This window comes from Oceanobacillus sp. CF4.6 (assembly GCF_051262635.1).
GTDB lineage: Bacteria > Bacillota > Bacilli > Bacillales > Amphibacillaceae > Oceanobacillus.
Genome location: NZ_JBIMEX010000011.1, coordinates 57,672 through 115,342, shown reverse-complemented (window position 1 = coordinate 115,342; position 57,671 = coordinate 57,672). Strand labels below are relative to the sequence as shown.

The following is a 57,671-nucleotide window of genomic DNA, read 5'->3' as shown; positions in this document are numbered from 1 at the left end:
TAAAGTGAATGTTTTAGTAAATACTGCAGGAGTTGCTGGTCCATTTGTAGCGAAAGCGCATGAGCACGATCCAGACGAATGGGATAAACTTCTGGCAATTAACTTGAAAGGTGCCTTCCTCGGTAGCAAATATGCTATCCCTGAAATGATTAAAGATGGTGGAGGTTCCATTGTAACCATTTCTTCTATCGCTGCTACACTTGGTGGTCAAGGTGGTACTGGGTACGGGGCAGCTAAGGCTGGTTTAATTGGTTTAACTAAAAATATCGCTGTGGATTATGGAAAAGATAATGTCAGAGCGAACGTTATCTTACCAGGTCAAATCAGCACACCGATGTCTGCAACACTTGAAACGGAAGAAGCGAAGGAAGTAAAACAATTCTACTTAAATAAAACTCCATTAGGTCACTTCGGAGATCCTATTGATATTGCTAATGCTGCATTATTCCTTGCATCAGAGGAATCTAAATTTATTACTGGTATAGAACTTTGTGTTGATGGCGGCGTAATGGCCAATTAAAAAAAAGAGAGACAGTTGTCTCTCTTTTTTTCCGAACAAATTTAGTTTTGGTTTATAGTATTTTTAGGCTTAACGATTGTCTCGTCAATATTTCAAAAGCTTCTTTTGCCTTCTTGAAATTGGAATGGATAATTGCATCTACCAATGCTTCCAGATGCATATAACGTTCTTTTGTTTTTTCCACATCGCCCCACATCATTTGGGAATATGCATTGGTAATAAAGGTTATGTCAGAATAAAATTTAATAAATGCCTTATTTTCTGCAACTTCAAATATATAGCCACATAATCGATGTACCTTTACAACATATTCCAGTATATTTTTTTCCAGTAGTTTCTCGTTTGCTTCTATTAAACACTGTTTCAAATGATTACGTTTTTCATCATCCCACTTTGTCGTCGAATAATCGACTCCTAACCGAAATAATTCAATCAATGCATCCGTATAGTCATTCATTTCTTGTTCTGTTATCGATTTTACCCGTACACCTTTTCTTGGTAACCTTTCGATAATCCCAGTATTTTGTAAAACATAGAAAGCTTCTCGCACAGGAATATTACTGACATTTAATTCTTTCGCAATTTCAGATTCAATCAGGCGTTCACCTTGCGATAGTTCGCCTATGAATATCTTTGTTAATATATAATTTGCAATTTGTTCAGGTAACGAGTAATTTTTACCTTCCATTAATGAAGAGAAATTGAAATTTTCCATTATTTACCCCTTCTATATATAATATATAATAGTTAATACTATACTAATGTTCGGCAAAAATGAAGCTTTTCAAGCAACGAGGGACAGGCACTTAGTTTTTATGTTTTCCCAATTTTTGAATGAGGACAAATTCCCCTGAATAAGTTAAAATGAATAGATATGGAAGGAGCTTTATATGATGAAAAAAATAATGATACTTATAATATTCGCGATAGCTCTTACTGGATGTTCCTTTATTGAGGAAACGAATAATTCATTAAACTACGCAACTGAGGCAACGGAATACTTCAATGATCTCAGCAATTTCGCTGAAGAAACTTCTGGACTGGTGAATCAAGCAGCTTCTGACCCAGCAGCAAAAGAAGAGTTAGAAACACAATTAATAGCTTTAGAAGAATCGATTACAGATTTTAATGCCCTTGACGCCCCCGGGATTGCAGAGGGTCTACATCAAAAACTAACGGAAAAGAATCAGCAGCTTCTCGATATTACAGACGGTATAATTCAAAATGGCGAAGTAGCAATAGATCAACTGCAGAACTCTGATTTATACCAAACGATTGAGAAGATAACTGAATTGAAAAGCCAAATTGAAGAACTCGGATTTTAATGAAAACTACTTCTTTGTGAAGTGGTTTTTTTCATTTGGAAGGTCCACGGGGACAGGTTCCTTGGTCCATTGATAATATGCCTTATAAACCTAGATTTATAAGGCATAAATAATTATAATTTCACCCGAATTCTACTTGTAACAACTAATATACTGAGTGAGTACAAGACGTCAAACTAAATGTCTCTTTTAAATTAATTTTATGCAAAATAATAGACCAAGTGCTACCAACACACTCAGTCTATCACGCAAAATTGGACCACGGTTCCTGTCCCCCCTGGTCCTGCCCCCTGGTCCATCACCCTACCAGTTCTTTTACCTCATCCTTTACTTTTTTCTTCTTCCTAAATAACCTACTAAAGCGATTTCCAACCGCATTAAACATCCGGTAGACTGCCGGAATTAAGACTAATGTGATCATTGTTGCGAACAGAAGCCCGGAGATAATCACGGTTGCCATCGGTGCCTGATAGTTGCCTGTTGTACCTGCTGCTAATGCAAGTGGCAGCATGCCGCCGATTGTCGTAAATGTCGTCATGAATATCGGACGAAGACGGTCCTTTCCAGCCCTACTGATTGCTTCATTTGCAGAAGCTCCCTCTCTTCTTAATTGATTTGCGCGGTCAATTAATAAAATTGCATTGTTTAACACAATACCAATGAGCATAATGATTCCCATTCCCGACATCACACTAAGTTCTCGCTGCGTGACAAACAATCCAAGGATGACACCAACAATAGTCATTGGAATAACGGACATCACAATGATCGGATGTGCCAAATGATTAAATTGTACTGCCATCACCAAGTACACAAGAAAAATCGAAATAACGAGAATCAGCACCATATCATACAGCAGCTCCTGCTGTGTTTCAAGATCGCCTCCAGCAGAAATCGTGTAACCGGATGGCGTTTCGAAATCATCGATCAGATTCTGTATTTCTCTGTTTACTGTCCCTAAATCGGTACTTTCAATATCCGCTGAAATCGTTATATAACGCTCTCCATCGATATGGGAAATTTCATTCGGCATATCGACACTACCTAATTGTACAAAGTCGGATAGGCTCTTTTCCCCTTCAGGAGTTGAAATTTCCAGATCAAGCAAGCTTTCCTCATTTACTATTTCTTCATTCCACTTCACTACTAATGGAACACTTTTTTCATCGATTGCTACTTCACCAATTGGCATATGGAGAAATGCCTCCTGTATGTATTGGCGAATCTGGATTTCCGATAGACCGGCATCTTCCATCGCCGCTTCATCCAATTCGACGACCTTTTCTGTGGAAGTACGTTCAATCGAATTCGTGATACCAGTAAGTCCCTCAATACCTTCCAACTCTTGCGTAAAATCATTCACGAGCACTTGCAGCTCTTCATAATTATCACCTTTCATCTGTATTTGAATCGGCTGCCCGCCACCTACAGACATCGCACTCTGAACACTTTTAATCGGGTAATCTTCTCCCAGTTCACGCAAGGAGCTTAGTATCTCCTCATTCACTTCTTTCTGTTCTCTTGTAATTTCATTGCCTTTGGTCATATTAATCAGCATGAAGAACATGGATCCATCATCAATAATGTAACTTGTTTCCACATCATCAATTGCCGCCAATGTTTCATTAATTTTTAGCGCAACTTCTTCCTGCTCTACTGCTGAAACACCTGTCTCTAGGTCAACCATTAACTCCGCATACCGATTTAGCACATCCGGCATGATGGTCATTGGAATTTTAAATACGAGAAACATCGATCCAGCGAACATAAGGAAAAAGATAAAAATCATTGCTATGCTGTTGCGTTTTTTCTTTACGATCCAGGAAACGAACTCCCCATACCTTTTGACGAGTCGTCCTTCTTTTCCATTATTATTCTTTTTGGGGATTTTAAGGAATTTCTCAGACAAAGATGGAATTAAAGTAAAGGATACAATAACCGAGCTGATTAGTGTAACTGCAACCACCGTAGACAGGATGACCATAAATTGCCCGACATCTCCACCCATCAAGCCAATAGGCAAAAATACGACTATCGTGGTCAGCATCGAAGCGATTACTGCCGAAGCTACTTCTTTTGTTCCTTCCAGCACCGATTCCAATGGCTTTAACCCTTGTTCCTTTTTCTTATAAATCGACTCTAAAATAACTATCGATGAATCTACCATCATACCGATACCCAAGCCCAGGGCAATAAGTGAGAGCATATTGAAGCTATAGTTTAAAATCCACATTGTAATAAAGGTTAATAGAATAGAAGTTGGAATGGAAATTCCGATAATAACCATCGCGCGTACATTACGCAGGAACAACAGTAAGATGACAATTGCCAATATACCTCCAATGAGGATATTACTGGAGACCCCATCAATGGATTCTTTTACATAATCAGCTTGTGCAACGAGCTCATTTAGCTCAAACTCCTCTACTAGTCCTTCATCTCTAATTTTTTGAACTTCTTCACGTATTGCTTCAGCCATTTCAATTTGCGTCACATCGGATGTCCGGCCAATTTGAACAAAGATAAAATCCTTCGTTCCATCTTTCCAAACATAGGAGGCATTTTCCACTGGCTTTATAGAAACATTTGCAATTTCATCAAGCTGTATAAAACCTGCCTGTGTTGGAATTTCAATATTTTCCATATCTTCAATTGACGTTAAATCGGTTTCCCAACGAATGGATGGCTGTGCACCTTCCTCCTCGATTTCTCCTAATGTAGCTTCTGTATTCGTCTGCTGGATAATGGAAATAACTTCTGAACTATCCAGTGCATGTTCTGTCAGACTATCCCTATCGAATTCGATACTCACTTCATCTTCCTGTATTCCCATTAGAGAAACATCGCTTACTTCAGAAAGTTCCTCCAAACGAGGTTCCAGAACATCCAGAGCAAAAGCTGTCAGTTCATCCATTTCCCCACTGGAAACATCCATAAAAAATTCATAGTTCGCACTTAAACTCATCTGTTCTGCTATTACTTCTGTAACGCCGGCCACATTGGTAGCAACCGTACTTGTCACAGTCTGTATTTCTTTTGAAACTTCCTCACCGAGGCCTTTTTCAATCATAATCTGTAAGCTGCTTTGGCCGATCGTGCTCGTGGAAGAGATTTCTTCTACGCCATCAATCCCAAGAATACGCTGTTCAAGTGGGGTCGTAATTATTCTTTCTACTTCAATCGCAGCCATGTCCCCTGCACTGACAGCAATATATGCTCCATCAAACTCCACAGGTGGAAATAACTCTTCATCAAGATTTGTGAATGAATAAACACCCAAAATAAGTACTAATACCGTAGTCAAGCCCACCAAGATTTTTCGATTCACAATAAACTTTAGCAATTTCTTCCCCGTCCCTCGCTTTTATTTACAAACCTTCATCAGTATAAAAGAAAAATAATTAAATTTGTTAAAGAGCATTCATAATTTACAAAAACTTTAAGTACAAAGGCCTAGATTATTAAATTTCTGTTTATTTCTAATTATCGCTAAAACATTTTACGTATCACCCCTGGCATTTCTAATTTACCTGCTTTCATGTTAAACTATTTTAATTTTTCAAACAATAGCCCTAGGTCTGATTTCATCTAATACTTAAGACTTACACGGGGGTAGGGCAGGAAATGTATTTAAGTAGACAGCAATATGAAGAATATATCTCCATCAATAGCTGTTAGCTGAAATTTGACTATAAAGATAGTATGATATACCGATATATAAACGAAAGGAATTATAAATAAGCATTTAAGAAATGGGGTAATAACATGAGAAATTCAAGGGCAAATTTCCGAACTTGTGAGAAGGGGCATTCTTACTATAAAAGTAGTGACTGTCCGACCTGTCCTACTTGTGAGGAAGAGCGAAAACCAGAACATGGATTTCTATCTCAGCTTTCAGCTCCCGCCAGACGGGCATTGGAGAACAACGGCATCACGACATTAAAACAGCTATCAACCTATAGTGAAAAAGAGATTTTAAAATTTCACGGTATGGGTCCAGCTTCCTTACCTAAACTTCGAACAGCTTTAGAGTCAGAAGAATTGTCATTTAAAAAGTGATTAAGTAAAACGGGGTCAGGTTAAACCTAAGCTTATTAAAGCAGTGAATAGTCCAACCTCTGAGTCCTATAAAGATCCATTAATTTCTTTTGTAGATATTCAGGAAAAAAGATGACCATGATTATCGTATTAGCAAATGATACAAATATGCACATAGTTGATAATTTTAAAGTATCACTAGAAAATTATAAAATACCCGTTCTTGCTTGGACATGATTGGTAAAACAGTAATAAGCCTATTAGGAACCCCCCCTTGAGATATTATAAACTCAGGAGGAGTTCATATTCTTTTTGAAGATAGAAGTAGACAATATTATAATAGTGACCACTCTCTACATTCGAGTGAATCCTTTTATAGTTATATACTTCAATTCTTGAGTATCTCCCTCTATTTAATTCTTCTACTCGTTTCAATATCGAAAAAGTGAACATCCTTAAAATCAAACCCAACTGTAATAACCTCTCCAATGTTAATATTATAATCAGCTTCTTCACGTACAATTACAGTCTGCCCATCGATTTCTGAATGAAGGACAATTTCTGAACCTAAAAGTTCTGAGAGATTGACTTTTACCGGAATAATTACATCGTGTTTTGTTGATAGACTAATATTTTCTGGACGAATTCCTAGAATGACTTTTTCGTGTTGATATTCATTCTTTCTTAATGTGCTTAGTTTTTCTTCAGTAATAGGAAATGAGGCAAATTCTATTTTTATTTTTTCATCCTCTATGATACCAGTAATAAAATTCATTGGCGGTGTTCCAATGAAGCTTCCTACAAATACGTTTTCAGGATTATCATAAATTTCTTTGGGAGAATCAACTTGTTGAATTACCCCGTCTTTCATAACAACAATTCTAGTTGCCATTGTCATTGCTTCTGTTTGGTCATGCGTTACGTAAATCGTAGTTGTTTGTAGTGTTTTATGTAATTTTGTGATAACTGAACGCATTTGAACACGTAATTTAGCATCAAGATTTGATAACGGTTCATCCATTAAAAATACTCTTGCATCACGAACCATGGCCCGCCCTAATGCGACACGCTGACGTTGTCCGCCTGAAAGAGCTTTTGGTTTCCGCTCCAGGTAATTTTCCAAACCTAAAATAGTTGCAGCATGTTTTACACGTTGATCAATAATTTCTTTTTTCATCTTTCTCAATTTGAGACCTATCGCCATATTCTCATAAACTGTGAAATGGGGATATAGTGCATAATTTTGAAAGACCATCGCTATATCTCTATCTTTGGAGGGCAAGTCATTTATTCGTTTTCCATTAATGTAAATACTACCCTTTGTTACTTCATCTAATCCAGCAATCATTTGTAATGTTGTAGACTTACCACATCCTGAAGGACCAACAAATACAATGAATTCTTTATCTTTGATACTTAAATTAAAATCTTTTACAGCTATTACATTATCGTCGTATTCTTTATTTACATTTTCAAATAGAATCTCAGCCAATTATATTCCTCCTATAATTACGTAAAAAGTGTAACGATAATAATCCTATGAATATAACAATTAATAGATACGATGCAACCCATAGATTTTGATTTTCCTCAATCGTATAGATGAGCATCAACCCTCCAACACTTGGAATCCTGCCAGCACTTAATGCCAACTCTCTTGACACAACCATTTCAATTCGATTTTTACCTCTATTATCAAATTTTGCAATGGTATTTAGAGAAAGTGTGTTAAAAGGGACTTCAAACAGAGGAATACATATGCCTGCAGCAAACCCATAGAATAGCAGTGTCACAAAATTAACATCTAACACTAGACCAAAAACAGCTAGGCTGACACCAATTGTCCCAATCATGATGTAGCGTCCTCTATTTTTCTGGTCGATGAACTTTCCAATCATATAATATGTAATAATGGATATTGTTGTTGTATAAAACACATAATTACCGAGACTACCTTCACTCCCCGTTACCATGTAGACCCATATCCAAACCGCAAATGACAATACTCCATCACGAAATGCCAGACTGCTAAATACTTTCGAAAGATGTCGCCATTCCACATTCTTATTGATATTCCATAAAGCTTTCCAGTTAAAAGTCCCTTTATCCACATATTTTGGGAGAGAAAATGTGATACTTAATGATGATAAAAACAAGATAAATGTTAAGGTGAAAATAAGTTGGTAGCCACTAAAACCCGGTTGTGCAGTAATAATCCACCCAGCTGTTATGGGACCGATCATTTGGGAAAATGCGCTAAAGATTCCATTTACTCCGTTAAACCAATCTCGGTTCGTTTGATTGGTTAAGTCAACAGATAAAGTGTTTACTGACATCCAATAAAACCCCGAACCGGCGCCAAATATTAAGCCCAGTAAGATAATATTAGTACTAGCAGAGCTACCTAAAAGGAGGAGAACGATATAAAATAGAAGCTGTAAAATCCCGCCAATGATAAGTCCATTTCTCCTGTCTGTTTTTTTGCTTAACCAACCAGCAAAAACAAAAGTAGGTGCCCATATTAAATAAGAAATAAAATTAAATAGGGCGACTTCATAAAAATCCTGTGAAAGCTTATATAAATAGACATTAATAAATATACTGGATAAGCTATTGGCAACACCATTTAAGCAAATAATAGACAGGAAAATTTTCGTTGTCTTTGATAGGACATTAGAATAGTCTGGTTGTATTATTCCTTTTTTTGTAATAGGTAGTTGTTTCATACTTACAATCCCTCATTGTTTATGTAAAGAGGGTTACACATTGCTGCCATTAGTGTCTGGTCAACCTCCTGCAAGTATTTCCACACCTCTACTCGATAAAATTTCTGATTACCGATTTTCAATTGCTCACGAAAAGTTACTTCTGATTTTGGAACGATGTATGTTTGTTCTATCCCTTTATCAGAGATTATCTTTATAAAGTCACCTTCCTGTAGTCTGTTAACTTCTACTACTACTGGTTGAGAAGTATCTGTGACTGTATCTCCCATTTGTTTGCCTCCACAAGTCAATTCCAAGGTTGGTCCCTCCGGACTATAGCTCAGAAACACATGACCTTTCTCCATTCCAGCAAAAATCCCGTCTTGTGATTTGTTGGTAGTCTTAACCCAAGTGGTTGGCATGCCGTGCTGCACATAAGGATCTGGCCTATGTGTGTCACTTCCACCTATCACAATTATTTCTTTGCCATGGACAAGCTGTTCTTGCCACCAATTAAGAGTTCGTTGATTACCTGGACGCCAAGGACCATTCCATACCTCAACAAAATCGCAATTCACATCCCAACTCCACTCCCATGGACATCCCGGATCATGTGGGTGATTGATCGCTATTTTAGCCCCACTACTTCTAGCTTCCTCGACTTTACCATGAATCTCTTCCTGATTAACTGCGCGAAAATCCTTAATCGGATCGTTTATACCGAAAAAGTTGCAATGCCCCTTGTATGTCGTTAATTCTATCCCCGGTATAATGGTGAGATCTTCATGCTGTGGAAGATCGAAGTTTTGACTGACCGTGTTATGATCTGTTAAGGCTATGAAATCCAGTTGCTTTTCCGAGGCGATTGTAGTTATTTCTTCCAATGTAAAGGAACCATCACTGTGTACACTATGCATGTGCAAATCGCCTTTTAACCAGGTTTCTTCATTATTTGTACTTTTTTCAATTTGAATTTCTACTTCAACTTCGCTACCATTTTCCGGAATTTTGTAAGCTCCTAAAATAACTGCCCAGTTCCCTTTTGCCAGGTTCCCGGAAAGGTATCCGGGAGTGGAGGATTTTAAACCAATTTCTATTTCTTTTCTAGCTCCACCGCTCCAGCCTCTCACCCGGTATGGATCCCTTATTCCTAAGTCAACAACACATTCTTCATTTGTTTCATTTACTACAGCATACTTAACACGGATGTTGACAATACTCTCTGATAATTCAAACGGGACCTCAATATACTGTAATTGGTTCTCCTTTTTTATGACACGTCGTATTTTTCTTTGTTCTAATGTTGTAGTTTGAACCATTCGATATCACCTTTCTTTATTTACTCTTTAGTAGAACCCAGCATGATCCCTTTAACGAAATATTTTTGTACGAAAGGATAAATAATTACTAAAGGTATTAAAGCAATCATAATTCCTGCCATCCGAACATTTGGTGTGAAGAAATCACTGCTGGAGGTGGCATCTGTTGAAATTACTAATGACTGTAAAGCGATTTGCAGTGTATATTTATCGCTATCACTTATGTATAGTAACGGCTGTGTAAACTGATTCCAGCGACTAACAAATTCAAACAATAACACTGTAGCGAGACCTGGTTTAGCAAGTGGCAGATAGATTTTTCGAAAGATCCAAAAGTCTCCTGCCCCATCCATTCTTGCTGATTTTGCTAAGTCACTAGGAATTGAAAGGAAGAAATTACGCATAAGTAAAATACTAAATCCAGAAACTAAGCCTGCAATAATTAAAGAAGTTAGTGTATTTAATAAACCTAAATCCCTATTTACAATATATAAAGGGATCATTATAGCTTCTTCTGGAATAACCATCGTCAAGATAATCATGGATACGATTATTTTCTTCCCTGGTAATTCCTTCTGAATTAATACATACCCAGCCATAGCAGCGAAAAGCACATGGAATATTGTCCCGATTACCGTTACAATGACATTATTTAAAAATGGGCGCCATAGTTCCATTTTTGACCAAATAGTTACATATCCTTCCAAACTGAATTCTGTTGGCCACAATCTAACACCCGGTTGCATGGATGAAATATTCGAAGAAATGGACGTTACAAATGTATACCATAATGGAATTATCATCGTTAGAACCAGTAATATAAGGAAAGTTTTATTAAGTATATTAGCACCCTTTGATTTTACAGTTTCACGTTTTTGTTTTTTCATCAAATCACTCCATATCGAATCGGATACCTTTTCTTACTAAAGATACTAGAATAAGAGTTGCTAAAACTACAAGAAACGCAGCTGCTGTAGCTACCCCCATTTCAAATTCCAATATCCCTTTTTCATAGACATACATCATAATGACATCTACTTCTCTAGAAATCGCAGGATTTCTCATTACAAACACCTGATCAAATATCCTAAGAATCCCCATTATATTTAGTAGCAGTACTACTTTCATCGTTGGAACTAATTGTGGAATAGTGATATAAATCATCTGCTTCCATCGATTCGCCCCATCGATTCTAGCAGCTTCATATATAGTTGGGCTTATCCCCACAATTGCTGCCAGATATATAATGCAGGTATAACCCATATCCTTCCAGATTGCCGATAAAATCATAATAGGCTTGGCATACGCTTCTTGTGCAAAAAAGTGAATTGGACCAACACCTATCCATTGCAATACTCCATTCACCAACCCTGCATCAGGTGACAATATGTATATCCAGATTCCTCCAACGACAACCCAAGAAAATAAATGCGGAAGATAAATTACCATTTGGGTTATCTTTTTGAAAAGTGGTTGAAAAACTTCATTTAACGATAGCGCTACGACTAATGGAGCAATAAAACCCAATAATAGAATTCCTCCCCCTATTAAGAGGGTATTTTGAACAACTCGCCAAAAAACAGGATCATTCAATACAGTTATGTAATTTTGAATCCCAATAAAGGGACGATCTCCAATTAATTTAAAATCTTGTAAACTTATAATGAATCCTTTGATAACTGGGTAATAGTTAAAGATAAAAAAATAGGTAAAAATAGGTAAGATCATTAAATAGAGACTGTAATGTTTTTTTATTTTATAAACCAATACTAAACACCTCTTTGTGTTTATAGGACTAAATTTATTAATCATGCGTGTAAAGATTAGTGGGGGCTTATATGCCCCCTTTTGAATTAATCTATAAGGTTTGCTGCTTTTAATTCTTCATTCATCGATGAAACAGCTTCCTCAACTGACAAATCACCCATTATGGCTTTGAATGCATAGTTTGTAACAATTTTCTCGGCATCTGGCCAATCTGCTGTGGAATTCTCAAGTGTTGAATTATTAGTCATAACTACTTCGCGAGCCTCTTCCACACCTGGCAATAGACCGATAGGGTTTTCGAAATTCGAATTATTCGGAATAACAACCCCGTGATCCATTCCGTGCTCCTTACCAGTTTCAGTTAATTCATAATTTCCGTTATCCACGGTAAAGTCATGTCCTTCGATACCAAGTGTTCCTAAAATGTTTCCTTCTTCAGAATGCCAAAATTCGAGGAATTTCAATGCACCTTCAGGATTTTCTGCATTCACAGGAATAGCAAACAAACTAGGGTCCCCACGACGGAGCATGAAACCATTCGGCCCCTCTGCACCGGTAATCCCTTTTGCTTGGAATTCTGTATTTGGATCTTCTTCTTGACGAATGTTATTGAACAATCCTACCCACGCATCCCAGTATGTAACCATACCAACACGGTCAGTCAAAAACATTTCTCTCATTTTTCCTGTGTCATTTGTAGCAAAGTTCGGATCTAATATTCCTTCTTCATGAAGCTTGTTGAGCCATTCATATACTGGGATGGCATCTTCTGTTGCATATGGAATAGTCCGGTTTCCCTCTTCGTCTACTACATATTTATATTTCACCCCAGCAGCACTCATAAATGGTTGAATATCATATAAGCCAGCTGTAGATAATCCATACGTATCAGTTTTGCCATTTCCATCAGGATCTTCCTCTGTAATGGCTTTTAATACGTCATAAAATTCATCCAATGTTGTTGGTTGGTCAAGACCTAATTTATCCAGCCAATCCTGGCGAACAATTGGCATGGTTCCACCTTCAGATTTATTAAATACTCCGTAAATTGCACCATCATCGTATGTTATTTGTTCCCATTCAGATTGTGGAATAACAGCTTCATCTGATAAAGTCTCAGAGGAATCAATTTGATCATTTAATTGCATTAAAGCACCTTGATCTACTAGAATATCCATTAGATCTTTTGTTAAATAGATAATGTCATATTTTTCACCAGAAGAAATAGATGTTAAGAGCTTTTGATCATAATCAGAAGGAGGCTTCTCCATATCAACTTTCATACCCAATTTTTCTTCAAGCTCTTTTACAAAAAGCTCTTGTTCATCAGCATCCTTACCACCAACGACATTGCTTAGGATTTTAATTGTTCCGCCCTCTTCTGTTGTCTCTTTATTATCAGAAGCATTTGCTTCAGCATCCTCTTCAGTTGAACTATTGCAAGCTCCTAAAATAAACAGTGAAAATACTAAGATAAAAGTAACTATATATTTATTTTTAAAATGCATATTAATCCTCCTTAGAATATAAGTGATAACATCAACTATTCGAACATGAGCCTCGTTTCTCAAAATGTGTAGGTACAATAATCCGCTTTACAAGAGGTTTATTTGTATGTAGTTGGTCGATTAATAGCTTTGCAGATTCTGAACCAAGCTGCTCCCCATTTAAGTGAACACATGATAATGGCGGTGAAAATTCTGTCGCATATACAGAATCATCACTAAAGGAAATAACAGCTAAATCATTTGGAATAGAATATCCCTCTTCTTCAGCAGCACGATAAACACCAAGTGCCATCTTGTCATTATCAGTAATTATTGCAGTAATCTTATTATTTTGTATTAATATTTCCTTTGCTTTTTCATAACCAAATTCGACTGAGCTTGATTTTTTATCCTTGTATACTACTTGGTCAGAATCTAGTTCAATTCCTGCTTCTTTTAAGGAAATCTTAAATCCTAGCTCACGATCCATACTTACAGTTCGAAATGATGGTGCATTTAAAAACAAGATATCTTTATGACCCAACGAAATTAAATGTTTTCCTATACCTTCTGCCGCACTTACATTATTGTTATCAACATATGACAATTTATCTTCATAAGTTTGAGGAGGCTTTCCAATAACAACAAGTGGTATATTTTGTTTCATTCGTCCTACAATTCTCGGATCTTCTACCTCAGGGTCTAATAAAATTTCTCCATCAACAGGATCGGATGTCTGAAACTCAACCTTATTTTTGTAGTCGTCAGACAATGTGTTGACTAGTAATCGATAACCTTGTTTATAGCACTCATTCAATACACCGTTAAGCAAAGATAGATGAAACTGACTGAATTTCACTTTTTCAGCCTGCATATTCAAGCCAATAATTCTCGTTTCTTTTACAGCTAAGCTTCTTGCCCAATAATTAGGTTTATAATTTAATTCATTTGCAATTCTTAGTACCCGCTCTTTCACCTCCTTGCTAATGGGCCGTTTCTCACTAAATACGTTTGAAACTGTACTTTTAGAAACTCCAGCAACCTTTGCAACATCTTCCATTTTCGCCATGCATTTCCTCCTCCACGTCTAATATATTAAACCGGTTTTATTAAGCTAGTATTAATGCACTGTATGACTTCCGTTAACTTTTACTCTCGATTAGTTTTGTAGCTATACTGTAATAATGCCTTGTATCAAAGGAATAATTTTACTAATTTTAAGTAAATCATGTGAACTGACTGCATTCTTCTAATTACTATAAAGTATAACTGCATTACTAATTCCAATTAACTATAAGATTATTGGAAGATTATTATAAAACCGGTTTCATTATTAATTGTTAGAAATCTCTAGAAAAGACTCTCCTAAATCAGGAGATGGATTCATCCAATTATATGATTGTGGATATATAACATTATTGCTTCCTAATTTTGACAAATCCTAAACCCGAGCAAATATGAACGATTTGCACAGTAAGCGATTCAATATCCGCGATGTCCATTAGGCTCTCCCATCTAACAGAAAAGAAACTCCAGCAGATACCAAAGTTTCTTTAGTTTCATTTCATCTTCTCAGGCAAGAAATAGATGGATTCAATCAACACATCAAACGCCTCCTCAATCCGATGCAACAGAAAAAATGTTACAACAATCGGTAAGCACACTTCTGTTATGAATAATAATCAGGTTTCCATGTTTCTTACCTCCGATCCATACGTTAGATATATAACAAGACCTGCAAGCGATGTTACTGGTCTTGTGTTCTCAATCTATAAAGCTCTACTGTGAGACTTCGACTTACATTAAAGTCAGCAATCACTACTTTTGCGCCTTCACGCTCAGAAATCGCTTGCCCCATCCCTAAAGTTGCTCTAGTAACCACTGCAACTCTGACTTTTAATTTCATTCCTATTCCTAAGTTGGGAAAGTTATTGAACACTTGTTCATTGATTATGAAACGGAATTAGAAAAAAGGAACAAACAACAGGAATTCCTACTGGATATAGTTTAAAACTATAGTTGGAGAAAGATTTTAAGTATTATGCTATATCGATTCTTCAATGTTACGCTTGATATACAATTTTAAATATAGAATTTTCGTTATTCACTTTTTATTTTAAATCTTTTTAGTTTTTAACCGATAAGGATTTACTCAGCAATGACTAACAAAAAAGGAGGATGAATTGCCATAACTTTATCTGGAGGTCCTATAGCTTTTGATAAATAGTGGATTTTTAATAATAAATGAATCGAAAGGATGATATGGATGGATTTATTAGCTGAACTAGAAAGAAGGATTCTAATCGGTGATGGTGCGATGGGAACCTTACTTTATTCCTATGGTGTTGATCGTTGCTTTGAAGAGTTAAACCTAACACATGAAGAACAAATCACACATATTCATCAATCCTACATTGATGCTGGATCAGACTTAATCCAAACAAATACGTATGGTGCAAACTATATCAAACTTGCTCGATATGGATTAGAAGATCAAGTAAAAAAAATAAATACACAAGCAGTAAAAATAGCGAAGAATGCCGCGAATAATAAAGATGTATTTGTTCTTGGTACGATAGGTGGTATACATGGAACACAAGCGTCACAGGCGACAAATGAAGAAGTGAAAAGAAGTTTCAGAGAGCAGTTGTATTGTTTACTTTTAGAAAATGTGGATGGTCTAATGTTAGAAACCTATTACAACTTGGATGAATTAACAACAGTGTTAGAAATTGCACGAGAAGAAACAAACATACCAATCATCGCCAATGTATCCATGCATGAGCCAGGTATTCTTGAAAATGGCATCCACTTACCCAACGCACTACAACGGTTGGAAGACACTGGTGCCGATGTGGTTGGGATCAATTGCCATTTGGGTCCCTTCCATATGCTGAACTCGTTTAAGGATGTTCCCTTACCAGAAAAGTCATTTCTAGCAGCATATCCGAATGCTAGTTTACCAGCTTACCATGAAGGAAAACTAATCTATGAAAATGAACCAGACTATTTCATTCGTTGTGCACAGGATTTCCGCAATGAAGGGGTTCGATTACTCGGTGGATGTTGTGGCACTACACCTGAACATATAAAAGCATTAGCAAAAGGAATTCACGATTTAAAACCATTAACAGAAAAGAAAATAGTAAAAAAGCCCTCGCCAATTGAAGTTAAAGGAAATCAAAATCAACCCAAAACCCCTTTACTCGATATTGTGAAAAAGAGACATTCCATTATTGTTGAACTCGATGCTCCGAAACACCTGGAGACAGAAGAATATATGGAATCTGTGAAAGCATTAAAGAAAACCGGAGTCGACGCGATTACATTGGCAGATAATTCACTAGCAACACCAAGAATAAGTAATATCGCAATCGCTGAAAAAATTAAACAAGAGGTCGGGATCCGAACACTTGTACATTTAACTTGCCGAGATCGAAATTTGATTGGTTTACAATCGCATCTAATGGGACTGCATACATTAGGTATCCATGAAATTCTAGCAATTACTGGAGATCCGACGAAAATTGGCGACTTTCCAGGTGCAACTTCCGTTTTTGATGTTACATCATTTGATTTGATTAAATTAATCAAGCAATTCAATAATGGAATTTCTTTTTCCGGAAAGTCGTTAAGACAGCAAACCTCCTTTCAAGTCGGTGCTGCCTTTAATCCGAATGTTGCCCGACTTGACAAAGCGGTAGAACGAATGGAGAAGAAAATCGCCTGTGGTGCTGATTATTTCCTTACACAACCAATGTATAGTCCAGAAAGAATTATTCAATTAAGAGAAGCAACGAAGCATATTGATACACCTATCTATGTAGGAATTATGCCACTTACGTCAACGAGAAATGCAGAATTTCTTCATAATGAAGTACCAGGCATCAAGTTAACCGACAATGTAAGAGAAGAAATGCGTTTAGTTGCTTCGGATAAACAATTATCGATTGAAAAAGGGATTGCAATTGCAAAAACATTAATTGATACAGCACTGGACAATTTCAACGGTATTTATTTAATCACCCCATTCATGCGTTATGAGATGATCATTCAACTTGTTGAATATATACAAGAAAAAGTACAACTAAATCCTGTTGAGGAGGTGTTGTCCACTACCGGACATCGTCTGTAAATAATGATTATCTAAATCAAGTAAAACAAACATGAGGAGGAAATAAAATGGCAAACGTAATTAGTTCAAATTTAGGTTATCCACGAATTGGTGAAAAGAGAGAATGGAAACGTTCTTTGGAAAGGTACTGGAACAAGCAAATTTCCGAGAAAGAATTAGTAGAACAAACGGATGCAATCAGACTAGCAAACTTGAAAAAGCAAAAAGATCTTGGAGTTGATTTAATACCAGTTGGCGATTTTTCCCTATATGATCATGTCCTCGATACATCTGCTATGTTCGGAATTATCCCAGATCGTTTTAATTATAAAGGTGGGAAAGTTGACCTAGAAACCTATTTTGCAATTGCACGTGGAACAAAAGATGCAGTCGCATCTGAAATGACGAAATGGTTTAATACGAACTATCACTATATTGTTCCCGAACTTGAAAATCAGAAGCCAACATTAACCGAAAATCGCCCACTTGCATTTTATAAGGAAGCAAAAGAAAAACTAGGTATTGATGGCAAGCCAGTTATTTTAGGTCCCATTACATACTTAAAATTATCAAAGGGATATGAGGAGAAAGACTTTTCAACACGGTTACAGGAATTTATCCCTTTATATATCCAAATATTAAAAGAACTTGAAGAAGCAGGAGCGTCATGGGTACAAATCGACGAGCCAATTTTTGGAACGAATGTATCCAAAGAAGTCATCCAAGAAGCAAAGCAAGTATATGAACAATTTAAGCAAGCTGCACCGAATCTGAAACTTATTTTACAAACCTATTTTGAACATATTATTCATTACAAAGAGATCGTAGAATTCCCTGTACATGCAATTGGACTTGACTTTGTTTTTGGAGATTCATTGGAATTAATTAAACTTTATGGCTTCCCTGAAGATAAGGTGCTTGCAGCTGGGATTATCAATGGACGAAATGTATGGCGAGCTAACTTAGAAGATAAAATAGCCCAATTAGAAACGATTCAACAATATAGTAAGAGTAACCAATTAATTATACAGCCGTCTTCTTCCCTATTACATGTTCCAGTAACTATAAAGTCTGAAGTAAAGCTGGATTCAGATGTGAAAGATGGGTTAGCTTTTGCAGATGAGAAACTAGAGGAAATTGTCTTACTTACGAAGGGCCTTTATTCCGGGAAAGACTCTATTAAAACTCAACGAAAAGCGAATAAAGATGCACTAGATCGTTTTTCCAATTCAACGAATCGAAATAATAAACAAGTACAAGATGCGATAACTAAATTAGATGCTTCTGATGCAACACGTTCTCTACCTTTTAGTGAACGTATCAAAAAGCAGCATCATGAATTAAATTTGCCACTACTTCCTACAACTACGATTGGTAGCTTACCACAAACAACGGAAGTAAGAAAAACAAGAACGAAATGGCGTAAAGGTGAAATTACAAACAACCAATACGAACAGTTTGTTAAAGATAATATTGAAAAGTGGATAAAGATCCAAGAGGAACTTGGTCTTGATGTCCTTGTACATGGTGAATTCGAGCGAACAGATATGGTTGAATATTTTGGTGAAAAACTAAATGGGTTTGGTGTTACCGAATATGGCTGGGTCCAGTCCTATGGTTCACGCTGCGTAAAACCACCGTTAATTTTCGGGGATGTATCATTGGATCAGCCAATGACAGTAAAGGAAAGTGTTTTTGCTCAAAGCTTAACAGACAAACCTGTAAAAGGAATGCTAACAGGTCCAGTCACGATCCTAAACTGGTCTTTTGCCCATGATGATGTTTCCAGGTATACGGTACAAAATCAGATTGCTCTAGCACTGAGAAAAGAAGTGGAAGTTCTTGAAGAAAATGGTATCCAAATTATTCAAGTAGATGAGCCTGCCTTACGAGAGGGCCTCCCATTGGACGAAAATAAATGGAAGGATTATTTAGATGCTGCCGTATACGCATTCCGATTAGCAACATCATCTGTTACGGATGGTACGCAAATTCATACGCATATGTGTTATTCTGATTTTAAAAACATCTATGATGCGATTGATGGATTGGATGCGGATGTTATCTCTATCGAAACTTCCCGAAGTCATGGAGAGATCGTTTCTACTTTTGAAGAGAATACGTATGCAAAAGAAATCGGACTTGGTGTGTATGACATTCACAGTCCACGCGTTCCAGATAAAGAAGAAATCAAACAAAATATCAACCGAGCATTACAAACCATATCTAAAGAACAATTTTGGATCAATCCTGATTGTGGTTTAAAAACAAGAAGTGAAGCTGAAACAATTGGGGCATTAAAAGCAATGATTGTGGCTGCTAAAGAAATACGCGAGGAACAGTTAACCTTTCAAAAACAATAATGTATGATTGGATAGTTTCACTACTATATAGAGAGCATTCTTTCTAATGAATATACAAAAAACCGACTCATCCATCATGAGTCGGTTTCCTGTATATACCTTTTCCTATTTTCTATTCCTTTTAGTCCTCGTTAAACCACAGTGGATCATTGTTATCAACATCACCATTATAATTAATTAGAATCTCTTCTCCTGCTTTTATATTTGTATGTGCATAAAAGATAAAAGTGTGATTTTCAAAACTAATCTCGTATGTTGCATTAGGCTCATAGGAATGGTTAAACAACATTCCATAACCAAGGAGGATAGCAGTATGGTTGATCCCATATTCAAAAGCGTAATCAGCTAGTAGCGTTTTTTCAATATGTGGATGCTGGTCGTTTGGATAAGAAATTACAGGTGCTTCATGTAAAATTTCTCCTTTTTTAATATCACATGTAGCAAATACCCCTCTATTGAATTCTCCATCACTTAGTGAAGATGTTTTTATCTCAATCATGTTATTCGCCTACTCACTTTTTAATTAATGTATCTAACTGTAACATGAATTTTAACATTATGCTCAAAAAAGGCGTAAATCCCCTTCTGGATTAACGCCTTTTTTTATACGATTGACATTAAACTGTGAAAAAAAGTTAACCGATAGCCCATTTAGCGGTATCGGAAACATGCCCCTAGGCTAGCATCCCCCGCCTGAACATCTCTGCAATCGCATGAACCCGGTTTGTTGCGTCGAGCTTTTTGATTGCCATTTTTACATATTGCTTAACAGTCAGTTCACTGATATCGAGGGATGAGGCGATTTCTTTTGTTAACTCGCCCTTCGCAACTCTTTTCATCACCTCAAACTCACGTTTACTAAGTAGTTTCTTCCTCTCTTTATGTGTTGAACCTTGAATAATTTGACCGATCTTATTACTGAAATCCGTGATGGCATTGAGTTCTTCTTCATTGAATTCAGCACCTGCATCAAATAAACTGCTATAAATAAATCCAACTACGATAGACCTGCAGCAAATCGGGGTGACAAGAAAAGAAGTTATTGCGGATTCAATGACGAAATTACTACTCGTCTTTTCAAAAAGCTCCCGATCCCGAAAGAATTTAGCTTTCTTCTCATCAATCGCTTCCATAATAGTTGGTAGCGTGCGAATATCATATCGTAATTCATGGATATATTTAATTTCATCTTGTTCCAAGGATATAATTCCTTCTCCTAAAAATCCCAGTGGAGAATAACGTAATAGGTATGCATTTTGTACCGGAAAGAGTTCCGTATACATTTCCAGGTAAGCGACGAGTTGTTTCTCATGGGATGCTGTATTTTCGATTATTTGTAATTGATCAGATAAGGTAGACATTTGAACCACATTAACTCCTCCTTTTAGGGTAGATGGACTATACAAAAATAGGAATATACACACTTCTACAAATATTATAACATTAATATTTGAAAGCGTTATCTTTTTGCGTGAGTATTTACTTATTTTTAAATGCATAAGGGGGATAAATTGATGAGGGCTTTAGTAATAGAAGATGTTCAAAAAGCAGTTGTAAAGAATGTTCCAGATCCGGAAATTGAAAAAGACGGGATTCTAGTTAAAACCATGGCAAATGGCGTATGTAGAAGTGACTGGCATGTATGGATAGGTGACCATGGTATTGTTCAGCCAATTATCGGCCATGAGTTCTGTGGTATTGTGGAGGAAGTAGGTCCTGAGGTGAAGAACTTTAAACGTGGGGATCGTGTTATCGTTCCTTTCTCTGGAAGTGATGGAACTTGCCCACATTGTATTGCGGGCAATACAAACCTCTGTGATTCCTTTTTCGTACCAGGTACCGCTTATCAGGGTGGATACGGAGAATATGTTGCAGTGCCATTAGGTGATCGTAATGTGATGCATATGCCGGATAGCCTTAGTTTCTCAGATGCAGCAGCACTCGGATGTCGCTTTATGACTGCCTATCATGGCGTAGTTGATCGCGTGAATGTATTACCTGGTGAAAAAGTAGTCGTTTACGGTTGCGGCGGCATCGGACTCTCTGCGATTCATATTGCTTCATCGATGGGGGCGACTGTTATTGGTGTAGATATTAATGAAGCGAACCTTGAGCTTGCTAAGAAGCTTGGTGCGGATTACACGATTAATAGTAAAAACACCAACCCTGTGGAAGCAGTTAAGGAATTGACACTTGGCGGTGCTGATGTTTCGATCGATGCACTTGGAATTACAGAAACATGTGTAAATGGAATTAACAGTCTTGGTAAAGGTGGTAGACACCTGCAAATTGGGGTTACTACGAAAAAAGAAGGCGGATTTATTTCCATCCCTGTTGATGATATGTTAATGAACGAAAAATCATTTGTGACTACACTTGGAATCCCAGCATTCCGCTTCCCTTCCTTATTGGATCAGGTTGCTACAGGCAAACTGGAGCCAGGTAAAATGGTAACACGAAATATCAAGCTTTCTGAGGTTGAAGGAATTTTTGAAGATATGACTAATTTTAAAACAACAGGTACTTTTGTTGTAACGGATTTCAGTTAAGGAAATGGGCTGTCTGGAGAAATTCTGGGCAGCCTTTTATTATTTGATTTCAACGTTTTCCTTTCTCCAAGTATTTTTGATAATCTCCCCCACCGCTTAGGCCGTTTTTCTTTTTCCATCGTTGCTAGAACGTTCAAGATTTAGAGCATCTAGATGCAAGTTAGGTGAACTGTTGCTATAAAAATAGTATGATAACGAGAGGAATGGACGGGACGGAAGGAAGCGTTACTTCATGGATATACAACAGTTGCCAAAGGATCTTAACCAACATGGCTTTCAAAAAGCTGCAGAGCTACTGCCTATGGTCACGGTGAAACAAGGTATTGAAAAACTTGAAACGATCACTGAAATTCTGGAAGATTTCCAGGCGGTAGCAATCGATTTTTCAGACGATATCAGTATTCTATACGCACAAGTACGTGCTTTATCCGTATATGATGAGACGTATCAAGAAATATTACTACGTGATCTGCATTACATCTTACAGGAAGTTCTCACTCCAGCTCATGACTTTGCTAGTATACTCATGGAAGAAGCTGAACTGAAGGAAGCAATTACATGGTATCAACAAGCAATGCAAGGTGATTCGGATGCCCAGCTTGCACTAGGTAAATTCTATAAAACAATCAACCGAGATAATTGGGCTTTTGGTTGGTACGAAGCAGCTGCGAATGCAGGTAATCCCGATGCCATCTACTGGGTAGGCAATTACTATTTTGACGGAATTATTGTCGATAAGAATTTTAAAAAGGCATTTACATGCTATAAGAAAGCCGCATTAAAAGGCCATCCTGACGCAATGAACAATTATGCAGATATGTATTTCCGTGGGGAGTATGTGGAAAAGGACGTTCAACGTGCATTTAAGTTATTTTCCATTGCCGCGCAACGTGGTGTTGCTGAATCCATGTATACCGTTGGCTATCTGTATAAGAATGGAATCGGTGTAGCAATGAATTTGGAAAAAGCAAAGCATTGGTTTATCAGGTCCGCCCTTGCCGGTGATGACTATGCAGCCAATCACCTCGGTCAGGAAGCATTTGAACAGGACAACGGCGAGGACGCATTATACTGGTTCCAGATGGCAGCAGACCGGCAAGACGCCCTCGGCAAATTTAACCTCGGTTTTTGCTACGAATCCGGAACAGGCACCCCGATGAATATAAAAAAAGCAAAGTACTGGTACCAACAAGCTGCACTTCAAGGTGATACAGAAGCAAAAGAGAAGTTGAAAGGTTTATAAGATTATTATTTTCGGTATGGATCTTTGATGATTCTACAGTTCGAGGACGAAAACATGGAGAACTACCACATTTTTTATTGGAATAATTTCCTTTACTAATTGGGAACGATACAACCCAATCAACTCAAGCCGACTTCTATTAAACGACAGAGCAAAATGATATAATGCTGTTATACGGACTAAAGCGTAGTTCATAATTAATAGAAGGAGTTATTCCTATGCATATCCAAGGTACGAAAAAACTACTGGATTATTTAAAAATAAATCCTGTGACCCAACAGGAAGAAGATCCTCTTTTCTCATGGCACGCCAATTTAATGACCATTAACCGTAGAAAAGCGATTGTATTGGTAAATGACAAAAATCGCTACGTCATTGTTTTATATGGAATAGTCGCAAAGCATGTAAAGAAACTTGATGACCTTATTTTAGAAAGCATGCGAAAAACTTTCCTGGCAGAGGGGATTAAGGAAGAAATCGTCGAACAATATATTCAACACGCCCCAGATTTTACCTTTGCTAAAACAAAAGATAAGACATCCGTAGCCAGAATGAATAAATCTTGTGAAACAATCTATATTTGGGATGACTTATTGGATGATGATCATGTTGAACAAATAAAGTTTAACAAGCAAGCAAGCCGCTATTTAATTACAAATGGCAAAAATAATTATATCAACCCTAACCGAGAACTATATAACACTCTTGGAGATTTCGCAGGTCAAACGGCAATACAAACAAAAGCTGTAAGACTTAACGTGAAATTAAATTTAGATCGCAGCCATGTATTGCGCAAACTGGTGGTTCCTCTTAACTTCACTTTTTATCAGTTACATAAAGCCTTACAAATTGCTTTTGACTGGGAAGATTATCATTTACATGAATTCTATATTTATGGTGACCAAACTATTGATGCACAAAACAAGGGAAGGTCCCTCAACTACCCTCCCTTTGATCTTGAAGATAAAAAACTCATTCTAAACATTGTTAGAGATGAAGAAACTTTACATTATAAAAATAATATCCCGGTAAAGCTTGAAGCAGGAATCAAACTGTCCAGTTACCTTCCAACATATAAACATATGAATTACGTTTATGACTTTGGTGATGATTGGGTTCATCGTATAGAAGTCGAATCAATTATTAATGATTACGACAAAAATTATCCGATATGTATGGAAGGAGAAGGAAACACACCACCTGAAGATGTAGGTGGCATCCACGGCTATGAAATGTATCTAAACATTCTGGCAGACCCAACTCACCCCGATCATCAGCATATGCTGGAATGGGGTAAAGGACAAAGTAATCGGGAATTTGATATTGAGAAAGTGAATAGGTTCCTGAGGAGTGAATTTGATTAAAGAATTAAGCAAACAGAATACACCTTGGCACCTCCAGTGGCACCGCCCAAAGTGTTTACTGATTAGAAGTCCTGTTCTTTAATTCTATCACCACTATTAAAGGCTCCTCCGTATTGAGGTGTATATAACTTAAATGACAGACCAAATGACGTATGCCAATGCATACGTCATTTTTGTTGTTATTCTAAAGCTTAATAGTTAAATTAGCTATTTTCATCCGAATATTTCAGTTCTTTTTATATGACAATTAAAATCTACCTTATGAAGAAGCTTTCTCTTGTTTTTTGCCTCGTTTGGTCGTTTATCTTAAATCAAAAACTAAAGATACTTGAATAGCAATTAAATAATTAACAAAAACTAATTATTAATCAAGTGTAATAAAAGGAGGTGTTCTTGTGAATAGAAGCTTGTTATTTATCACTGTTTTATTGTGTACTATGTTTGCGCCACTCATTTCAAATGCTCACGTTAAATGGTTTACAGAAGAAGCAGCTTCAAAGGAAAGTATTGTAAATATTTTATCGCCTTTTTTCATGACATTTGCTCTATTAGTTGCTATTGTTTTAGCTGCAATACCTCAACTTCTTCCTAGGTTGATGAATTTAGAGATAGCGAAAAAGATTGAAGAAAAACTAGCAGGTTTGCGTATATACTCAAGACATTTGTTAAAATACGGAACAGCTCTCGCATTAACCATTCAAGCTTTATCAGGAACTATGTTTGCACCTGAATTTAGTATAACAGGACCATTGCCACAAGTTGCATTTTGGGTTGCAATTGTTTTATTACTGATCCCCCACCACTATGCGACAAAATTAGCTTCTATTGTCCTCTTGAGTTTGTTTATAATGGTTTGGTCCGATGCAGGATGGTTCCATATGCTTGATTATGGATTTTATTTGGCTATTTTCTTCGTATTATTAGTAGGGAAGTCGCAATGGGAAAAATGGGGATTTCCTTTCTTATATCTGGGCACGGGGCTTTCACTTTGTTGGGTTGCTGTTGAAAAATGGGTGTATCCGGCTATGACGCTCGATATTATTGAACGTCACGCTGTTCCTACATTTGGATTTGAACCGTCCATTTTTATAGTGATGGCTGCTTTTATTGAATTTGTTGTTGGTTATTTACTTGTTGTAGGCATACTGAACCGACTTTTAGCAGCACTGGTCACGATATTATTTATACTCACATCCATGCTCTTTGGAATTACTGAGATTATTGGTCATGCGATGATCCACATTATCTTACTTATTTTTATTATTGAAGGTGTCTCTTTTTATTACCCTCCAATTAAGATGCACAAATCTAGAATCGATCAAATGATTTTTGTATTCCTTAATTTCTTATTTGTCTTGGCTACCTTCATTTTGATTTACTATCGCTTTGCATAGAACTAACTTCTCTGAAAATAACTCAGAGAAAAGAGTTCGCACCTTAATTTTTGGCATGTTGTTTAGTAAGATAATTAGTCTTCCCTGTAAAAAATTATTTTATTTGACTTCAATACTGAAAATGAAAAGATGATAGATGAGACAAGCATGATAAGTGCCAATGTGATAATTGTAAGCCGTAATGAAATTATATCTGCTGCAAACCCAATTCCTAGAATAAATACTACTTGAACAGCACTTTGTATCAACTGATAAATACTCGTTACTCTTCCCATTATTTCTATTGGAACATTGTTTTGGTAGAAAGTCATAATTCCAGCATTTAAGAACACATTAAAGAAACCTAAGATGACAAATCCAACTACAATGGATAAAAATGACCATGAAAATGCATAGATTACATAACCGATCGTCATCATGACAAGACCAATAACAATCATATATCGAAGCGAGAAGAAATTTGAAAAAAGTGTAAGTAACATGGCACCTATAACAGAACCAATTCCAGTTGTACTAATCAATAAACTATACTCCATCTCAGAAAGCCCTATGACTTGTTGTGTAAAAACAACTTCTTGTGCATCCATAGCAAAGGAAAAAATCATTATCATAATAAAACCAAGGTAAATAAATGATACATATTTATTATGAGACATGAATCTCTGAACAACTGTAAAATCTCGAATCACTTGGGAAAAAGTCAATGTTGGAATGGTTTCTTTATTAATATTCTCTTTTTCTGGTAGAAAAAATAATAAAACTGCTGAAACAAGAAAGAATATTGTTGTTAACCATAATGTTGTTTCTACAGAGGTTAATAAAATAAGCGAACCCCCTATTGCTGGTCCAATAATAAATGCCCCGGAACTTGCAAAAGATCGAATAGAGTTAAATCGCTTCCTTTTTTCTTTTGGAACAAGAATAGCAATATATGTCATGGAGGATGGATTAAAAAATGCTTTTGCCACACTTAGGACAACCAAAATCCCATAAATAACTGCCATGTTTGGTGCAAATGGGATGAAGCAGATAAACACTGCTCTAATTATGTAGGTTACAATCATTACTTTTCTCTTGCTTCGATAATCAATGAAACTACCAGTCCAGAACTTTGTAACAATATTAGTTAATGGACCAACGATCCAAAGTCCTGCGACAGCAGCTGCTGACCCTGTTAGTTGATATACAATAATATTAATCGCAACTAAATAAATAAAGTCTCCGATACTCGATATTCCAATAGAAGATAGTAACAGCGCGGGGTCTCTCCAGTCCTTTAAGCGTGTCAAGAAAACACCTCTCATATTATTTTAAGTATTTAAATATCCTTATTTAATAATTTTCTGCGTTAACACAATAAAGAAATGGCTGCTTTGTACTGATCAATACATCATTTGTTAAGGATGAGTTATTTAACCATTTCCCAAAATTGTGTTGCTGCTTTTGGAATTGGACTAAACTCTTGCATCTGTTAGGACCATCAAGATTCCACTATATGAAGTAGCTTTTCCTCGTTCTTTTGCCTCCTATGGTCACTCATCGGCTTGGTGAGTTACTTTTCTCTTGGTTTTTTGCCTCGTCTCCTTTTCTGCAGTGACAATGCAGCTCAATATACTACTTCACCTAGATTATATTGTCACAAAAGTTGGAAAATACTATATTTACAGTTATAAATCTAGTATAATAGTCTTATAAAATGGAATCAAGGTGATAGCGAATGCGTCAAGTTCCAATCATGATAACGGTTGTATGCTGCATGCTTTTCATCATTACATACAACACTAGAGAAGGATTTGCGGAAGTATTGTTAGAGGAAGGAAAAGAAAGCTACCCGCTCGGTTCAGTAGTTGAACTGCTGGAGGATAAGGAAGAGCAATGGGATATAGATGATATAGCGAGCGGAAAGCTGGATGATCACTTTTTCCATTATCCAGGTGATGTTCCAAGCTATGGCTATACGGAATCGACATTTTGGGCACGCATTACCCTTTTCAATGATTCACAAGAAGAGGATTGGTTGCTCGATATGGCTTACCCTCCCCATGACTGGGTTGGACTTTATACTCCAACAAGGGACAAAGGATTCTCCTTGAGGGAGACGGGAGATCATTTGCCATTTTTAACAAGAGACATTCACCACCGTAATTTTGTCTATAAGCTCACCATTCCTCAAGGCGAGATGGTGACATATTATCTCCAAGTCGATACGGCTGGCTCCATGCAATTACCGATGACGATTTGGTCAGAAGATGAGTTTCATAAGAAGAGTCTAATGGAATATATTCTTCTTGGAATCTATTTTGGATTTGGCCTGATTATGGTTTTTTATAACTTATTTTTATTTATGTCCATTCGTTTTACAAGTTATCTGTGGTATGTCCTCTTCATCCTATCGCTCATGCTATGTCATTTCACTTTGAATGGACTTGCTTTCCAATACCTATGGCCGGAGCTGACGTGGTGGAACAATCGGGCCATCCTGTTCTTTATGGCCAGCGCGAATATCAGTGCCATGCTGTTTACGAAATCATTTCTTCAACTTAAAACGAATACACCCAAACTGCATAAACTCATTAACATTTTTATTCTCATACAACCGATCCTGATTGCAATTCTTTCGGTTAGTTACGAGTTAGCATTAAATTTAATCATGGGTTCGACCATTGGTTTGGTGTTGATTGTTATTACTGCGGCAATTCTATGTTGGAAAAATGGCTATGTTCCTGCCAAATATTTCTTTTTCGGATGGGTTATTTTTCTCATCGGCGTCACCTGTAGTTCCTTGGCCGATATGGGGCTAATTCCTGTAACCTTCCTCACGAAATATGCTTCTCAACTTGGATCAGGTATCGAAATCATTCTGTTCTCCCTTGCATTGGGTGAACAAATTAATCGGCTGAGCCAGGAAAAGGAAGCTGCGGAACAGCATGCACGACAGAGTCAGGAACTTGCGGTCAAACATTTACAACAGGCCAATAAGATAAAGGATGAATTTCTCGCAAATACTTCCCATGAACTACGAACACCATTACATGGCATGATTGGTATCGCTGAATCATTACGGGATGGTCCCGGTGTCGATGCGCGGATTAACCAAAATCTTTCTCTGATCATCACGAGTGGGAAACGGCTCACCCATCTGATCAATGATTTGCTTGATGTATCGAAACTAAACCATCATGAACTGGAACTGGAAATTGAACCCGTTTCTTTGAGGGAATTAGCTGAAGTGACCTGTACCGTCTCTTCCACTATCAGGTCAGCGAAACCAGTGGCTATACGGAATCTGATACCAGCCAGCCTCCCTCCTGTTGCCGCTGATGAAAATCGCCTGCAGCAGATTTTATACAATTTATTAGGTAATGCAATCAAGTATACCGATTCGGGAGAGATTACTCTATTCGCCGTGATGAAGGAAAAGGAAATAATCATATCTATTCAAGATACAGGCATTGGTATTTCCGAACAAGACCTGGAAATGATCTTTGCGAACTTTGAACGAGGATCAAACCTTAAAGACAGATCTTCCACTGGAACTGGTTTGGGACTCAGCATTACGAAACAGCTAATTGAATTGCATGGCGGAGATATCATGATCCAATCCACCCTTGGAAAAGGAACGAAGGTATCTTTTTCTATTCCCATATACCAGGGAGTGAAGCAACTTTTAAAGCGTGTGGTTTCGAATTCGACTTCCAATTTGCAGCAACCAATAGCAATCCAAGATGAATTGGCAGCGCTATCCGCAACTGAAATTCAACAGCAACGAATTTTGATTGCTGATGATGAAGTAGTGAATATTCAAGTCCTGCTCAACCATTTGTCAACAGCCGGATACCAAGTCGTTATTGCCTATGATGGAGAACATGCACTCGATCTTCTAGCTGAAAATACTTCATTCGATTTGGTGATTCTTGATGTCATGCTACCAAAACACTCCGGATTTGAAGTTGCAAAAAAATTAAGAGAGCAGTATTCATTAACCGAACTTCCTATTTTAATGTTAACGGCTCGTTCACAAACAGAGGATATTGTAACCGCCTTTGAAATGGGAGCAAATGATTATCTAGCCAAACCATGTTCCAAGGATGAACTGTTATCACGTGTAAAGACGCTTCTATCCTTAAAACAGGTGATGGAGGAAGTTGTTTCCGTTAATAAGGAACTTTCCCATTTAAATCGTTCACTTGAAGCAAAAGTAAAGAAGCGAACAGAGGAACTAGAAATAAGTACCGAACAGCTCAGAAGAACGGAAGGTGCAAGAAAGCAGCTGATGTCCAATATTTCGCATGAACTTGGCACACCAATGACTTCAGTCAAAGGGTATGTGAAAGCGATGATGGATGGGGTCGTCGATTCCAATGATCATAGCTATCTACAGATTGTGTATCAGAAAGTTTTATTTATCGATCGGCTAATTCAGGATTTGTATGAACTATCGAGGCTGGAATCAGGACAGATTAGCTTTCGATGGAGACAGCAAGCTGCTGGTGATTTGCCAGCGATTCTGCTTCAAAAGTATGAAATAGATGTAATAGCCCATGAAATCACATTTAAGATACAGGATGAACTAAAGGGTTCTGAACGCATGGAATTGGTGACGATTGATATCGACAGAATCGATCAGGTTCTACAGAATCTTATCTTTAATGCGATTCGATTTATAGGAAAATCTGGATTAATCGAAATAACGTTAAAAAAGACAAATTTCATTCCAATACAACACGATGAAGTTGGAAAATCTTCTGAGCACACACCAAGCCATTCTTATTTACTGATAAGTGTCCGTGATACCGGAAAAGGAATGCTTCCAGAGGAACTTCCACTCATATTCGATCGCTTTTACCAGGGGGATAAATCGAACAAAGAAAAAAGTAACAATACAGGTCTAGGACTATCGATTTCCAAACAGATTATGGAATACCATCAGGGTTACTTATGGGTAGAAAGCAAAGTAGGCAAAGGAAGTACATTCCATATCACTCTTCCTTTGTATCCAGTCGTTACCAAAGAGGTGAAAGGAATTGAAAGATGAAACAATCTTGATTGTAGAAGATGATGCAGATATTTGTCATTTAATCCAATTATATTTGGAAAAGGATTATTTTGTAATCATGGCTGAAGATGGTAAAAAAGCAATCGAACGTTTCCATGCCCATTCACCCGACCTTATTCTTTTGGATATCCTTTTGCCGGAAATGGATGGATTGGAAGTCTGCAGGCAAATTCGAAACGTTAATGAGGAAGTTCCCATTTTATTTTTGAGTTCCCGAAGCGAATATGAGGATCGTATTCTCGGTTTAGAGGCAGGTGCTGATGACTATATTATCAAGCCTTTTGACCCCGGTGAAGTGCTTGCTCGCGTCAAAGCGCATTTAAGAAGAAAAGAAATTGCTTTCAAACAACCAAGCGAAAACGTGTCCTTGGTGAAATTTGGAGAGCTTGAGGTGAATATGGGTAATTATACGGTTCTCAGGGATGGGGATCGCGTCCATTTGTATGCGAAAGAGATTCAGCTACTTTTTTTCCTAATCCAGCATCCCAATCACGTTTTCTCCATTGAGCAGCTGTATGATCAAATTTGGGGAGAAGACAAATTTGGGGATTATAAAACCGTCAAAGTTCATATTAGTAATATCCGGAAAAAATTAGAGATGAATCCTGCAAAACCAAAATTTATACTTACGGTTAGAGGATTTGGATATAAATTCTCACCAGAAAATTAAAAATTATTAATTTTTAAACCTTGTTTTAACCTTCCCCTATTATAATGATACAAGGCAGAAGTTAAGGTGAATTTTTCGGGGAAAGGGTGAACGGAAATAGAGATGCATTCACGACAATCGGTTGACATAGCGAAGTTGGATCAAGAATGGTTGCAATTGATATGGGAAGCTAGAAAACTCGATCTTTCCATAGAAGAAGTCCGTAATTTCCTGCAACAGAAAAACAAGTCAACATTTATTCTTCATCGGAATCCTGAGGTAAATGATACCCGTACTAAAACATAAAATCGGGTTTCTTAAACAAACACAATATAATTTAATGAAGACTCCGTTATAGAAGATGATAACGGGGTTTATTATTTTTTGAAGACTTCTCGAAATAACCCATATCCTCCAACGAGACAAGCACGTATGACGTTTAGCTTTCTCCTTCGTTTGTTTATTAAGCAATCCAGTTTCGAGAAAATCACAACCAAAAGAGCTCTCATTCCATGCGTAAGACCAAATTGGGATAAGAAACCTGTCCGGCTCAAGTCGTTAGGCTATACAATTCTAATTCGATACATGTATACTATCTTTTACAAATGACAGTATATTTTACGTATATAGTACATAAAAGTATACTGTTATCTCGATTAGATGAAGGGATGATTCCATGGATCATGGACGTGAAAGAGAGTTTAACTGTGAGAAAGAACTAACCCTTTCTGTTATAGGCGGGAAATGGAAAATGCTGATTCTTTGGAATTTAGGTAATGAAGGAACGACACGTTTTAATGAACTAAGACGACTCATTCCAGGAATTACCCAGCGCATGCTCATCACCCAACTTCGTGAATTAGAATCCGATTTTCTTGTTCACAGAGAGGTATATCCGGTCGTACCACCAAAAGTAGAATACTCGCTAACCGCACAAGGAGATTCGCTTCGCCCCTTGCTCGAACAAATGACGAAGTGGGGTATTTCTTACAAGGATTTTTTAGATGAAACCGTACCTAATTCGATTACGATCAAAGAAACGACGGCTAAATAACTAGCAGAAAGTAGGAAGGAATTTCTACGTACTTCTATTTCTGTAGAGAAAACTCAAAAAATGCTCAGTTCACTTTAGAACTGAGCATACTCTTCTATTATGTCGTTTCTAGCATTTCATCTACATTTCAGAAAAAATCACGATTGTGACCGCTTTCTTTTTGTCGTGCGCTTTTTTGTATTACTTGATTACTAGAACAGGACAAGTTGCATTTTGAACAATCTCATTACTGACACTACCAAGAAAGATTTTCTTCAGATTACCCAGACCACGACTTCCGAGGATAATCATATCAATAGCATGTTCTGTTGCATATTCACATACCTTTCCGCCTGGGTTTTTCTTTGTTTCCCCAATAATAATATTCGTTTCCACAGGAATTTCTAGTTTTTCGAACTCTTGTTTAATTTTTTCCATCTGTGGACGGAAATCTTCAGCTAATTCATAACCAATACTTCTGGATATACCTGCATTCGTATTCGGGCCCGTCGGCTTTACAACGGAGATGATATGGACTTCTGTATCAGGTAGTTGAGACGCTTGTACCTTAGCTTCTTCCAGTGCTTTTCTACTCAAAATAGATCCATCATAAGCAACAAGTACTTTCTTAGTCATCACAGAACCCTCCCTTTTCTATAGCAAAACGATTGACACTTCTATTCTAGCATAAATTACATTTACTTTTAAAAAATGCAGTCTAATTTATGATCGATTAATCCTAATGCTTATTTTTCGCTCATCTTTTATAAAATGAAAAAAGTTGCCAATAAAATGGAGCAAGGTCAGGTGGTGTGGTCCGATCAAAAGGATTGACTTATTCTGTATCTAAAGCTAGTTTAAATAATATAGCAAAGATAATTAACACAGGAATTTGGAGACGAAAATGTATTGAATCACACTCCAATGAAGTGTTCTCGTGATCCTGAAAAATTACAAGAAACCGCCGTTTTTCTTGGCATCTGCCTGGTAGAGCAAGCAGATTTGTAACAGGATCATTGCTGTGGGTAGAGATGGTGGATATGGAAGTATGACCATCTAAATCAGTCAATAAAATAAGGAGGACATCAATATGGAATTAAACAAAAATTGTATGTACTGCATGGAAGATGAAAATCGGGATAATCTTATGATCGAGATATGTCAGTTGGATGTCTCAACCGTTTTCCTTTTTAAAGAGCAGACCTATACAGGTAGATGTAATGTAGTCTATAAGGATCACGTTAAAGAATTATATCAACTGGAAGAACAGGAATTAGCTGCATTTATGAATGATGTTAAAAAAGTTGCCGCAGCTATAGATAAGACTTACCAACCAAATAAAATTAATTATGGCGCTTATGGAGATACAATGCACCACATGCATATGCATATTGTTCCAAAATATGAAGGAAAAGAAAATTGGGGTTCCACATTTGAAATGAACCCAAGCAAGACATACTTAAGTGATGAAGAATACAAGACGATGATTGAAAAAATCAAGAAAAACATCGTTTAATTTTGATGCTAAGTTACTTATTTCTAAACTCGTATTAAACACATGCAAAAGCTATCTTTTAAAAAGAAAGATAGCTTTTGCTTTGTTATAACCTGCAAGCTAAATTGATTGTTCAACTTTAGTTTAATAATGGAACAGGCGATTGTTTGAGTATATACGCTTTTCACTTATTATCATTATTAATGACTATATAGAATAAGCTGGGACCATATCTGCGGTCCCAGCTTATTATTCTTCTTCTCCTTCAAGTGCATCGTTTCCTAGATATGCTTGAAGCATCCAAATGGTCTGATCGAGATTTGCTTTATATTCTTTTAGCATATCTTCTGTTACAAAATCATCTTCTTTTACTGCTAATTCGATTGCTTTGATCGTGACATCCCGAATGGTTCGGTAATCACCGACTAATGCTTCTACCATCTCGTTGGAACTCATTTTCTTTTCATATGGCTTTTCACTAATAAATGCGTGCTCTAGATATTCTGCTAAGGTAGAATATGGTTTTTCACCAATGGCGAGCATTCGTTCGGCAAATTGATCGTAATATTGGTTTACTGCATTATATAATTCTTCAAATTTTTCATGTAATCTAAAAAAATCACGTCCTTGAATATACCAATGGAATTGATGGAGTTTTACATTCAAGACTCCTTGATTGGCAATGAGGTGATTGACCATAAATGCTGCTGTTGCATGATGATGGTGGTGTTCATGTTCTGTATGTGTTTGTTGTTCCATTTTTCATTCCTCCAGTAAATATTTTTTTGTTTTTCATTCGTAAGCTGAAATTAATGCTAGATTGCGCTTATCACCTCCTTTAATACCTCGCATTCTCTTGCTTAGGCATGTGTTACTTGCATGTTTGTATCTTCTTTCGTATTTTTTTGATTGAAGCGAATGAGTCGCATTGCATTTAAGATGACGAGCAATACACTTGCTTCATGGATGAACATACCTGATGCTAAGTGGACAGCTCCTCCCAAGACACCCGCGAGTAGAACAAAGACAATACCTACCGAAAAGAATGTATTTTGCTTCATATTTCGAATGGTTGCTTTTGATAAAGAATAGGCATGGGAGAATTGTTTTAGCTTATCTGCCATTAAGACGACATCCGCTGTTTCCATCGAAATGTCTGTTCCACCTTCACCCATCGCAAGTCCAATATCTGCAGTTGCTATCGCAGGGGCATCATTGATACCATCACCAGCCATGGCTACGATATGACCTTCTTCTTTCAATTTCTTCACATACGCTACTTTATCTTCCGGCAATAATTCTGCATAGAATTCATCTAAACCTAATTGGTTTGCAACTAATTCTGCGGTGTGTTTATTATCACCTGTAAGCATAATGATCTTCTTAATTCCATTTTTTCTCATTTCCGCTAACGCTTCTGGTGCATCGTCGCGAATTTGATCAGCAATCGAGAAGATTCCACGGACCTTTCCATCTACTGCTGCAAAGATTGCCGTATTTCCTAACTTCTCACGTTCGATTGCATATGCTGCGACCTCTGAAGGCAAGTCAATGTTTTCTGCATGCATTAACTTCCGATTACCAATTGCGAGCATTTGTCCTTCTACATTGGCACGAAGTCCATTCCCTTTGATGACTTCTGCCTCTTCAGGTTTTTCTCCTACATTCAATGCTCTTGCTTTCGCTTCTTTCACGATCGTTTGACCTAAATGGTGTTCAGAGATGGTCTCTGCTTGGGCAACCAATTGTAATAATTCATTTTCATCTTGTTTATCAAATGTATGGATGTCTGTTACTTCTGGTTTTCCTTTTGTTAATGTGCCTGTTTTATCAAAAACGAGTGTGTCGACTTTCGAGAATTTATCCATCACTTCTCCACCCTTGACGAGTACCCCGTTTTTCGCGCCATTTCCAATACCCGCGACATTCGATACGGGAGCACCGATAACGAGCGCCCCAGGACATGCGACAACTAAGAATGTAATGGCTGTGTGTACATCTCTTGTAAAGGCATAAACAAGGACAGACAATACGACAACGGCCGGTGTGTAGATATTGGCAAATTTATCAAGAAACTTCTCTGTTTTTGATTTCGATTCCTGTGCTTCTTCGACAAGTTCAATAATTTTCGCAAAGGTCGTATCATCTCCTACCTTTTCAGCAATGATTTCAATGTATCCATTATCGACAATCGTTCCACTATACACTTTGTCATCCAATTTCTTTGTTGCTGGTACAGATTCACCAGTAATTGCTGCTTCATTTAAAGATGCTTGACCTGTAATAATTTTCCCATCAACTGGAATCTTTCCACCAGGACGGATGATGACATGATCTCCTTCGACTACATTTTCTACGGGAAGGGTTAATTGATCCCCGTCGCGAACTACTGTAGCTTCCTGTGGGGCCATATCGACAAGTTCTTTTAAAGAGGATCTTGTTTTTTGCAATGTACGTGCTTCTAAAAAGTCACCGAATAGGAATAAGAACGTAACAACTGCTGACTCAACATATTCTCCAATAAAGATGGCACCAATTACAGCGATCGTAACAAGTAACTCAATACTGAAAGCCTTCATGCGAAGTGCCTGGAAAGCTTTTATGAAAATTGGAATACCTGCGATAACCGTTGCTGCAAGTAGGATTCCTTGCCGTAAGCCGTGATAACCTGTGATATGTGTAATGATTGCAAGAACTAATAATAGACCTGATATTGCGGTAATATGGTTTTTATGTTTATGAATAAATCGAATCATTTTTATCCTCTCTTTTCTCTGTTAATTTTTTAGTGATAAGACTTGGAAACCGAGCGTTGAAATGGTCTTTTCTAACTGGTGTACATGCACCTTGATTCGGTCAAATTCCATTCGAACCTTTCCTAGTTGAGGGAAAACGTTGACAGATATGACACCATTCATTTGTGATAGATGATCTTCCAACTTTTTAACGCAGCCAGCACATTCGAGTGGTGCAATTTGTAAAACTGCCTTCATCATTGTTTACCTCCTCTTCAACTGCCTTTCTTTATACGCTTATTATAGAATCCTTTCCAACTTATTTAATTGACCGTCATCAAGTTTGGAGATTTTCTTTAAAAAACTTTTTTGAATTCTCCTACTTGTTTCGTGCTATGCATTTATTGTAAAACGAGATAAGGCTTCATTCCTTGACCTAGATCAAGTTTTAAGTTTTACAGTGGAAAACTTAAAAAAGCTATCCATATCCAAGGCGAGAACAGACGCTTATTGGGGAGATAGCTTTCTTTTGGTAAATATGGCCTATTAAAATAATACTAACCTTCTTCGCAAATTTCCTACCTCTTTTTTGAAGACCACAGTATACTTTGAATCACTATATGTTTTCAATGTGCGTACTTATCAATTTTCGTTTAAGGATCTATACTAGGTTTGCAGGAAATTTTACAACAAAGGGGAAATGATAAAATGAAATTACAGTTAGCTTTAGACCTAGTCAACATTCCAGAAGCCATCGAATTGGTAAAAGAAGTAGAAGAACATATTGATATTGTCGAGATAGGGACACCGATTATTAATATAGAAGGTCATCAAGCAGTACAAGCAATCAAAACAGCATTCCCTAATTTAGAGGTTCTAGCAGACATTAAAATCATGGACGCTGCAGGTTATGAAGTTGCAAATGCGTCTCAAGCTGGCGCTGATATTATCACTATTCTTGGTCAAGCAGAAGATGCTTCCATCAAAGGTGCTGTTGAAGAAGCGAAAAAACAAGGAAAACAAATTCTCGTAGATATGATTGCTGTAAAAGATATCCAAACGCGTGCAAAAGAGCTTGATGCATTAGGCGCTGACTATATTTGCGTACATACAGGCTATGATTTGCAAGCAGAAGGTAAAGATTCATTCGAAGATTTACGTAGCATAAAAAGCGTCGTAAAAAATGCGAAAATAGCAATTGCTGGTGGAATTAAGCTTGAAACCTTACCTGAGGTCATTAAAGCACAACCAGATCTCATCATTGTTGGTGGAGGAATCACGGGCAAAGAGAACAAAAAAGAAGTCGCTGCACAAATGCAACACCTTATTAAAGCAGGCGTGACCGTATAATATGCAAACAATTGCTTATACAAAGGAAATACTTGCCGAGCTAAGTCGTACCATCGAGCGGATGGATGATGATGAAGCAGAAAATCTGGTAGATGGAATGCAGCGCGCAAATAAAATTTTTGTTGCAGGTAGTGGCCGCTCCGGTTTAATGGCGAAAGCATTTGCCATGCGCATGATGCATATTGGACTTGATCCATATGTCGTAGGCGAAACGATAACACCAAATCTCGAATCCAATGATATGCTTATCATTGGCTCTGGATCAGGAGAAACCAAAAGCCTGCTATCCATGGCCGAGAAAGCCAAAAGCATAGGTGCATCCATTGCACTGGTAACTACCAATCCTACTTCTGCTATTGCTCGATTCGCAGCTATCACGATTGAAGTTCCAGCCCAAGCAAAAGCAGAGGGAACTAGTGGGAAATCCATTCAACCAATGGGATCCCTGTATGAACAGTCCCTTCTATTATTTTATGATTCAATTATTTTACGATTGATGGAGAAAAAAGAACTCCACTCCGATACGATGTACGGAAGACATGCAAATTTAGAATAGAACAGGCGGTCAGGAAAGTTGTCCACGTTTCGAGGACTGTTCCTGACCCAAGTTCTTTTAAACATTCGTTGTAACTTGCTTCATAGTCCACATAACATCTATCTTTTTTTTGACGCATTCTTTTTTTACTCCACTATTTTAAATTTCCCCCATCCGCAAGATATCTGATTTCCATAAAATTTATTGGCATATGCTTATATTAGATTTGCATTATTTTCCTACTTCAAGTAAAACTAAAGAAAGCAATCACAAATTCATTTTATAATAAGAAAGGGAGGATTATTCAAATGGATAGAATTGAAGTTGGCGAAGTATTTACAATTACGGATGAAACGGCACAGGATCAAGAAGTTGAAGTGTTGGCAAAGGTTACCCTAGAAGATACGGACTATGTGGCCGTTAGCTTTTTAGAGGACCTACAAGAAGATAGTAAAGAAGAAATTGATCTCTTTTTCCTTAGAATCGACGATGGTGAGTTATCAGCAATTGAAACCGATGATGAATTTGATAAAGTCTCCGAAGCATTTGATGAAATATTGGATGATGAATAATTAAAAAAACAGATAAGCAAGAAGGCTTTATAAACGAAAAAGGCATTCCGAAAGTGTATGACATTTCGTTAGTTTATATAATAGTGAATGTTGATGATTTCTAACAACAATGCGAAAAAACCGACTCATACAAATGAGTCGGTTCCTTTCTTTTTGGGCAATTTTAGTCTTGTGGATTAAGTCTAAGTCGTTCAGCCGCTTTTTTACCATGCACCAAATAGTAAACTGCAATTGTAATAAAGGCAATGGCTGCCATGCCTAGATAGAGCCCTCGAAAGCCTGTTAATGGGAGAATGATTCCTAATAGAAATGGACCAGTTCCAACTCCAATGTCAAAGAACACAAAAAAGGTCGATGTGGCTAAGCCAACTCGATGGTTAGGAGCTTCGTTCACAGCAATGGTTTGTGCACTTGATTGCAATGTACCAAAGCCAACTCCAATAATTGCACCAGCTATAAGCAATGTAATTCCGAGTTGAGCCTGACTTAATAGAATTAACCCAACACCATATAATAAGATTGCCGGATACATGACAATGTTTTCCCCTCTAAGGTCAAACATCCGACCTGTTACTGGTCTGGAGAGTAATAGAAAGACCGCGTACATGACAAAGAAGAAACTTGCTGCATCCACTAAGTTTATTTCGGTTGCATAAGCAGTCATGAACGACAAAATACTGGAGTATACAAATCCAGAGATTGCAACGAAAATTGCAATTGGTAATGTTGTTTTTTCAAAGTAATCACTAAAACGGAAACCTTTTTTCACATTCTGGTGCTCTTTAACTTTTTCTCTCTCTGGTACATTCATGAGTAAAGTCGCTACTAAAGCAATGATTGAGAAGATTGTTGTTGCAACAAAGATCATGTCATCTGCAAAATATTGACTGATGATCAATCCTAAAAATGGCCCTACCGCCATTGCCAGGTTTGTACTCGTTGCAAAGTAACCCATCCCTTCTCCTCGTCGTACCTGTGGAATCACACCAACAGCAATCGTTCCTGTTGCGGTTGTACCAATACCAAAAGCAAAACCATGCAAAAATCGGATGAGTAATAAAAGTCCTAAGTTATTAACAGGAAAATAAAGTAACATGATAACTAAAAACAGTGCAATACCAAAGACCAACAGCCTCTTCCTGCCCACCGTTTCAATCATTTTTCCTGCTATTGGTCTTACAATAACAGCTCCCAAAACAAAGATACTTGATGCAAGTCCTGCCATACTTTGAGATGCCTGAAATTGTTCAATGGAATAAATCGCTAATGTTACCATTAACATATAAAAAGATACAAACAGCAGGAAATTAGCTGCTGAAACCATAATAAAATCTTTTGTCCATAATTTGGGTTTTCGATTCAAGAAAATTCCCCCTTATTTAAGTTTTCCTCTAAGAAGTTGTATCGTTCGTAAGGTTGTTTCCTTATCTTCCTCTGAAATTCCATCCATCAATTCTTGTTCAAAATTGCTAACAACCTGCAATGCTTCCTCATAAACTTTTATTCCTTTTTTCGTTAGTCTGATTCTTCGCTCTCGTTTATCTTTGCTTGGAATTTTTTCAATAAGCTGCTGTTCTTCCAATCGTTTGGCCGTACGAGAAATAGTTGGCTTCTCCACAGCAAGATAACTGCTGATTTCTATAAGTGTAGATGTCTCATGCTGTTTCAAGTAATACACCATTAACCATTGCGAATGATATAAGCCTACCTCGGCTAAATGTTCGTTTAAATTTTTCGTGAACGACCGCGTGAACTGTAAGTGTTGATGAAAAAACGAATGTTTCAAAGGACTTTCCTCCAATAACAAAAATAGTTACCTAAGTAACTATATACTTATTTTATGTAACTGTCTAGGTTTTTCCTGATGCTAGATTAAAAACCTTTATCAGTATTTGCCTCGATCCATATACCGCCAACTTAGTCATTAAACCGATTTAGTTATGAACTGCACCTTCCTTTTAAAAAAATCACATTACTTTAACACTTTAATACTTTATTATGATAAAATACTAAAAGATTTAGTTTATTCGCGAATAAGATGAAGAAGGCGTAGTAAACACTAAAAGATAAACAAAATTCCGGATATCGAAGCATCTTAAACACTGCTCGATATCCGTTTTTCGTTTGAGTGCCTGTCACTCCCCGAATTTTGATGAATTTTGTCGAATAAAAATATACTTGTCCACCACCGCTATATAAATATTATAACGATGGGGAACAAGCACGTTTATTATCTTCACTTACTTTTGTTTTACGACTGAGGTGCTGAAGGCGTTGAAATACTGGAAAGCGCCTGTTCAGCTTCATTGGCGTATTGGTTTTGTACTGCTAGATCTCCCAATGCTACCATTCCAACTATTTGACCGTTTTCAATTACCGGCAACCTGCGAATTTGTTGCTGTGCCATTAACTGTGCAGCTTGGTGCACATCCATATCCGGGGTACCTTCTACCATTTGTTGTGCTGTCATCACTTGTGAAACAGGCGTTTGTGCATTTTGTCCTTGCGCCGTTGTACGTAAAGTGATATCACGGTCCGTTACCATTCCGACCATTTGTCCACTATTATTTATAACTGGTACAGCCCCAATATTATACTGACTCATTATTGCGGCAGCTTCTTGTACAGATTGTGTTTCATTAACTGTCATAACCTGAGATGTCATGATATCTCTTACGTATTTTGACATATTTATTACCTCCCTTGTTTCATACCTCTATAGGTTGGCATATTTTACTGATGTTATACATTAGGTGCCTGTCACTCCCCGAATTTTGTTGAAATATGTCGAATAAAATTTTCATATAGCTTTTGGAACCACTTCTGTTGTTTCAACACGTCGTATCTTGGTAATATTACTATTATAACCATTTTTAACTATGACAGGAGGTAATCAAATGCCAGGCGGAAGTCATTCTGTTCAAGTGGATTGTCCGATTGAAACGGTTTGGACGTTTGTAAGGGATATTAATAACTGGGCACCATTAGTACCAGGTTATATAGAACATCAGATCATCAATGATAAGCAATCAACCTGGAAATTTGTCAGTGATATTGGAATTATTAAAAGAACGCTTCATATGGAAGTGGACATCATCAACTGGCAGGAACCAACCAAAGTTACCTTTAACTTAAAAGGAATTAATGAGAAATTCACCGGCTCGGGTTATTTTGAGGCGGAGAGAATCACAGAATCACGTACAAAAATCACTGGATATCTCGATATAAAAGCTAGTGGTTTACGTGGACGCGCCATAAATCCAGCGCTAAAATCCGTTATTCCAAAAACAGCCACCCAATTAACAGCAGCTGTTTCAAATGATATTCAAAAAATTTGTTCCTAAGGGGACTGAAGCAGGTTCGGTTCCACGCCGAATCTGTACCTTTATCCCTTCATCTTCTTCTTATAAACAAAAAATACAATCCATGCGATAGCTCCGAGTAAAATAAACAGTGGTAAATTTCCTATAATAAAAACAAAAATCCCAGAGAATGCAGAGAGAAGAAAGTTGATACTCTTCAAAAATTGTTGTTTTGTTTTTTCCCACGTATTTAAATCTCCGTCATTCATTCCAGAAATCGTTACATTGTTTTCCTGAATAGAAATCGTAACTGTTGCCAAATCCGTTCTGTTTTCTAAATACTTCATTCGCCCTGTTATTTCATCAAGCTCGCCTTGAACTTTTGCCAAATCTGCTGAAATCGTTAATAGATCTTCTGTTTCTTCCGCTTTCTCCATAAACGATAACAGCCTTTCTTCCACGACGCGTTTTGATTTCAAACGCGACTCCAAATCAATAAACTCTTCCGTTACGTCCTGACCTGAAATAGAACTTTCCAAAACATTGCTGCTTCCTTCTTCCACGATCACAATAAATTCACGAAACTGATCTTGGGGAATTCTTACAGTCATATGTCCATACGTGGAATTATTTTCAGTATCCCCAGTCATATTTGATTCCACAATATAGCCGCCACGATCTGCAACCTGAGACTGAATACGATTTAACGTCTGTTGATAATCTTTGACTTCAATATAAAGATTGGCGTTATAAATTATTTTTCGATCAGACTGAATGATTTCTGCTTCTTGAGATGCAGCTCCTTCCCCTTGGGAATCACTATCTTCTTGCACGGCAGCATGATCATTTCCCTCACTAATCGAATCATTAATTTCCCTCTCTATACTTTCCTCCGTATTAAAATTTGCTTGGTCACTGCTCGATTCACTACTTTCCGAATCATTGCTGCAAGCAGGCACCAGGATTCCTATACAGAGAACAATCAACAAAAGCATACCTTTCTTCATTTCGACCCACCCTCTTCACTTCTATACTAGTTTATATTAAGTATAGACGGAATTTACAGAAAAGGGTTACAATTATTTTTTAAAAAAAGAAACGAGGAACAGTGGGATAAGGAACCTTAGTCTCTGTTAATCTTACCCAGTTTTTCCATCAAATGCCTGACAAATGTATCATCTTTAACAAGCCAAGCTTCGTAGTTTCGCTTCAGAAAGTTTTCCGCTTCTTCATAGGTAGCAAAAGTTTGATCTAGTTCTGTTTGGTTTTGTTCAATTACCCATCGATCATCGTCTTCAGAAAAAATTATAAAAATGGCTTCCGTGCGGTTTTTATACATCGAACCAAATGATGATTGTTTTAGATTATATCGGTTTCGTTTCGCATCTTCTCTTAATGCATCCAAGTGAAAGGTATCTGTTACAAACAATTTATAAGCATCATTATTTAACGAGCAACCTGATGCTTTGGCATGCCCACCCCCAGCGAAACGGCCTGCAACCTCCGATACATCTACATGATCATGGATGGTCCGGAATCCCGCTCGTTTACCACCCATATTTAAAATGACAATATAATCGAGATGCGGATATTCTTTGCCAAGTTCATTTCCGAGCTCCGAGTGATACGATTCTGCATAAACAATCCCAGCATAGTGGTCACCAATCTTTGTTTGGACGAGCTGACGCTTTTTCCGACGGATATAGCGATCAATTTTATTATCTTCCATGCCAAGGATTTTCTTTTCAAAATCATCAAAGTAGAAATGATCACTTTTCTGTAATCGTTCGAGCATGATATCTTCAAATTCCTCAATGGATATCAGAAAAAAGAGCGCATTAAGCTGTCTTGCTGTTTGGTTCTCGTTTTTCTCCCATTCCCACGTATCATACTGTCTGACGAGATCTACAAATTCGGTTAGAGATTCGGTTGCCTTCAGTAATTGCTGGTCCACCAAATATTCATAAAGTAAGGAGGTTGCTGAGGTTAATTTTCCTTCCTCGTCTTCTACCACAACATGACCCCATTCATATTCGTTAAAATGCAATGCGGTTTTATGATGATCCAGAAATTGAACGTTCCCTCCAGCACGATAAAATTCTTCCAGTTTTTCTTCATTTTCTTCATTTACAGACAAATCGGTAACAAATAAAAATGTATCCTTATTCCCATTTTCCAGGAACCATTCAACTTCCCGATTTAAGCTTGCTATAGAGTTGTATCGTACCCGTACATCTTTACCGAAAGCCAGCTTCGCTAAAATTCCACAGCCAACTCCATCTAAATCATTATGCGACAATAGTCTATACATTTTCTTCACCTCAAGTATATTATGCTTTTAAAAGTGAAAAATATAGAATGATTATCTGCATTCTTTTATCGCGCGACTTCTGGTCTCGATCGAGCGACTTTCCGCTCGGATTGCGCAACTTCTGGCCTCGATCGCGCGACTTTCCGCTTAAACCGCGCAACTTCTGGCCTCAATCGCGCGACTTCCCGCTCTGACCGCGCAACTTCTGGCCTCGATCGAACGACTTCTCGCTCAGATCCGCACAAGTCAGCTTAAGTAAACAAACCTCAATGATCACGATTCACTAAATAATTCAGGAAATGCTTCAGAAAAGTAATCGGCTGTGGGAGCTCCTGCAAGACTTCTGAAGCAAGGCAATAATGCTCCCACATTGCTCTTCTGGCACCATCAACACCTAATATGGACACAAACGTTGCGCGGTTGTTAGCCATATCCTTCATAGGGGCTTTCCCGAGTAATTCAAGATCCCCCTCCACATCCAGCAAGTCATCCTTGATTTGGAATGCAATGCCGGCATGGTAGGCGAATGTTTTTAAAGCTTCTATTTCCCCTTTACCGGCGAGAATTGCAGGCATAATAAGTGACGCTTCAAAGGCCATTCCCGTTTTATAAAAACACATCGTATTTAGTTGCTCCAGGGTCAATTGTTTGCCTTTTGAATCCAAGTCCATCGCTTGGCCCCGGCACATATCTGCTGTCATTTGGGAGGAATAGCGGATTAGATGAAGTACTGTTTCCGAATCGAATGACGTAAGGGACGCTTGTTCTTCATACGCCTTTTGGGTTAGAAACAGTCCGGTCAATTCTGCATTGGCAGTGTTATACACCTCATGCAAAGTAGGACGTCCCCTGCGGATGGATGCATTATCCTGGGATGGCAGATCATCAAATATTAAGGAAGCCGTGTGCATGTATTCCAGTGATTTCAACAGTGGTACAATGGCAGTCTCATCCAATCCATACTCATGTACACCCATGAACCATGTCATCATTGGACGGAGCCGCTTTCCATCCCCTTCCAGACTGTAGTTAGCAGCATCTAGAAGTGGCGCCTTTATCGATGGATCCTCATTGCTATTCGGGAGATGTAATAGGGTATTGATTTGAATGCGTACGGTTTCGGCGGTTTCCAAAAATTCCTCTTGTTCCTTCCGATCCTTTTTCAACGTAGTAATGATATGGTCCCGAAGCAGTTTATCAAAGAAATCCACATCATCTGCTTTTTGAACCATCTGTTGGATCAAGCGATTGAATGTCGGATTAAATGAAGCAAATATTTCCATCACTTCATTGTAGGTTTTGGTTCCCTTTTTCTCCTTGAATCGTTTCAGACCGTTTATTGCACGATCCAACATCACCTCACAGGCCTGTTTGTCCGAGTGATAGACATGATGAATCAAGTGGGAAATGACTGTCCAGTATAATTCAAATGGATTGATCAGATCTTTACGCTTCTCATGGTGGGTCAAATAATACGTATAGGGAGTAACAGCACCAGCTTTCAGGTCATCAAACATATCTGCAAAATCATCAGCAAGTTGGTTGTAAATACCATAATAAAACGTCCGGTCCTCAAATCCATCATCTTCCTCTGCACTGATTACCGAACGGACGATTAACCGTGACGATGCTGATTTTAAAATGATGGGGATATACAGCTCTTCATTCGAGTAATCAGTATTAGATAGATCCTTGACACGGTCAATTTCCTGGGACCGAAAAAATACATACGATTGCTCAAAAAATGAATGGAGTGTTTCCGGTCGCTGATGCGTCTTAATATAGGCAAAAGCATCACGAAGTTCCCCGTGAATATAGTAAATTAACTCGGCATTCTTCCCGGTCCACACATCCAGTTCCGGCACATTCCCAGTAACAATGGCGGTACGAATCAAATCGGAATAGCTTGCCTTCTCTTCATCGGACAGGACATTCGAATCGAGAAGATCGTCGATAAGTGGGTAGGTCAATCCATAGGAATAGCCGAGCCTTATTGCCGTATCCAGTTTTTCTGAACGGTCTTCAGGTGCAAGATCATTGCTCATCTCTTCAAGTTCATGCATGAGTACACCGGCAATGATTTTAATTAGCTTCCGCTGGGCTTCATCTACATCCATCCCTCTTGGAATATTGGCGGAAACCGTTTTTATTTTATCCATCACCCAGATGATTGTAGACTCTATGCCTTCCTTCTGCGCCAAACGGTACAACGCGGCCATATGAAATGTTTCGATCGTGTTACCTTTATCTGATTGAGTCAGGTACCTTTTAAAATCGGCCACGACTTTCCGAATCCTTTCTTGCGTATCAGGAGCGTCTAAGGCTTTCCCCAAATCACGCATGAAAATATAGGAAATGCTGCGGTCGAGGTAGTTATCCAATTTTCCGCTTGCATCGAGCCATTGGATATAACGTTGATACTCTGAAAAATCCCTTTTTCCTTTTCTACGTGACAAAAAGGAAAATAAGGAATAGGTATGAATATGTTTTTGTTTCCACGTTTGTATATCTTTAGTCAGGTTCACGACATCGTCTTTTTCCTTTAGCTGCACAGAAAGTAATTTAAAATAATCAGCCGCCTTCTGTTCGGCCAGCTGATAACATCCATCTGCATTTATGATTAACTTCTCTTTCATTACACATTCCCTCTACTCATGTCTCTTATATTTGTAAGTACTATAATTCAATCAATATCTATATAAATATAATCCAAAAGTAACATCATTATAACTAGAAAGCTAATTTGGATTCTTTAGTTTGTAAGGACGGACATTATATACTCAAAAATAAAAGAACGCTAATCCTTAATACAGAAAGGCGTCCTTTAACTTCATTCATTTATCGACGTTTTAAATACGTAGCTTACTTTGTCATAATTCATCCGATCTTCATAAAAACGATGTGCATCTGTACGTTGTAATCCTGATGATAATGCGACACTTTCATACTTATTTTCTTTTGCCCATTTGTGAACAAATGTAAGTAGTTTTTCACCATATCCTTTGGAACGCAGCTGATGGTCTGTTACTAAGTCGCACACCCAAACAAATCTCCCATAATATAGAGTTATCATCGGTTTAAATCCTGAAACTGCAACTATTTTTTCATTATCATACAAAGCAAACATTTTGTAGCTATCGTTTTTCTGTGCGTCGATTACTAATTCCAGATATGTCGTTTCGTCTAAATGCGTCCGTAGCTGTCTCATTACCGGAAAGGCTCCCCGTATTTCATTTTGTGATTGAAGTTCTTTCACTTTTAACGTTCCCATAACATTCTCTCCCTTTATCGTTCTCTTTATCTTATTTCCTGCTTTCTCCGTTAAAAGTCCCTTGCCACAATAACACTATTTTCATAAAGAAAGGTGCTTTCCCTCATTACAGGGAAGCACCATCTAGTGACATCAATCAAATTACCTCATAATTTCTATGTCCTACAATTGTTTTATTTCCTTTAAACTCTAAGTCTGTCTGATTTTCAGTCACCATAACCATCACTGAATTATCATAGATTTTTTCAACAATACCTATGATTCCTGACTTGAAATAAATTTGATCGCCAATTTCTGCATTCTTCTCGGAGCTCAATATATTTCCCACCTTTACAAAATGCTTCTTTTTGTTTAGAAACTGAACTACTACACTTAGTTTATCCTATGAAAGTAAAGAAAGTTTAAATATTATATGTTATTTTCATTAAAAATTGTTACAGCGATTGTAATATTTTGATTTTATATAGAAAAGCAACCAATTGTATAAGCCATATAATTGATCATACTATCCAATAATTACCCTTTCCTTTGGATAATGATAATTTTCTTTTGTTTCTTTTCCTCTTATAAGAAATAAGAAGGAGAATATGCCTATTCTACCTACAAACATTAAAAATATAATAATCCATTTTCCAGCTGTACTTAATTCAGGAGTAACACCCATGGATAAACCAGTTGTCCCAAATGCGGACGTAACCTCAAAAGCGATCGCTAAAATGGGGAATGGTTCAATATAAGCCAGTAAGATAATTGCAGTGAAACACAACATGGCAGCGGTCGTGATTACCATAAAAGAACGAATGATGTCTTCGTTATCCAGTTCTCTGCCAAATACTTTAATACCAGTTCTTCCCTTAGCAAAATTATAAATAGCTAACAACATAATTGCAAAGGTAGTCGTTCTAATACCCCCACCCACACTGCTTGGTGATGCCCCGATAAACATGAGCACGCATAATAAAATTAGTGTAGGAGGTGTAAACTCACTTACATCCATGGTAGCTAGACCACCATTTCTCGTAGTAACCGATTGGAATAGGCTATAAAATATCTTTTCATGCCACACCTTATCCGCCATAAAACCGTTACGTTCCAAAATCAGGATCAAAATCATTCCTACTACAATAAGTGCAAAAAAAGTGATTGTTGTCAGTTTGGTAAACAAGGAAAAGCTATGCCTTGGATTTCCTTCCCGATGATCTCTTCGTATATAATCTTGAAACTCGAGCAGTACAGGAAAACCAATTGCTCCTAGTGTTAATAAGACTATATTTATAAACTGTACGAAATAGTCATTCGCAAAAAGTTCCAATGATGAACCCGTAATATCAAATCCAGCATTCGTAGTAGCACTGACAGCTCCAAAATATCCTTGCAACAAAGATTCTTGCCATGTATCGAAGTAATTTAAAAAATATGCACTTAAAATGATCGTACCTACAAGTTCAATCAGAAGAATGGTTTTCAGGATTTTCAGGATTAATTGAACCGAACCTGACAATGATGTTCTGTTTTGATCTATTTGAATAAGTTGCCTGCCCCTTAGACCAATCCGTTTACGAAATATTACCCAAATAAAGGTGCCCAGCGTCATGATCCCAATGCCTCCAAATTGCAGTACAAACGTTAATGCAATTTTCCCCGCCGTATTAAACGTATCCGCAGTAGAAACAACTGTTAATCCGGTAACGCTTATTGCACTCACTGCAGTGAAAACCAGGTCAATAAAAGATAACGCTACTCCTTCATTATGAAAAATGGGCAGACTCAGTAACCCCACTGAAAATAGTACAGCGATAGCATAGAACAATACAATAAGTCGAATAGCTGATAAATAGGTCAATTTAATTTTTCTATTGGATAAATCCATCGTTTTGCCCCTGTCTACCTAGAATCCTTTTTCTTCAAAGCGTTTCAGATCTTTTATATGTCCCATCACAACCAACATATCTCCTTTAGAAATAACATCGTGAGGCATAGGTGCAATGTTTAAATTTCCCTTTTGTTTAATTGCAAGTATCGTGCAACCAAATTTTGCACGAACATCCAACTGTACTAACGACTTATTGGATAGTTTTTGAGTTGCCACTAGTTCCACGATGCTATAGTCATTCGAGAGCTCTATATAATCTAGGAGTTTACCGGAATCAAGTTGGTTGGCAACGCGGATGCCCATTTCTTTCTCTGGTTCGATGATCCGGTCAGCGCCTACTTTTTCAAGTATTTTTTTATGATGTGGATCCCGTGCCTTTACCCATACCTCATTTAAGCCCATTTCCTTTAGTATCAAAGTACATAAAATACTTGATTCAATGCTATCTCCTATTGCAACAATCGCATAATCGAAATTTTTAACACCATAGTTTTTAAGCGCGTTTTCATCAGCTGCATTTGCAATTACAGCGTAGTAAGAATAATTGGAAGCCGCCTTAACTCTGGCTTCCTTTATATCAATAGCCAATACTTCATGTCCCAGTTCATATAATTGTTTACAAACACTTCTACCAAATCTTCCTAGTCCAATAACTACGACTTGCTTTTCCATATAAACCCTCTTTTCTATATCTATCTACATAAAAAAAGACCAATTCAAATAGAAGGGTCTTCGGCACAACCACCGACCTTACTCTCTAGTGATAAATTAACGCTTACGAGGTTAGCTGTCGGATGAGGAGTGAGAGTTTCCCTTCTTACTTATGTAAGATTTACCCCAAGATAGCATCGTCTTCTTATCCTATGCTATCCATAATGGTTTCCCCGTTCAAAAAGATTCAGCGATATAAAGGTGTACGGATATTTATATACAATAAACATAATCTACTCCGTTTGTTTTATTTTGTCAATTGCTTTTATTCATTCTTTCCGGAACAAATTTCAGATTGTTAACTGCTGTAATAATTAAATTAAAAAGCTGATCTGATCAATTATTCATTTTAACGCTTGTGTGTCTATTAAAAATAACGTACTAAATCTTGGGCGATTTAGTACGCTAAATATAATGTGATCTTTTCTCTGTAATTACATATTAGTCTTCGTTTTCTTCAGCAGCCATTGCATCTGCTTTTGTTTCATGAACAGTTCCAAATGGATGCTCAGGTGGTGCATAGATTGTATAAAGTTTAAGAGGTACATCCCCCGTATTTGTTAAATTATGCCATTTTCCTGCGGGGACCATTATCGAAAAGTCATCATATACATTTTCTTGAAAATCCAGTTGATCCTCTCTATCCCCCATTTGAACCACTCCTTGCCCCTGTTCAACTCGTAAGAATTGATCGACCGTTGGATGGATTTCTAAACCGATGTCTTCCTCCACTCCAATACTCATTACAGTAACCTGCAAATTGTTTCCCGTCCATAAGGCAGTGCGAAACGTATCGTTTTGAGTCGTTGCCTCTTCAATATTCACCACAAATGGTTGGGATCCATAATCTCTTAATACAATGCTGTCATCCCCGAGCGAACTAAATCGTTTAGCATGCTCTACTTCATCCGTACAAGCACGCAAAAATACTTCTCGAACAGGTGAATGCTGCGTAAGTATATAACTATTTCGATATTCTTCATAATTCTCTACTTCTGCTTCATAAGCCTTTTGTAATCCTTCTTGATAATCTTTAAATGTAACCTTGTCGATTTCGTAAACAGGCTGGCTTCCATTTAGCGATGTATACAGATTGGTAAATTGTTGCAAATGGACTTTTTCATCTTCTAGTGCATGAAGAATATCACGCTTATGGTTTAAATCTGGCGCATCCTCTGCTAACCGACTGTAAAAATCAATGTTTGATGCTTTTCCCTTTATTCCGGAAAATATAGCTTCAATTACAGTGTGACTGTGTACTCCGCGGTTTCTTGACATAACATCTGAGTTATATGGTGCTGCGTTTACGTAATAAGGATATGGATACATATTAGGAGAATCGTACATGGTAATCATTCCCTTCACAGATTTATAAAATTATACTATGCATGATGTTTAGGGAATGTACACCGAATTTATATCGATATTCGTTTTCCTCCTAGCCCAAGAAAATAAAATAGGAAACGACAAAGTAACCGACAACAGTGATAATGGAAGGAATACTGTATGTCCACATCGATTTGGATTGTTCTCTCAAAAGCCCCCAAATGAGTACTGCAGATAAAATTGAAACTCCGATAGCAGTATATAAATTCGAACCTGATACATCTGCTAAAATGGATCCCCCTTGATACACAGCATCTGATACAGCTAAAATTACCATATTGAACATATTACTTCCTAGAATGGATCCAACAGCCATATTCGGGTTTTTAAGACGGAAGGCGGTAAATACAGACACGGCTTCGGGCAATGATGTCGTTGCTGCAATAAGAAAACTCCCGACAAAACTCGATCCCAACCCTGTTATAACAGCAATTTGATCACCTGTGATGGACAGCACGGTCCCTACTGCCATGATGACAATAGCAGCAATAATGAATCCTATAGTAGCACTTTTTAGTGATGTTTCATTTTCTTTCATCGGCTTATGCAAATGCTTCTCCGTCCCTCCTTCTTTCGGAGGTGAAGGCATCCGGCTAATCAGTATCATTCCGACGATGTAGATAACGAGAATCAGCAATGCATCAACACCAATTCCAAGGATGGTGTAATCAATTTTGAAGACAAGTGCTATCGTTACCATCAGAATTAAAAATAGCCCAAGAACGGCTGAATAAATATGATTTCGGTTAACGAGATTAAACAATTGTTTTCTTCTAAAATACAAGTCAAATCCAGCTAGAATTAATAAATTAAACAAATTTGAACCGAGCATATTACCGATCGCAATATCGACGTTATTTATAATTACCGCTGAGAAACTTGTTGTAATCTCAGGAAGAGACGTAGCTCCGGCTAATAGAAAAGTTCCGACGAGCATCCCACCCATTGCGGTCTTTTCACTAATTACATCCGCAAACTTCGATAACTTCATTGCAGCAAAAACGGTTGCAATTGCAGCTAAAATAAAAAAGACAAATACCAACATTTCCCACTCCTTCTTTAAAAGCGATACCAGAAGAGCATTACTTGTCGAAACAGATATACTCCAAGGAACCATGGAACCCTACCTATTATTATTACCACATCTTTTACCGAATCAAACTTAGTATGTTGTCCATGTCAGAAGTTTATGTGAATGACCCACGTATTACATGGTGGGATATCCGATTTATTTGGATATCCATGGAGCCCATGGTAAAATTAAAGTCTCATTAAAACAGAAAAGATAGGTGACACTATGAAAGCGTTGTATAAAAGAAATCACTGGCTAAGTAGACTACAAGCTTCTGACCCTGGTCAAATACGTCTTTTTAAAGCTGGGAAAGCTACCATCAGTTTAATATTGTCTCTCTTTACTACGATGTTCATTGTAAGTACAAGCGGAAATGATCCCCTCTTTCCAGGTGTTGTCTCGGCAATGGTGGGAATGATGGGTATTATGAACGTTTTGGACGAATCAAAAAAAGAGAAGAAAGTAACCACTTTATTAATCGGTGTTTCTGCTATGATTGGAGTCACACTCGGTTCTATCCTAGCTGAGAATACCTATTTGATTGATGTAGTTATGATCATTCTTATTTTTGGAAGCTTTTATCTTACTCGCTTTGGTGTACGTTATTTTTCTCTTTGCATGATTGGATTTATGACTGTATATATTTCTTCCTTTTTAAACCTATCAATCTACCTGATGCCTTGGTTTTACATGGCCATTACAATTGGTGTAGCTTATGCATACGTATTGAACTTCATCCTTTTTCAAAGCACAGCGAAAAGTTTAAAAAGAAGCATCAATTCGTTCCACATTCAGAGTAATCTTACATTTGATCTATTAATAGATGGAATGAAGAATAAGAAACTAAGCCCGAAGCAGGAAAAACAGCTGCAGAAGCATGTTCTCAAGCTTAGGGAGTATGCAATAATTGTTTCAGGATACATCAACACAGCAGATGTAAAGGAATTATGGCCCGGTTTAACAGTTGCTCAATTACGGCTTTATGTGTTTGATACGGGCATGCTTATCGAAACGTTGACTAATTCAATTCAAAGTTTAAAAGAAGCCGATGCGCTGGAGATTGATGAACTTAGGCGCATCTTAATATGGTCAACTGAGTCGCTTCGTGATACCGAAGTACTAGCTTCCAGCTATGAAAAACAGAATTTAGCAGAAGCAGAACTCTCTGTACAAGCACTAAGACTGCTTATTGCAGATTTGTTTGATCGTAAACAGCAACCTGAGAGATGGCTATTTTTAATCCGCCGTATCGAGTCAATTTCAAATCATGTGATAAAAGGAGCGATTACTATCCAGCAATCGCTCCATAGCGAAATCGACACGGTGGAGGAAGCAATAGAGGAAGATAAAGATCCTGTAAAAGAAGATGAGAATGGTTTGAAGCCATCAACCAAAAAAGCCTACCAAGCTCTAGTAGCAGGTACAATAGCAATTATCGTCGGTCAAATTATCTCACCTACCCAGCCGTATTGGGTACTCCTTACAACGTTTATCGTCTTACTAGGAACACAATCAATTGGCCGGATTTACACGAAGGGATACCAACGATCTGTCGGTACAATTATTGGGGCGGTGCTTGGTTTTACGATGGCTAAGCTTCTTTCTGGCCAATCCACCTTTGAAGTGATTATGATATTTATCGTCCTATTTTTAGCATTTTATTTGCTTAGTGTTTCCTACACATTAATGAATGTTTTTATTACGATGTTGATTGCATTTATGTACGATATCTTAATGGGTGGCATTACATTATCCCTAATTGGAGCACGCGTCATAGATACGATTGCTGGTGCTGCCATCGCACTTGGTGTATCAACCTTTATTTTCCCAAAGAAAACAAGGGATAAAATTTCTGAATCGATTAATGACTATTTAAACGAACTGAAACCTTATATAACAACGTATGTAAAGGGATTTAAAGAAGATGTAAATGTGAAAGAGCTATCCGAAAGCGCCTTTCAACTTGATCAGAAGCTTCAGATCATCAAGGATGAAGCAGTTTCCATCACACAACGCTCTGAATCACCCGCTCAATCAGATACCATTCGATGGATAACAGTAATTGCAGCAATTAACTACTATGCAAGACAATTAGTTGCTTCGAGTTATCGCAAAGGATTTGATTACCCGGAGGAATTAGTGGATGTCTTTACAACAATGGAAGAAAAGCTAGATCACAATATTGAAGCAGTAACAAATCTGCTTGAAGGTAAAAACGAAGGCGATGTAAAAGTGTACCGCCTCAACGATGAACGGGAACAAATCGAACGGCACTCACCACGAAGACATCAATCCAAACGTGACCTGATCCATCATCTGTATTATGTATGGCGAATTAATCAGTCGATCGTTGAATTAGGATTGGAAGCAGGAGCAAAAGAAGCATAGCATTATGGAATGATCTTCATTTATGAAATGAAGATCATTTTTTTATTATTCTAAGGCAAGGATTAAATTGACGTACCCTCTGTTTATGAGTTACCTTCTCATGGCTTTTAAGATTTGTTCGGCATTTGTCCAATATGCAATGGTTTCTACCAATCTATAACCATAGAAAAAAGACAGGATTATCACTAAACCTGTCTTTTTTCTATGATTATTCTTCTTCGTCTTGTTCTTCTGCCTTTTGAAACAACACCTCGGGAATCATTTCAAAGCCTTCAATCATCGTATTTTCTTCCAATTCAATCATTAAACAAAGCTTTCCATTAATATGGACTTGCCGCATATACCGTAAATCTTGTGGACTGACGGTAATATTCGCTACTTTTGTTTTGATCTTAATCGACTTGGATTCATATTTTGGTAGGATGCTCGTTGCTTTTAACTCAAATTTTTCATCATCAATTATCTTTTTAAAAGCAGATTCTACCTTTTCCGGATCGATATTTTCTATTCCACTGCTTTTTAATACTTGTTCTACATCTCTATAATCTAATTTCGGTACATCTTCTTCTTCATTCTCTACGACGACACGATGGATTTCTTCATAGACGTTTGAAAGGGTGGATGTATTGATTTGATCTCCAGCCACGTCTTTCACTATTTCCTCAAATACAATTTTATCGTCTTCTGCAGTCATGGCATCTTCTGCATTTAAAACCTTTTCAACAAAATGATAATCTAGTTCATACGGTTTCTCGGCAGCATAAAGCACATGATTCACATCTGCTACATGATCCGTAAAGCACGGGAATAGAAACCCTCCTATTGGGGCTTTCAGATTAATAACTGGATCGACAACAAAATTATACTTAAATTCCTTCGCTACATAATCGAATAACAATTCCTTTTTCGGATCCTGCGTTTTATTTATACTCCCCAGAATGAAGGAATGGGAATAAACCTTATCTCGTACACTTTCTTCTGTCTCTCCACTGTTTCTTTTTGTCGGTTTCAAATATTCACCTTTGATAAAGGTAACAACAATATCCATTTCGTATTGCTTATCCTTTAGCATTTTCTCAACCATTTGCAACATATGGGCTTTCCATTCTTCCGTATCGTTCGTTAAGATCCCTTGATGAAGAATAAGCTGGCTGCTATTCTCTACATCACGCTGAAATTTCAGTTCAAATAATTTTTGATCTAATTGCCCTGTCAGGACTTTCTTGAAGTTCATCATAAATAATTCTTGCTGTTCCTGTTCAAGCAACTCAAATGGCGTGCTTTGGTGATGATAAATATCACTTGATTCTTTCATAATATACACGGTAAAAATATCTTTGATTTTCATCAAATCATTATCTACTTTAAATTGTTTCTTGATATCGGCGATGTCTTTTTTATTCAAAATGATTTCTCTCCCAATTCTCTATCTTCAGCCATCATGTAAGACTAGCTATAATACATTATTCCATTTTATCATAGAAAATGGGGTTTCATCCTAGTTAAGAAATAATTCTATTTCTCTTTCTTTTGATTACCACTTACAAAGTTTTGAATATATTCCAGTTGTTCTTCATTTGATTTTTTTCCTCGCACCGCGTTAAATATTGCGACTGCTTTTTCAAGTGAAACTTCATCCCCTACCATTTCGCCAATGCTCGTTAATTCATCAAAGAAGCCGTTCATTTCTTCTCGCGTTTTCGGTGACTGATGACCGGTCACATACCAATCAGCATCATATTTT

At 37.4% G+C, this 57,671-nt stretch carries 50 protein-coding genes and 1 riboswitch (2 of these 51 cut by a window edge); of the genes, 19 read left to right on the top strand and 31 right to left on the bottom strand.

Features of this window, described 5'->3' with window-relative positions; translation table 11 throughout:
* Nucleotides 1-520 carry the 3' portion of an SDR family NAD(P)-dependent oxidoreductase gene (locus ACHABU_RS15880; RefSeq protein ID WP_435765915.1) on the top strand. The gene continues 245 nt to the left of window position 1, outside the view, so only the last 520 of its 765 coding nucleotides appear in the window; its start codon lies off the left edge, out of view; it ends in the stop codon at nucleotides 518-520.
* 52 nt (nucleotides 521-572) lie between these two features.
* Here ACHABU_RS15880 and ACHABU_RS15875 read toward each other — a convergent pair whose 3' ends face one another.
* A complete protein-coding gene (locus tag ACHABU_RS15875) occupies nucleotides 573-1,235 on the bottom strand; it encodes a GntR family transcriptional regulator (RefSeq protein ID WP_435765914.1) in 663 nt (220 codons plus the stop codon).
* Nucleotides 1,236-1,413: 178 nt separating this feature from the next.
* On the opposite strand from ACHABU_RS15875, the gene ACHABU_RS15870 reads away from it, so the two are divergent.
* Entirely contained in the window at nucleotides 1,414-1,845 is a 432-nt protein-coding gene (locus tag ACHABU_RS15870; RefSeq protein ID WP_435765913.1) for a DUF6376 family protein, read from the top strand.
* Nucleotides 1,846-2,143: 298 nt separating this feature from the next.
* Here the strand turns inward: ACHABU_RS15870 and ACHABU_RS15865 are convergent, their stop codons facing one another.
* A complete protein-coding gene (locus ACHABU_RS15865; protein ID WP_435765942.1) occupies nucleotides 2,144-5,173 on the bottom strand; it encodes an efflux RND transporter permease subunit in 3,030 nt (1,009 codons plus the stop codon).
* A gap of 437 nt (nucleotides 5,174-5,610) precedes the next feature.
* Here ACHABU_RS15865 and ACHABU_RS15860 point away from each other — a divergent pair, with 437 nt between their 5' ends.
* Entirely contained in the window at nucleotides 5,611-5,904 is a 294-nt protein-coding gene (locus ACHABU_RS15860; protein WP_435765912.1) for an RNA polymerase alpha subunit C-terminal domain-containing protein, read from the top strand.
* A 388-nt stretch (nucleotides 5,905-6,292) separates the two neighbouring features.
* On the opposite strand, the gene ACHABU_RS15855 is transcribed toward ACHABU_RS15860, so the two are convergent.
* From ACHABU_RS15855 to ACHABU_RS15820, 8 genes are all read right to left on the bottom strand, one after another.
* Nucleotides 6,293-7,375 carry an ABC transporter ATP-binding protein gene (locus ACHABU_RS15855; RefSeq protein ID WP_435765911.1) on the bottom strand — a complete coding sequence of 361 codons (1,083 nt, stop codon included), beginning with the start codon at nucleotides 7,373-7,375 and terminating at the stop codon, nucleotides 6,293-6,295.
* On the bottom strand, nucleotides 7,368-8,609 hold the full coding sequence (locus ACHABU_RS15850; protein WP_435765910.1) for an MFS transporter: 1,242 nt from the start codon (nucleotides 8,607-8,609) through the stop codon (nucleotides 7,368-7,370). The genes ACHABU_RS15855 and ACHABU_RS15850 overlap by 8 nt, the downstream gene beginning before the upstream one ends.
* 2 nt (nucleotides 8,610-8,611) lie before the next feature.
* On the bottom strand, nucleotides 8,612-9,907 hold the full coding sequence (locus tag ACHABU_RS15845; RefSeq protein ID WP_435765909.1) for a CehA/McbA family metallohydrolase: 1,296 nt from the start codon (nucleotides 9,905-9,907) through the stop codon (nucleotides 8,612-8,614).
* A 20-nt stretch (nucleotides 9,908-9,927) separates the two neighbouring features.
* A complete protein-coding gene (locus ACHABU_RS15840; protein ID WP_435765908.1) occupies nucleotides 9,928-10,794 on the bottom strand; it encodes a carbohydrate ABC transporter permease in 867 nt (288 codons plus the stop codon).
* Between the two features lie 4 nt (nucleotides 10,795-10,798).
* Complete coding sequence (locus tag ACHABU_RS15835; RefSeq protein ID WP_435765907.1) at nucleotides 10,799-11,434, bottom strand: ABC transporter permease subunit; 636 nt, start codon at nucleotides 11,432-11,434, stop codon at nucleotides 10,799-10,801.
* A gap of 326 nt (nucleotides 11,435-11,760) precedes the next feature.
* Nucleotides 11,761-13,182: an extracellular solute-binding protein gene (locus tag ACHABU_RS15830; RefSeq protein ID WP_435765906.1), complete on the bottom strand. Its 1,422-nt coding sequence runs from the start codon at nucleotides 13,180-13,182 to the stop codon at nucleotides 11,761-11,763.
* 31 nt (nucleotides 13,183-13,213) lie between these two features.
* Entirely contained in the window at nucleotides 13,214-14,230 is a 1,017-nt protein-coding gene (locus ACHABU_RS15825; RefSeq protein WP_435765905.1) for a LacI family DNA-binding transcriptional regulator, read from the bottom strand.
* A gap of 490 nt (nucleotides 14,231-14,720) precedes the next feature.
* On the bottom strand, nucleotides 14,721-14,825 hold the full coding sequence (locus ACHABU_RS15820; RefSeq protein ID WP_435765904.1) for a YvrJ family protein: 105 nt from the start codon (nucleotides 14,823-14,825) through the stop codon (nucleotides 14,721-14,723).
* A gap of 602 nt (nucleotides 14,826-15,427) precedes the next feature.
* Here ACHABU_RS15820 and ACHABU_RS15815 point away from each other — a divergent pair.
* Nucleotides 15,428-17,296: a bifunctional homocysteine S-methyltransferase/methylenetetrahydrofolate reductase gene (locus ACHABU_RS15815; protein ID WP_435765903.1), complete on the top strand. Its 1,869-nt coding sequence runs from the start codon at nucleotides 15,428-15,430 to the stop codon at nucleotides 17,294-17,296.
* A gap of 47 nt (nucleotides 17,297-17,343) precedes the next feature.
* On the top strand, nucleotides 17,344-19,638 hold the full coding sequence (gene metE, locus ACHABU_RS15810; protein WP_435765902.1) for a 5-methyltetrahydropteroyltriglutamate--homocysteine S-methyltransferase: 2,295 nt from the start codon (nucleotides 17,344-17,346) through the stop codon (nucleotides 19,636-19,638).
* Nucleotides 19,639-19,759: 121 nt separating this feature from the next.
* Here metE and ACHABU_RS15805 read toward each other — a convergent pair whose 3' ends face one another.
* Together ACHABU_RS15805 and ACHABU_RS15800 are read right to left on the bottom strand one after the other, a co-directional pair.
* On the bottom strand, nucleotides 19,760-20,137 hold the full coding sequence (locus ACHABU_RS15805) for an SET domain-containing protein (RefSeq protein ID WP_435765901.1): 378 nt from the start codon (nucleotides 20,135-20,137) through the stop codon (nucleotides 19,760-19,762).
* Nucleotides 20,138-20,312: 175 nt separating this feature from the next.
* On the bottom strand, nucleotides 20,313-20,999 hold the full coding sequence (locus tag ACHABU_RS15800) for a response regulator transcription factor (protein ID WP_435765941.1): 687 nt from the start codon (nucleotides 20,997-20,999) through the stop codon (nucleotides 20,313-20,315).
* Nucleotides 21,000-21,152: 153 nt separating this feature from the next.
* On the opposite strand from ACHABU_RS15800, the gene ACHABU_RS15795 reads away from it, so the two are divergent.
* From ACHABU_RS15795 to ACHABU_RS15780, 4 genes are all read left to right on the top strand, one after another.
* Complete coding sequence (locus ACHABU_RS15795; RefSeq protein ID WP_435765900.1) at nucleotides 21,153-22,187, top strand: zinc-binding dehydrogenase; 1,035 nt, start codon at nucleotides 21,153-21,155, stop codon at nucleotides 22,185-22,187.
* A 232-nt stretch (nucleotides 22,188-22,419) separates the two neighbouring features.
* A complete protein-coding gene (locus tag ACHABU_RS15790) occupies nucleotides 22,420-23,430 on the top strand; it encodes a tetratricopeptide repeat protein (RefSeq protein ID WP_435765899.1) in 1,011 nt (336 codons plus the stop codon).
* 218 nt (nucleotides 23,431-23,648) lie between these two features.
* The gene (locus tag ACHABU_RS15785; RefSeq protein ID WP_435765898.1) at nucleotides 23,649-24,794 is read left to right on the top strand and encodes a plasmid pRiA4b ORF-3 family protein; all 1,146 of its coding nucleotides are present in this window, start codon (nucleotides 23,649-23,651) and stop codon (nucleotides 24,792-24,794) included.
* 395 nt (nucleotides 24,795-25,189) lie between these two features.
* Nucleotides 25,190-26,188: a hypothetical protein gene (locus ACHABU_RS15780; RefSeq protein ID WP_435765897.1), complete on the top strand. Its 999-nt coding sequence runs from the start codon at nucleotides 25,190-25,192 to the stop codon at nucleotides 26,186-26,188.
* 74 nt (nucleotides 26,189-26,262) lie between these two features.
* Here ACHABU_RS15780 and ACHABU_RS15775 read toward each other — a convergent pair whose 3' ends face one another.
* Complete coding sequence (locus ACHABU_RS15775) at nucleotides 26,263-27,477, bottom strand: MFS transporter (protein WP_435765896.1); 1,215 nt, start codon at nucleotides 27,475-27,477, stop codon at nucleotides 26,263-26,265.
* A 428-nt stretch (nucleotides 27,478-27,905) separates the two neighbouring features.
* Here ACHABU_RS15775 and ACHABU_RS15770 point away from each other — a divergent pair, with 428 nt between their 5' ends.
* The 4 genes from ACHABU_RS15770 to ACHABU_RS15755 all read left to right on the top strand — a co-directional run bounded on the left by ACHABU_RS15770 (nucleotide 27,906) and on the right by ACHABU_RS15755 (nucleotide 32,947).
* Nucleotides 27,906-31,223 (top strand): ATP-binding protein, encoded by a 3,318-nt coding sequence (locus ACHABU_RS15770; protein WP_435765895.1) that lies wholly within the window; start codon nucleotides 27,906-27,908, stop codon nucleotides 31,221-31,223.
* Nucleotides 31,213-31,914, top strand: a complete 702-nt coding sequence (locus ACHABU_RS15765; RefSeq protein WP_435765894.1) for a response regulator transcription factor — start codon at nucleotides 31,213-31,215, stop codon at nucleotides 31,912-31,914. Before ACHABU_RS15770 ends, ACHABU_RS15765 begins: the two co-directional genes overlap by 11 nt.
* A gap of 102 nt (nucleotides 31,915-32,016) precedes the next feature.
* Nucleotides 32,017-32,199, top strand: coding sequence for an anti-repressor SinI family protein (locus ACHABU_RS15760; protein ID WP_435765893.1), 183 nt, complete (start codon nucleotides 32,017-32,019; stop codon nucleotides 32,197-32,199).
* Nucleotides 32,200-32,569: 370 nt separating this feature from the next.
* Nucleotides 32,570-32,947 (top strand): winged helix-turn-helix transcriptional regulator, encoded by a 378-nt coding sequence (locus ACHABU_RS15755; protein ID WP_435765892.1) that lies wholly within the window; start codon nucleotides 32,570-32,572, stop codon nucleotides 32,945-32,947.
* Between the two features lie 180 nt (nucleotides 32,948-33,127).
* On the opposite strand, the gene ACHABU_RS15750 is transcribed toward ACHABU_RS15755, so the two are convergent.
* Nucleotides 33,128-33,562, bottom strand: coding sequence for a universal stress protein (locus ACHABU_RS15750; protein ID WP_435765891.1), 435 nt, complete (start codon nucleotides 33,560-33,562; stop codon nucleotides 33,128-33,130).
* Nucleotides 33,563-34,016: 454 nt separating this feature from the next.
* Between ACHABU_RS15750 and ACHABU_RS15745 the strand changes: the two genes are divergently transcribed.
* Complete coding sequence (locus tag ACHABU_RS15745; protein ID WP_435765890.1) at nucleotides 34,017-34,442, top strand: HIT family protein; 426 nt, start codon at nucleotides 34,017-34,019, stop codon at nucleotides 34,440-34,442.
* Nucleotides 34,443-34,670: 228 nt separating this feature from the next.
* On the opposite strand, the gene ACHABU_RS15740 is transcribed toward ACHABU_RS15745, so the two are convergent.
* The 3 genes from ACHABU_RS15740 to ACHABU_RS15730 all read right to left on the bottom strand — a co-directional run bounded on the left by ACHABU_RS15740 (nucleotide 34,671) and on the right by ACHABU_RS15730 (nucleotide 37,417).
* Entirely contained in the window at nucleotides 34,671-35,180 is a 510-nt protein-coding gene (locus ACHABU_RS15740) for a Dps family protein (protein WP_435765889.1), read from the bottom strand.
* Nucleotides 35,181-35,281: 101 nt separating this feature from the next.
* Entirely contained in the window at nucleotides 35,282-37,177 is a 1,896-nt protein-coding gene (locus tag ACHABU_RS15735) for a heavy metal translocating P-type ATPase (protein WP_435765888.1), read from the bottom strand.
* Nucleotides 37,178-37,198: 21 nt separating this feature from the next.
* The gene (locus tag ACHABU_RS15730; RefSeq protein WP_435765887.1) at nucleotides 37,199-37,417 is read right to left on the bottom strand and encodes a heavy-metal-associated domain-containing protein; all 219 of its coding nucleotides are present in this window, start codon (nucleotides 37,415-37,417) and stop codon (nucleotides 37,199-37,201) included.
* A gap of 447 nt (nucleotides 37,418-37,864) precedes the next feature.
* Here ACHABU_RS15730 and hxlA point away from each other — a divergent pair, with 447 nt between their 5' ends.
* From hxlA to ACHABU_RS15715, 3 genes are all read left to right on the top strand, one after another.
* Nucleotides 37,865-38,506: a 3-hexulose-6-phosphate synthase gene (hxlA, locus tag ACHABU_RS15725; RefSeq protein ID WP_435765886.1), complete on the top strand. Its 642-nt coding sequence runs from the start codon at nucleotides 37,865-37,867 to the stop codon at nucleotides 38,504-38,506.
* Nucleotide 38,507: 1 nt separating this feature from the next.
* Complete coding sequence (gene hxlB, locus ACHABU_RS15720) at nucleotides 38,508-39,062, top strand: 6-phospho-3-hexuloisomerase (protein WP_435765885.1); 555 nt, start codon at nucleotides 38,508-38,510, stop codon at nucleotides 39,060-39,062.
* 287 nt (nucleotides 39,063-39,349) lie between these two features.
* Nucleotides 39,350-39,613: a DUF1292 domain-containing protein gene (locus ACHABU_RS15715; protein ID WP_435765884.1), complete on the top strand. Its 264-nt coding sequence runs from the start codon at nucleotides 39,350-39,352 to the stop codon at nucleotides 39,611-39,613.
* A 163-nt stretch (nucleotides 39,614-39,776) separates the two neighbouring features.
* Here ACHABU_RS15715 and ACHABU_RS15710 read toward each other — a convergent pair whose 3' ends face one another.
* From ACHABU_RS15710 to ACHABU_RS15700, 3 genes are all read right to left on the bottom strand, one after another.
* A complete protein-coding gene (locus ACHABU_RS15710; RefSeq protein WP_435765883.1) occupies nucleotides 39,777-40,976 on the bottom strand; it encodes an MFS transporter in 1,200 nt (399 codons plus the stop codon).
* 12 nt (nucleotides 40,977-40,988) lie between these two features.
* Nucleotides 40,989-41,399 (bottom strand): MarR family winged helix-turn-helix transcriptional regulator, encoded by a 411-nt coding sequence (locus ACHABU_RS15705; protein WP_435765882.1) that lies wholly within the window; start codon nucleotides 41,397-41,399, stop codon nucleotides 40,989-40,991.
* Nucleotides 41,400-41,864: 465 nt separating this feature from the next.
* Nucleotides 41,865-42,302, bottom strand: coding sequence for a CBS domain-containing protein (locus ACHABU_RS15700; RefSeq protein WP_435765881.1), 438 nt, complete (start codon nucleotides 42,300-42,302; stop codon nucleotides 41,865-41,867).
* 208 nt (nucleotides 42,303-42,510) lie between these two features.
* Here ACHABU_RS15700 and ACHABU_RS15695 point away from each other — a divergent pair, with 208 nt between their 5' ends.
* Nucleotides 42,511-42,957, top strand: coding sequence for a CoxG family protein (locus tag ACHABU_RS15695; RefSeq protein ID WP_435765880.1), 447 nt, complete (start codon nucleotides 42,511-42,513; stop codon nucleotides 42,955-42,957).
* Nucleotides 42,958-42,998: 41 nt separating this feature from the next.
* On the opposite strand, the gene ACHABU_RS15690 is transcribed toward ACHABU_RS15695, so the two are convergent.
* The 9 genes from ACHABU_RS15690 to ACHABU_RS15650 all read right to left on the bottom strand — a co-directional run bounded on the left by ACHABU_RS15690 (nucleotide 42,999) and on the right by ACHABU_RS15650 (nucleotide 53,512).
* A complete protein-coding gene (locus ACHABU_RS15690) occupies nucleotides 42,999-43,922 on the bottom strand; it encodes a DUF4349 domain-containing protein (protein ID WP_435765879.1) in 924 nt (307 codons plus the stop codon).
* A 116-nt stretch (nucleotides 43,923-44,038) separates the two neighbouring features.
* Nucleotides 44,039-45,226 (bottom strand): DHH family phosphoesterase, encoded by a 1,188-nt coding sequence (locus ACHABU_RS15685; RefSeq protein WP_435765878.1) that lies wholly within the window; start codon nucleotides 45,224-45,226, stop codon nucleotides 44,039-44,041.
* A 266-nt stretch (nucleotides 45,227-45,492) separates the two neighbouring features.
* Entirely contained in the window at nucleotides 45,493-47,862 is a 2,370-nt protein-coding gene (locus tag ACHABU_RS15680) for a polyprenyl synthetase family protein (RefSeq protein WP_435765877.1), read from the bottom strand.
* 194 nt (nucleotides 47,863-48,056) lie between these two features.
* Entirely contained in the window at nucleotides 48,057-48,497 is a 441-nt protein-coding gene (locus tag ACHABU_RS15675; protein ID WP_435765876.1) for a GNAT family N-acetyltransferase, read from the bottom strand.
* Between the two features lie 136 nt (nucleotides 48,498-48,633).
* Complete coding sequence (locus tag ACHABU_RS15670; protein WP_435765875.1) at nucleotides 48,634-48,813, bottom strand: DUF2187 family protein; 180 nt, start codon at nucleotides 48,811-48,813, stop codon at nucleotides 48,634-48,636.
* 189 nt (nucleotides 48,814-49,002) lie between these two features.
* The gene (locus ACHABU_RS15665) at nucleotides 49,003-50,367 is read right to left on the bottom strand and encodes a TrkH family potassium uptake protein (protein ID WP_435765874.1); all 1,365 of its coding nucleotides are present in this window, start codon (nucleotides 50,365-50,367) and stop codon (nucleotides 49,003-49,005) included.
* An 18-nt stretch (nucleotides 50,368-50,385) separates the two neighbouring features.
* On the bottom strand, nucleotides 50,386-51,042 hold the full coding sequence (locus tag ACHABU_RS15660) for a potassium channel family protein (RefSeq protein ID WP_435765873.1): 657 nt from the start codon (nucleotides 51,040-51,042) through the stop codon (nucleotides 50,386-50,388).
* A gap of 85 nt (nucleotides 51,043-51,127) precedes the next feature.
* Nucleotides 51,128-51,284, bottom strand: a riboswitch (cyclic di-AMP (ydaO/yuaA leader).
* A gap of 238 nt (nucleotides 51,285-51,522) precedes the next feature.
* Nucleotides 51,523-52,428, bottom strand: a complete 906-nt coding sequence (locus ACHABU_RS15655) for a cupin domain-containing protein (protein WP_435765872.1) — start codon at nucleotides 52,426-52,428, stop codon at nucleotides 51,523-51,525.
* 91 nt (nucleotides 52,429-52,519) lie between these two features.
* Nucleotides 52,520-53,512 (bottom strand): sodium:calcium antiporter, encoded by a 993-nt coding sequence (locus ACHABU_RS15650; RefSeq protein WP_435765871.1) that lies wholly within the window; start codon nucleotides 53,510-53,512, stop codon nucleotides 52,520-52,522.
* 252 nt (nucleotides 53,513-53,764) lie between these two features.
* Between ACHABU_RS15650 and ACHABU_RS15645 the strand changes: the two genes are divergently transcribed.
* The gene (locus ACHABU_RS15645) at nucleotides 53,765-55,927 is read left to right on the top strand and encodes an FUSC family protein (protein WP_435765870.1); all 2,163 of its coding nucleotides are present in this window, start codon (nucleotides 53,765-53,767) and stop codon (nucleotides 55,925-55,927) included.
* Nucleotides 55,928-56,135: 208 nt separating this feature from the next.
* On the opposite strand, the gene ACHABU_RS15640 is transcribed toward ACHABU_RS15645, so the two are convergent.
* Both ACHABU_RS15640 and ACHABU_RS15635 read right to left on the bottom strand, forming a co-directional pair.
* On the bottom strand, nucleotides 56,136-57,332 hold the full coding sequence (locus ACHABU_RS15640; RefSeq protein ID WP_435765869.1) for a DUF4317 domain-containing protein: 1,197 nt from the start codon (nucleotides 57,330-57,332) through the stop codon (nucleotides 56,136-56,138).
* Between the two features lie 110 nt (nucleotides 57,333-57,442).
* On the bottom strand, nucleotides 57,443-57,671 hold the 3' portion of the coding sequence (locus ACHABU_RS15635) for an MBL fold metallo-hydrolase (protein ID WP_435765868.1). 623 nt of this gene lie beyond the right edge of the window; 229 of the gene's 852 nt are visible here — the last part of the coding sequence; its start codon lies off the right edge, out of view — the gene reads right to left on this strand; its stop codon occupies nucleotides 57,443-57,445.

Excerpts from the sequence above, each read along its gene's own strand:
- ACHABU_RS15875 (WP_435765914.1), bottom strand. The coding sequence starts at position 1,235 with ATGGAAAATTTCAATTTCTCTTCATTAATGGAAGGTAAAAATTACTCG.
- ACHABU_RS15870 (WP_435765913.1), top strand. The coding sequence starts at position 1,414 with ATGAAAAAAATAATGATACTTATAATATTCGCGATAGCTCTTACTGGA.
- ACHABU_RS15860 (WP_435765912.1), top strand. The coding sequence starts at position 5,611 with ATGAGAAATTCAAGGGCAAATTTCCGAACTTGTGAGAAGGGGCATTCT.
- ACHABU_RS15850 (WP_435765910.1), bottom strand. The coding sequence starts at position 8,609 with ATGAAACAACTACCTATTACAAAAAAAGGAATAATACAACCAGACTAT.
- ACHABU_RS15845 (WP_435765909.1), bottom strand. The coding sequence starts at position 9,907 with ATGGTTCAAACTACAACATTAGAACAAAGAAAAATACGACGTGTCATA.
- ACHABU_RS15840 (WP_435765908.1), bottom strand. The coding sequence starts at position 10,794 with ATGAAAAAACAAAAACGTGAAACTGTAAAATCAAAGGGTGCTAATATA.
- ACHABU_RS15830 (WP_435765906.1), bottom strand. The coding sequence starts at position 13,182 with ATGCATTTTAAAAATAAATATATAGTTACTTTTATCTTAGTATTTTCA.
- ACHABU_RS15825 (WP_435765905.1), bottom strand. The coding sequence starts at position 14,230 with ATGGCGAAAATGGAAGATGTTGCAAAGGTTGCTGGAGTTTCTAAAAGT.
- ACHABU_RS15815 (WP_435765903.1), top strand. The coding sequence starts at position 15,428 with ATGGATTTATTAGCTGAACTAGAAAGAAGGATTCTAATCGGTGATGGT.
- metE (WP_435765902.1), top strand. The coding sequence starts at position 17,344 with ATGGCAAACGTAATTAGTTCAAATTTAGGTTATCCACGAATTGGTGAA.
- ACHABU_RS15805 (WP_435765901.1), bottom strand. The coding sequence starts at position 20,137 with ATGATTGAGATAAAAACATCTTCACTAAGTGATGGAGAATTCAATAGA.
- ACHABU_RS15800 (WP_435765941.1), bottom strand. The coding sequence starts at position 20,999 with ATGTCTACCTTATCTGATCAATTACAAATAATCGAAAATACAGCATCC.
- ACHABU_RS15795 (WP_435765900.1), top strand. The coding sequence starts at position 21,153 with ATGAGGGCTTTAGTAATAGAAGATGTTCAAAAAGCAGTTGTAAAGAAT.
- ACHABU_RS15790 (WP_435765899.1), top strand. The coding sequence starts at position 22,420 with ATGGATATACAACAGTTGCCAAAGGATCTTAACCAACATGGCTTTCAA.
- ACHABU_RS15785 (WP_435765898.1), top strand. The coding sequence starts at position 23,649 with ATGCATATCCAAGGTACGAAAAAACTACTGGATTATTTAAAAATAAAT.
- ACHABU_RS15770 (WP_435765895.1), top strand. The coding sequence starts at position 27,906 with ATGCGTCAAGTTCCAATCATGATAACGGTTGTATGCTGCATGCTTTTC.
- ACHABU_RS15760 (WP_435765893.1), top strand. The coding sequence starts at position 32,017 with ATGCATTCACGACAATCGGTTGACATAGCGAAGTTGGATCAAGAATGG.
- ACHABU_RS15755 (WP_435765892.1), top strand. The coding sequence starts at position 32,570 with ATGGATCATGGACGTGAAAGAGAGTTTAACTGTGAGAAAGAACTAACC.
- ACHABU_RS15750 (WP_435765891.1), bottom strand. The coding sequence starts at position 33,562 with ATGACTAAGAAAGTACTTGTTGCTTATGATGGATCTATTTTGAGTAGA.
- ACHABU_RS15745 (WP_435765890.1), top strand. The coding sequence starts at position 34,017 with ATGGAATTAAACAAAAATTGTATGTACTGCATGGAAGATGAAAATCGG.
- ACHABU_RS15740 (WP_435765889.1), bottom strand. The coding sequence starts at position 35,180 with ATGGAACAACAAACACATACAGAACATGAACACCACCATCATCATGCA.
- ACHABU_RS15735 (WP_435765888.1), bottom strand. The coding sequence starts at position 37,177 with ATGATTCGATTTATTCATAAACATAAAAACCATATTACCGCAATATCA.
- ACHABU_RS15730 (WP_435765887.1), bottom strand. The coding sequence starts at position 37,417 with ATGATGAAGGCAGTTTTACAAATTGCACCACTCGAATGTGCTGGCTGC.
- hxlA (WP_435765886.1), top strand. The coding sequence starts at position 37,865 with ATGAAATTACAGTTAGCTTTAGACCTAGTCAACATTCCAGAAGCCATC.
- hxlB (WP_435765885.1), top strand. The coding sequence starts at position 38,508 with ATGCAAACAATTGCTTATACAAAGGAAATACTTGCCGAGCTAAGTCGT.
- ACHABU_RS15715 (WP_435765884.1), top strand. The coding sequence starts at position 39,350 with ATGGATAGAATTGAAGTTGGCGAAGTATTTACAATTACGGATGAAACG.
- ACHABU_RS15700 (WP_435765881.1), bottom strand. The coding sequence starts at position 42,302 with ATGTCAAAATACGTAAGAGATATCATGACATCTCAGGTTATGACAGTT.
- ACHABU_RS15695 (WP_435765880.1), top strand. The coding sequence starts at position 42,511 with ATGCCAGGCGGAAGTCATTCTGTTCAAGTGGATTGTCCGATTGAAACG.
- ACHABU_RS15690 (WP_435765879.1), bottom strand. The coding sequence starts at position 43,922 with ATGAAGAAAGGTATGCTTTTGTTGATTGTTCTCTGTATAGGAATCCTG.
- ACHABU_RS15685 (WP_435765878.1), bottom strand. The coding sequence starts at position 45,226 with ATGTATAGACTATTGTCGCATAATGATTTAGATGGAGTTGGCTGTGGA.
- ACHABU_RS15680 (WP_435765877.1), bottom strand. The coding sequence starts at position 47,862 with ATGAAAGAGAAGTTAATCATAAATGCAGATGGATGTTATCAGCTGGCC.
- ACHABU_RS15675 (WP_435765876.1), bottom strand. The coding sequence starts at position 48,497 with ATGGGAACGTTAAAAGTGAAAGAACTTCAATCACAAAATGAAATACGG.
- ACHABU_RS15665 (WP_435765874.1), bottom strand. The coding sequence starts at position 50,367 with ATGGATTTATCCAATAGAAAAATTAAATTGACCTATTTATCAGCTATT.
- ACHABU_RS15660 (WP_435765873.1), bottom strand. The coding sequence starts at position 51,042 with ATGGAAAAGCAAGTCGTAGTTATTGGACTAGGAAGATTTGGTAGAAGT.
- ACHABU_RS15655 (WP_435765872.1), bottom strand. The coding sequence starts at position 52,428 with ATGTACGATTCTCCTAATATGTATCCATATCCTTATTACGTAAACGCA.
- ACHABU_RS15650 (WP_435765871.1), bottom strand. The coding sequence starts at position 53,512 with ATGTTGGTATTTGTCTTTTTTATTTTAGCTGCAATTGCAACCGTTTTT.
- ACHABU_RS15645 (WP_435765870.1), top strand. The coding sequence starts at position 53,765 with ATGAAAGCGTTGTATAAAAGAAATCACTGGCTAAGTAGACTACAAGCT.